The organism is Variovorax sp. TLI9-5A, assembly GCF_056867935.1.
On record NZ_CP200310.1, the window covers coordinates 3,406,997 to 3,462,788 of the forward strand.

At 66.3% G+C, this 55,792-nt stretch carries 53 protein-coding genes and 3 tRNA genes (2 of these 56 cut by a window edge); 36 read left to right on the top strand and 20 right to left on the bottom strand.

Annotation, left to right across the window (positions count from 1 at the left end):
- Nucleotides 1-617, bottom strand: the 5' portion of a protein-coding gene (locus AC1VNX_RS16120; RefSeq protein ID WP_483157602.1) for a 3-hydroxybutyrate dehydrogenase. Its footprint begins 154 nt before the window's first position; only the first 617 of its 771 coding nucleotides appear in the window; the start codon lies at nt 615-617; the stop codon falls past the left edge of the window.
- Between the two features lie 26 nt (nt 618-643).
- Here AC1VNX_RS16120 and AC1VNX_RS16125 point away from each other — a divergent pair, with 26 nt between their 5' ends.
- The 6 genes from AC1VNX_RS16125 (at nt 644) to rimO (ending at nt 6,712) form a co-directional block, all read left to right on the top strand.
- Entirely contained in the window at nt 644-1,645 is a 1,002-nt protein-coding gene (locus tag AC1VNX_RS16125; protein WP_483157603.1) for an alpha/beta fold hydrolase, read from the top strand.
- 93 nt (nt 1,646-1,738) lie between these two features.
- Nucleotides 1,739-3,928, top strand: a complete 2,190-nt coding sequence (locus AC1VNX_RS16130; protein WP_483157604.1) for a RelA/SpoT family protein — start codon at nt 1,739-1,741, stop codon at nt 3,926-3,928.
- Between the two features lie 48 nt (nt 3,929-3,976).
- Nucleotides 3,977-4,053: transfer RNA gene (locus AC1VNX_RS16135), tRNA-Val, on the top strand.
- Nucleotides 4,054-4,223: 170 nt separating this feature from the next.
- Nucleotides 4,224-4,592 (top strand): hypothetical protein, encoded by a 369-nt coding sequence (locus AC1VNX_RS16140; protein WP_483157605.1) that lies wholly within the window; start codon nt 4,224-4,226, stop codon nt 4,590-4,592.
- Between the two features lie 74 nt (nt 4,593-4,666).
- Nucleotides 4,667-5,227 carry a polyhydroxyalkanoate synthesis repressor PhaR gene (phaR, locus tag AC1VNX_RS16145; RefSeq protein WP_019652414.1) on the top strand — a complete coding sequence of 187 codons (561 nt, stop codon included), beginning with the start codon at nt 4,667-4,669 and terminating at the stop codon, nt 5,225-5,227.
- Between the two features lie 78 nt (nt 5,228-5,305).
- Nucleotides 5,306-6,712 (top strand): 30S ribosomal protein S12 methylthiotransferase RimO, encoded by a 1,407-nt coding sequence (rimO, locus tag AC1VNX_RS16150; RefSeq protein ID WP_483157606.1) that lies wholly within the window; start codon nt 5,306-5,308, stop codon nt 6,710-6,712.
- 81 nt (nt 6,713-6,793) lie between these two features.
- Here the strand turns inward: rimO and AC1VNX_RS16155 are convergent.
- Together AC1VNX_RS16155 and AC1VNX_RS16160 are read right to left on the bottom strand one after the other, a co-directional pair.
- Nucleotides 6,794-6,878 (bottom strand) — tRNA-Leu (locus tag AC1VNX_RS16155).
- Nucleotides 6,879-7,084: 206 nt separating this feature from the next.
- Nucleotides 7,085-7,169 (bottom strand) — tRNA-Leu (locus AC1VNX_RS16160).
- Between the two features lie 81 nt (nt 7,170-7,250).
- On the opposite strand from AC1VNX_RS16160, the gene rnr reads away from it, so the two are divergent.
- Together rnr and AC1VNX_RS16170 are read left to right on the top strand one after the other, a co-directional pair.
- Nucleotides 7,251-9,521 (top strand): ribonuclease R, encoded by a 2,271-nt coding sequence (gene rnr / locus AC1VNX_RS16165; RefSeq protein ID WP_483161963.1) that lies wholly within the window; start codon nt 7,251-7,253, stop codon nt 9,519-9,521.
- A gap of 60 nt (nt 9,522-9,581) precedes the next feature.
- Nucleotides 9,582-10,346, top strand: a complete 765-nt coding sequence (locus AC1VNX_RS16170; RefSeq protein ID WP_176664295.1) for an SDR family oxidoreductase — start codon at nt 9,582-9,584, stop codon at nt 10,344-10,346.
- 6 nt (nt 10,347-10,352) lie between these two features.
- Here the strand turns inward: AC1VNX_RS16170 and AC1VNX_RS16175 are convergent, their stop codons facing one another.
- Complete coding sequence (locus AC1VNX_RS16175; RefSeq protein ID WP_483157607.1) at nt 10,353-11,813, bottom strand: NAD(P)H-hydrate dehydratase; 1,461 nt, start codon at nt 11,811-11,813, stop codon at nt 10,353-10,355.
- Between AC1VNX_RS16175 and AC1VNX_RS16180 the strand changes: the two genes are divergently transcribed.
- Nucleotides 11,803-12,294, top strand: a complete 492-nt coding sequence (locus tag AC1VNX_RS16180; protein ID WP_483157608.1) for a hypothetical protein — start codon at nt 11,803-11,805, stop codon at nt 12,292-12,294. The genes AC1VNX_RS16175 and AC1VNX_RS16180 overlap by 11 nt on opposite strands.
- Here the strand turns inward: AC1VNX_RS16180 and AC1VNX_RS16185 are convergent.
- The gene (locus AC1VNX_RS16185; protein WP_483157609.1) at nt 12,284-13,537 is read right to left on the bottom strand and encodes a D-amino acid dehydrogenase; all 1,254 of its coding nucleotides are present in this window, start codon (nt 13,535-13,537) and stop codon (nt 12,284-12,286) included. The two genes, AC1VNX_RS16180 and AC1VNX_RS16185, sit on opposite strands and share 11 nt — an antisense overlap.
- A gap of 56 nt (nt 13,538-13,593) precedes the next feature.
- Nucleotides 13,594-14,916: an amidase gene (locus AC1VNX_RS16190; RefSeq protein ID WP_483157610.1), complete on the bottom strand. Its 1,323-nt coding sequence runs from the start codon at nt 14,914-14,916 to the stop codon at nt 13,594-13,596.
- Between the two features lie 207 nt (nt 14,917-15,123).
- On the opposite strand from AC1VNX_RS16190, the gene rpsB reads away from it, so the two are divergent.
- From rpsB to AC1VNX_RS16295, 21 genes are all read left to right on the top strand, one after another.
- Complete coding sequence (gene rpsB, locus AC1VNX_RS16195; protein WP_483157611.1) at nt 15,124-15,876, top strand: 30S ribosomal protein S2; 753 nt, start codon at nt 15,124-15,126, stop codon at nt 15,874-15,876.
- Between the two features lie 79 nt (nt 15,877-15,955).
- Nucleotides 15,956-16,879, top strand: a complete 924-nt coding sequence (tsf, locus tag AC1VNX_RS16200; protein WP_483157612.1) for a translation elongation factor Ts — start codon at nt 15,956-15,958, stop codon at nt 16,877-16,879.
- A 96-nt stretch (nt 16,880-16,975) separates the two neighbouring features.
- Nucleotides 16,976-17,698, top strand: coding sequence for a UMP kinase (gene pyrH, locus AC1VNX_RS16205; RefSeq protein WP_093202350.1), 723 nt, complete (start codon nt 16,976-16,978; stop codon nt 17,696-17,698).
- An 11-nt stretch (nt 17,699-17,709) separates the two neighbouring features.
- Entirely contained in the window at nt 17,710-18,270 is a 561-nt protein-coding gene (gene frr, locus AC1VNX_RS16210) for a ribosome recycling factor (RefSeq protein WP_483157613.1), read from the top strand.
- Between the two features lie 8 nt (nt 18,271-18,278).
- Nucleotides 18,279-19,001 (top strand): polyprenyl diphosphate synthase, encoded by a 723-nt coding sequence (gene uppS, locus AC1VNX_RS16215; protein WP_483157614.1) that lies wholly within the window; start codon nt 18,279-18,281, stop codon nt 18,999-19,001.
- Nucleotides 19,002-19,019: 18 nt separating this feature from the next.
- Nucleotides 19,020-19,865, top strand: a complete 846-nt coding sequence (locus tag AC1VNX_RS16220) for a phosphatidate cytidylyltransferase (RefSeq protein ID WP_483157615.1) — start codon at nt 19,020-19,022, stop codon at nt 19,863-19,865.
- Nucleotides 19,862-21,052, top strand: a complete 1,191-nt coding sequence (gene ispC / locus AC1VNX_RS16225; RefSeq protein WP_483157616.1) for a 1-deoxy-D-xylulose-5-phosphate reductoisomerase — start codon at nt 19,862-19,864, stop codon at nt 21,050-21,052. Before AC1VNX_RS16220 ends, ispC begins: the two co-directional genes overlap by 4 nt.
- 44 nt (nt 21,053-21,096) lie before the next feature.
- Nucleotides 21,097-22,470 carry an RIP metalloprotease RseP gene (rseP, locus tag AC1VNX_RS16230; protein ID WP_483157617.1) on the top strand — a complete coding sequence of 458 codons (1,374 nt, stop codon included), beginning with the start codon at nt 21,097-21,099 and terminating at the stop codon, nt 22,468-22,470.
- Nucleotides 22,471-22,508: 38 nt separating this feature from the next.
- On the top strand, nt 22,509-24,941 hold the full coding sequence (gene bamA, locus AC1VNX_RS16235; protein ID WP_483157618.1) for an outer membrane protein assembly factor BamA: 2,433 nt from the start codon (nt 22,509-22,511) through the stop codon (nt 24,939-24,941).
- Nucleotides 24,942-25,493 (top strand): OmpH/Skp family outer membrane protein, encoded by a 552-nt coding sequence (locus AC1VNX_RS16240; protein WP_483157619.1) that lies wholly within the window; start codon nt 24,942-24,944, stop codon nt 25,491-25,493.
- Nucleotides 25,494-25,507: 14 nt separating this feature from the next.
- A complete protein-coding gene (gene lpxD / locus AC1VNX_RS16245) occupies nt 25,508-26,485 on the top strand; it encodes a UDP-3-O-(3-hydroxymyristoyl)glucosamine N-acyltransferase (RefSeq protein ID WP_483157620.1) in 978 nt (325 codons plus the stop codon).
- A gap of 23 nt (nt 26,486-26,508) precedes the next feature.
- Nucleotides 26,509-26,958, top strand: a complete 450-nt coding sequence (fabZ, locus tag AC1VNX_RS16250; RefSeq protein WP_038113972.1) for a 3-hydroxyacyl-ACP dehydratase FabZ — start codon at nt 26,509-26,511, stop codon at nt 26,956-26,958.
- A 34-nt stretch (nt 26,959-26,992) separates the two neighbouring features.
- The gene (gene lpxA / locus AC1VNX_RS16255) at nt 26,993-27,781 is read left to right on the top strand and encodes an acyl-ACP--UDP-N-acetylglucosamine O-acyltransferase (RefSeq protein ID WP_483157621.1); all 789 of its coding nucleotides are present in this window, start codon (nt 26,993-26,995) and stop codon (nt 27,779-27,781) included.
- A 10-nt stretch (nt 27,782-27,791) separates the two neighbouring features.
- Nucleotides 27,792-28,940, top strand: a complete 1,149-nt coding sequence (gene lpxB / locus AC1VNX_RS16260) for a lipid-A-disaccharide synthase (protein ID WP_483157622.1) — start codon at nt 27,792-27,794, stop codon at nt 28,938-28,940.
- Nucleotides 28,912-29,634: a ribonuclease HII gene (rnhB, locus tag AC1VNX_RS16265; RefSeq protein ID WP_483157623.1), complete on the top strand. Its 723-nt coding sequence runs from the start codon at nt 28,912-28,914 to the stop codon at nt 29,632-29,634. Before lpxB ends, rnhB begins: the two co-directional genes overlap by 29 nt.
- A gap of 10 nt (nt 29,635-29,644) precedes the next feature.
- The gene (locus AC1VNX_RS16270; RefSeq protein WP_483157624.1) at nt 29,645-30,430 is read left to right on the top strand and encodes a TrmH family RNA methyltransferase; all 786 of its coding nucleotides are present in this window, start codon (nt 29,645-29,647) and stop codon (nt 30,428-30,430) included.
- Between the two features lie 142 nt (nt 30,431-30,572).
- A complete protein-coding gene (gene carA / locus AC1VNX_RS16275) occupies nt 30,573-31,766 on the top strand; it encodes a glutamine-hydrolyzing carbamoyl-phosphate synthase small subunit (RefSeq protein WP_483157625.1) in 1,194 nt (397 codons plus the stop codon).
- On the top strand, nt 31,759-35,007 hold the full coding sequence (gene carB, locus AC1VNX_RS16280; protein ID WP_483157626.1) for a carbamoyl-phosphate synthase large subunit: 3,249 nt from the start codon (nt 31,759-31,761) through the stop codon (nt 35,005-35,007). Before carA ends, carB begins: the two co-directional genes overlap by 8 nt.
- A gap of 15 nt (nt 35,008-35,022) precedes the next feature.
- Nucleotides 35,023-35,892, top strand: a complete 870-nt coding sequence (kdoO, locus tag AC1VNX_RS16285) for a Kdo hydroxylase KdoO (protein WP_483157627.1) — start codon at nt 35,023-35,025, stop codon at nt 35,890-35,892.
- A 68-nt stretch (nt 35,893-35,960) separates the two neighbouring features.
- Nucleotides 35,961-36,437, top strand: a complete 477-nt coding sequence (gene greA, locus AC1VNX_RS16290) for a transcription elongation factor GreA (protein ID WP_126024038.1) — start codon at nt 35,961-35,963, stop codon at nt 36,435-36,437.
- A gap of 11 nt (nt 36,438-36,448) precedes the next feature.
- A complete protein-coding gene (locus AC1VNX_RS16295; RefSeq protein ID WP_483157628.1) occupies nt 36,449-36,874 on the top strand; it encodes a DUF4149 domain-containing protein in 426 nt (141 codons plus the stop codon).
- Between the two features lie 72 nt (nt 36,875-36,946).
- On the opposite strand, the gene AC1VNX_RS16300 is transcribed toward AC1VNX_RS16295, so the two are convergent.
- Nucleotides 36,947-37,666: a glycosyltransferase gene (locus AC1VNX_RS16300; RefSeq protein WP_483157629.1), complete on the bottom strand. Its 720-nt coding sequence runs from the start codon at nt 37,664-37,666 to the stop codon at nt 36,947-36,949.
- Between the two features lie 41 nt (nt 37,667-37,707).
- Nucleotides 37,708-38,187 (bottom strand): YhbY family RNA-binding protein, encoded by a 480-nt coding sequence (locus tag AC1VNX_RS16305; protein ID WP_483157630.1) that lies wholly within the window; start codon nt 38,185-38,187, stop codon nt 37,708-37,710.
- A gap of 33 nt (nt 38,188-38,220) precedes the next feature.
- Here AC1VNX_RS16305 and AC1VNX_RS16310 point away from each other — a divergent pair, with 33 nt between their 5' ends.
- The 5 genes from AC1VNX_RS16310 (at nt 38,221) to AC1VNX_RS16330 (ending at nt 43,756) form a co-directional block, all read left to right on the top strand.
- The gene (locus AC1VNX_RS16310) at nt 38,221-38,889 is read left to right on the top strand and encodes an RlmE family RNA methyltransferase (RefSeq protein WP_483157631.1); all 669 of its coding nucleotides are present in this window, start codon (nt 38,221-38,223) and stop codon (nt 38,887-38,889) included.
- 166 nt (nt 38,890-39,055) lie between these two features.
- The gene (gene ftsH / locus AC1VNX_RS16315; protein ID WP_483157632.1) at nt 39,056-40,975 is read left to right on the top strand and encodes an ATP-dependent zinc metalloprotease FtsH; all 1,920 of its coding nucleotides are present in this window, start codon (nt 39,056-39,058) and stop codon (nt 40,973-40,975) included.
- Nucleotides 40,976-41,037: 62 nt separating this feature from the next.
- Nucleotides 41,038-41,922, top strand: a complete 885-nt coding sequence (gene folP, locus AC1VNX_RS16320) for a dihydropteroate synthase (protein WP_483157633.1) — start codon at nt 41,038-41,040, stop codon at nt 41,920-41,922.
- Nucleotides 41,919-43,256: a phosphoglucosamine mutase gene (gene glmM / locus AC1VNX_RS16325; RefSeq protein WP_483157634.1), complete on the top strand. Its 1,338-nt coding sequence runs from the start codon at nt 41,919-41,921 to the stop codon at nt 43,254-43,256. The genes folP and glmM overlap by 4 nt, the downstream gene beginning before the upstream one ends.
- Nucleotides 43,253-43,756 carry a GNAT family N-acetyltransferase gene (locus AC1VNX_RS16330; RefSeq protein WP_483157635.1) on the top strand — a complete coding sequence of 168 codons (504 nt, stop codon included), beginning with the start codon at nt 43,253-43,255 and terminating at the stop codon, nt 43,754-43,756. Before glmM ends, AC1VNX_RS16330 begins: the two co-directional genes overlap by 4 nt.
- Nucleotides 43,757-43,826: 70 nt before the next feature.
- Here AC1VNX_RS16330 and AC1VNX_RS16335 read toward each other — a convergent pair whose 3' ends face one another.
- From AC1VNX_RS16335 to lexA, 9 genes are all read right to left on the bottom strand, one after another.
- The gene (locus AC1VNX_RS16335; RefSeq protein WP_483157636.1) at nt 43,827-45,098 is read right to left on the bottom strand and encodes an acyl-CoA dehydrogenase family protein; all 1,272 of its coding nucleotides are present in this window, start codon (nt 45,096-45,098) and stop codon (nt 43,827-43,829) included.
- 29 nt (nt 45,099-45,127) lie between these two features.
- Nucleotides 45,128-46,234 carry a phosphotransferase gene (locus tag AC1VNX_RS16340; protein WP_301511228.1) on the bottom strand — a complete coding sequence of 369 codons (1,107 nt, stop codon included), beginning with the start codon at nt 46,232-46,234 and terminating at the stop codon, nt 45,128-45,130.
- A 44-nt stretch (nt 46,235-46,278) separates the two neighbouring features.
- Nucleotides 46,279-46,998 carry a Crp/Fnr family transcriptional regulator gene (locus AC1VNX_RS16345; RefSeq protein ID WP_093202289.1) on the bottom strand — a complete coding sequence of 240 codons (720 nt, stop codon included), beginning with the start codon at nt 46,996-46,998 and terminating at the stop codon, nt 46,279-46,281.
- A gap of 81 nt (nt 46,999-47,079) precedes the next feature.
- The gene (locus AC1VNX_RS16350; RefSeq protein WP_483157637.1) at nt 47,080-47,862 is read right to left on the bottom strand and encodes an oxepin-CoA hydrolase, alternative type; all 783 of its coding nucleotides are present in this window, start codon (nt 47,860-47,862) and stop codon (nt 47,080-47,082) included.
- Between the two features lie 33 nt (nt 47,863-47,895).
- Nucleotides 47,896-49,416: a 3-hydroxyacyl-CoA dehydrogenase gene (locus AC1VNX_RS16355; protein WP_483157638.1), complete on the bottom strand. Its 1,521-nt coding sequence runs from the start codon at nt 49,414-49,416 to the stop codon at nt 47,896-47,898.
- 156 nt (nt 49,417-49,572) lie between these two features.
- On the bottom strand, nt 49,573-50,730 hold the full coding sequence (locus tag AC1VNX_RS16360) for an MFS transporter (protein ID WP_483157639.1): 1,158 nt from the start codon (nt 50,728-50,730) through the stop codon (nt 49,573-49,575).
- A complete protein-coding gene (locus AC1VNX_RS16365; protein ID WP_483157640.1) occupies nt 50,727-51,734 on the bottom strand; it encodes a D-2-hydroxyacid dehydrogenase family protein in 1,008 nt (335 codons plus the stop codon). Before AC1VNX_RS16365 ends, AC1VNX_RS16360 begins: the two co-directional genes overlap by 4 nt.
- A gap of 100 nt (nt 51,735-51,834) precedes the next feature.
- Nucleotides 51,835-52,218, bottom strand: a complete 384-nt coding sequence (locus AC1VNX_RS16370) for a hypothetical protein (protein ID WP_483157641.1) — start codon at nt 52,216-52,218, stop codon at nt 51,835-51,837.
- A gap of 139 nt (nt 52,219-52,357) precedes the next feature.
- Nucleotides 52,358-53,041: a transcriptional repressor LexA gene (lexA, locus tag AC1VNX_RS16375; RefSeq protein WP_126024049.1), complete on the bottom strand. Its 684-nt coding sequence runs from the start codon at nt 53,039-53,041 to the stop codon at nt 52,358-52,360.
- Between the two features lie 73 nt (nt 53,042-53,114).
- On the opposite strand from lexA, the gene AC1VNX_RS16380 reads away from it, so the two are divergent.
- The gene (locus tag AC1VNX_RS16380; protein WP_483157642.1) at nt 53,115-54,080 is read left to right on the top strand and encodes an asparaginase; all 966 of its coding nucleotides are present in this window, start codon (nt 53,115-53,117) and stop codon (nt 54,078-54,080) included.
- 51 nt (nt 54,081-54,131) lie between these two features.
- On the opposite strand, the gene adk is transcribed toward AC1VNX_RS16380, so the two are convergent.
- From adk to AC1VNX_RS16395, 3 genes are all read right to left on the bottom strand, one after another.
- Nucleotides 54,132-54,788 carry an adenylate kinase gene (gene adk, locus AC1VNX_RS16385; RefSeq protein WP_483157643.1) on the bottom strand — a complete coding sequence of 219 codons (657 nt, stop codon included), beginning with the start codon at nt 54,786-54,788 and terminating at the stop codon, nt 54,132-54,134.
- Nucleotides 54,789-54,925: 137 nt separating this feature from the next.
- Nucleotides 54,926-55,699: a 3-deoxy-manno-octulosonate cytidylyltransferase gene (kdsB, locus tag AC1VNX_RS16390; protein WP_483157644.1), complete on the bottom strand. Its 774-nt coding sequence runs from the start codon at nt 55,697-55,699 to the stop codon at nt 54,926-54,928.
- Nucleotides 55,696-55,792, bottom strand: partial view of a Trm112 family protein gene (locus tag AC1VNX_RS16395; protein WP_093202265.1) — the 3' portion only. The gene runs 86 nt beyond the window's last position; the window shows 97 of its 183 coding nt (coding positions 87-183); the start codon falls outside the window, past its right edge — the gene reads right to left on this strand; its stop codon occupies nt 55,696-55,698. The genes kdsB and AC1VNX_RS16395 overlap by 4 nt, the downstream gene beginning before the upstream one ends.

The following is a 55,792-nucleotide window of genomic DNA, read 5'->3' on the forward strand; positions in this document are numbered from 1 at the left end:
TGCGCGACCGTGATGCCTTCGCGTGCCGCGCGGTCGTCGATCTGCTTCTGCACCAGCGCGGTCAGCACCCAGCCGGGGCAGATCGCGTTGACGGTGACGCCCGTGGTCGCGGTTTCCAGCGCGACCGCCTTGGTCAGGCCGACGACGCCGTGCTTGGCCGCCACATAGGCCGACTTCTGTGCCGAAGCCACGAGGCCGTGCGCCGACGCGATGTTGATGACCCGGCCCCAGTTCGCCTCGCGCATCGCAGGGATCGCCAGCCGGGTCGTGTGGAAGGCGCTGGTGAGGTTGATCGCGATGATGGCGTCCCAACGTTCGGTGGGGAAGTCTTCCACCTTGGCGACGTGCTGGATGCCGGCGTTGTTCACCAGGATGTCGACGCGGCCGAACTTCGACGCGGCGAGCTTCATCATGTCCTCGATCTGGTCGGGCTTGCTCATGTCGGCGCCGTGATACTCGGCGCGCACGCCAAGCGCCTCGACCTCGGCCTTGGGCGCTTCGGAATCGCCGAAGCCGTTGAGCACGATGTTGGCGCCCTGCTGGGCGAGGGACTTGGCGATGGCGAGGCCAATGCCACTGGTGGACCCCGTGACAAGCGCGGTTTTGCCTTTGAGCATGAAGATCAATCTCCGGATGAATTAGGATGCGACGAGACAATTATCCGCACCAGGACACCATCGTTTCCATGACCGAACCGACGCTTCATTACGTGGCGTGCGATGACGCCCAGGGCGGCCACCGCATGGCCTATTGGCAATGGGGCAACGCGCACAGCGCACACGTCGTGATCTGTGTGCACGGCTTGACCCGGCAGGGTCGCGATTTCGACCTGCTGGCCCAAGCCATCGTGGAGCGTGCGGGCGGCGACGTGCGCGTGGTCTGTCCGGACGTGGTGGGCCGCGGGCGCAGCGACTGGTTGCGCGACCCTTCTCTTTATCAGGTGCCGGTGTACGCGGCCGACATGGTCGCGCTGATCGCGCAGCTGCATCGCGAGCAGGCGATCGGCACGCTCGACTATCTCGGCACCAGCATGGGCGGGCTGATCGGCTTCGTGCTGGCGGGGCACAAGGAGCTGCCGCTGGCGCGGCCCATCCGCCGCTTCGTCGCGAACGATGTCGGCCCGACGATCGAGCCGGTCGCGCTGCAGCGCATCGGTGCCTACGTCGGAAAGAACGGCAGCTACGAAAGCGTGCAGGCGGCGGCCGATGCGATGTGGGCGCTGTCGACAACCTTCGGTCCGCACACGCCGCAGCAGTGGCTGGCGTTGTCGCGGCACATGGTGGTGCCTGCGTCGCAGCGCACGGCCGATGGCTCGGCGAAGCTCGAAGTCGAAGCGGGGTCGGGTGGCGATGAAGGCGACTGGCTTCTTCATTACGACCCGGCCATCGGCGTGGCGCTGCGTGCGATCACGCCCGAGGCTGCGGCGCAAGGCGGCGCGATCATGTGGAGCCTGTACGACGCCATCGAGGCGCGCACGCTGCTCACGCGCGGCGCCGAGTCGGACTTGCTGTCGCGCGAAACGGCGCTGGCCATGACGCAGCGCGGCCCGCATGCAACCCTGGTCGAGTTCGAGGGCGTGGGCCATGCGCCGACGTTCGTCGACCCCGCGCAGATCGCTGTCGTCACCCAATTCCTTTTCGACTGATCCAGCGACTGACCACTGATTGATTGAGCAAGTGAGCGAAGTGTGAAGCGCGATTCTTCGAGTCTCCAGACGGCATCCGCGTCAGACGCGGTCATGGTCGACTACCCGCTGTCCGCGGCAACGGCCGAGCGCATGCCGGTGATGGAGAACATGCTGGCGCGTGCTCGCGCCTTCGCCGAGCCGCTGATCGCCGACGAGAAGCTCGACACGGGCGAGAACACGCTCGCGCACGCCGACGCGGTGGCCGCCATCGTCGCGAAGATGGGCGGCTCCGAGGCCATGCAGGCGGCGAGCTACCTGGTCTATTCGTGCCAGCACCTGAACCGCCCGCAGGAGGTGATCGCCAAGGTGTTCGGCGACAACTTCGCGGCGCTCGCGGTCGAGACGACCAAGCTGGTGCGCGTGCAGGAGCAGGCCCGCTCGGCCTCGCAGGGACATCACGCGGAAAACGCCGGTGCCCAGACCGAGAACGTGCGCAAGATGCTGCTGGCGTTCTCGCGCGACCTGCGCGTGGTGATGCTGCGGCTGGCTTCGCGCCTGCAGACGCTGCGGCACGCGGCGGCCAGCAAGCAGCCGGCGCCCGAGGGCGTGGCGCGCGAGTCGCTGCAGGTGTTTGCGCCGCTGGCCAACCGGCTGGGCATCTGGCAGGTGAAGTGGGAGATCGAGGATCTCTCGTTCCGCTTCCTCGAGCCCGAGACCTACAAGCTGATCGCGCGCCTGCTCGACGAGAAGCGCATCGAACGCGAAGGGCATGTCGAGCAACTGCGCTCGCAGCTCGAGCGCGAGCTGCAGGCCGAGGGCGTCAAGGCCGTGGTGCAGGGGCGACCGAAGAACATCTACAGCATCGTGAAGAAGATGCGCGGCAAGTCGCTCGACTTTGCGCAGGTCTTCGACATCCTCGCGTTGCGCGTGGTGGTGCCCGATGTGAAGGACTGCTATGCGGCGCTGGCGTGGGTGCACTCGCACTTCCAGCCCATCGACGAGGAGTTCGACGACTACATCGCGCGGCCAAAGCCCAACGGATATCAGTCGTTGCATACCGTGGTGCGCGAGCTGGTGGATGGCAAGGCGGGCAAGCCGATCGAGATCCAGATCCGCACGGAGGAAATGCACGACCACGCAGAGCATGGCGTGGCCGCGCACTGGGCATACAAGGAAGCCGGCCACAAGGGCTACGCAGGCGTGTGGGCCAGCGGCGAATACGACGCGAAGATCGCCGTGCTGCGGCAGCTGCTGGCGTGGGAGCGCGATCTCTCCGGTGGCCTGCAGGGGCAGGGCCTGTTCGACGACCGCATCTATGTGCTGACGCCCGATGCGGCGATCGTCGAACTGCCGCAGGGCGCGACGCCGGTCGACTTTGCGTACACCGTGCACACCACGCTGGGCCATCGCTGCCGCGGGGCGCGTGTCGACGGTGCGATGGTGCCGCTGAACACGCCACTGTCGAACGGGCAGACGGTGGAGATCATCGCGGCCAAGGAAGGCGGGCCTTCGCGCGACTGGCTCAATGCGGAGCTCGGTTATCTGGCCAGCCATCGCGCGCGCGCGAAGGTGCGCGCATGGTTCAACGCGCAGATCACGCACGAGACCGTGGCGCGCGGACGCGAAGCGGTCGAGAAACTGCTGCAGCGCGAAGGCAAGACGGCCATGCGCCTCGAAGACCTGGCTTCGCAGCTTGGCTTCAAGTCGGCGGACCATCTGTTCGAAGTGGTGGGCAAGGACGAGTTCTCGCTGCGCAATATCGAGACGCTGCTGCGTCCGCCGGAGCCCGCGCAGGGCCCGGACGATGGCGTCCTCATCAAGAAGGCACGCGGCAGCGAGAAGTCGGGCAAGGGTGGCGTGCTGGTGGTGGGCGTGTCTTCGCTGATGACGCAGCTCGCCAAGTGCTGCAAGCCTGCGCCGCCAGATGCGATTCGCGGTTTCGTCACGCGAGGCCATGGCGTCAGCGTGCACCGCAGCGACTGCAGCAACTTCCGCACGATGGCCGCAAAGGATGGCGAGCGCGTCATCGACGTGGAGTGGGGCGTTGCGAAGAAGGGCGCCGACGCGCCCGTGTATGCAGTGGACGTTTCCGTCGAAGCGGCCGACCGTCAGGGCCTGCTGCGCGACATCTCCGATGTGTTCGCACGCGAAAAGATGAATGTGATCGGCGTGCAGACACAGTCGATCAAGGGCACGGCATGGATGACGTTCACCGTGGAAATCGCCGATGCCGCGCGGCTGACGCAGGTACTTGGACTGGTCACGGCAGTTATTGGTGTGCGATCTGCACGTCGTCGCTGAAAACAGCGATTTCTCCTGCTACAATAGCTGCTTCTCGGACACATCCTTAGGCGCGTAGCTCAGCTGGTTAGAGCACCACCTTGACATGGTGGGGGTCGTTGGTTCGAGTCCAATCGCGCCTACCAATTTCTGTTTCAACCCCGGCCAACCACCGGATCAGTCGAACAGATCATGCACCGGGTTCTCCGGTGTACATATCGTCCCTTGTGGTGATGCAGGCAAAGACCATGGCCATGTTCTTGTGCTACCTTGGCCACTCTGCAACTCCATTCCATTCTTCTTGATAAGCGATCCGATGAATACGCGATCAACACTCGTTGATCGGGCTCATGCCGACAAGCGCCTGGCCGCATTGCTCAAGCAGGCTCCCATCGAGTTTGCGCGTGCTGTCTACGGCATCAACGACTACGCAAGCGGGCGCACCGACACCATGGCCGCGCGCGAAGTTGTGCGCGCCCAACGCCAGGGCATGCCCTTGACCGAAGAGCGCGCCGAGCAGCGTGCTCGCGCCTATCTGCCGACTGTCGGGCAGGAGCACTGCCCGCGTTGCTGGGTGGTCTACGGCCACAAGACGCCACTGCGATTCCGCAAGGCCGATGAAGAGCGGCCCGAGGTCGCGGCCTGCCATATGTGTGGCGCGGAGTACTCGACATCGCCGGATTGAGGAAAGTGTCCGGTCCGGTCAGGGTAAACCTTGTCGCGGCGCAGCAAAACCGCTCCCTAGAATCATCCGACGACATGGGCGTCCATGTGAAGGAGTCCGCAGTGCAGAGCAAGAAGTCCGGGGTCAAGCCGGTACAGCGTGTGATCAAGAAGTACCCGAACCGAAGGCTCTACGACACCGAGACATCCACGTACATCACGCTGACCGAGGTGAAGCAGCTGGTCATCCAGAATGCCCAGTTCGTGGTGCGCGATGCCAAGACGGGCGACGACCTCACGCGCAGCATCCTGCTGCAGATCATTCTCGAAGAAGAGGCGGGCGGCGCGCCGATGTTCACCGAACAGGTGCTGGCCAACATCATCCGCTTCTATGGTCAGGCGATGCAGGGCTACATGGGGCCTTACCTCGAGAAGAACATCCAGGCCATGACCGAGGTGCAGGCGCAGCTCGCGGAAAAGGCCGAGGGCCTGACGCCCGAGATGTGGGCTCGCTTCATGACCATGCAGTCGCCGATGCTGCAGGGGCTCATGGGCAGCTACGTCGAGCAATCGAAGAACGTGTTCCTGCAGATGCAGGAACAGATGCAGAAGAACACCGAGCAGGTGCTGGGGGCCTTTGGCATCAAGCGTTCCTGATCCGCGTGCAGGTGTCGGCAAACGGATGCTGACCGGCGGTCGCCCCGCGATCACCGATAGCTGGGACAATAGAGGCATATGAGCGAAGTTGTCTCCCCCGAACGTACAGCCGCGCCGACCGCCCCCAAGGTCGGCTTCGTGAGCCTGGGTTGCCCCAAGGCCCTTACCGATTCCGAATTGATCCTGACCCAGCTGAGCGCCGAGGGTTATCAGACCGCCAAGACTTTTGAAGGCGCCGACCTGGTGATCGTCAACACCTGCGGCTTCATCGACGATGCCGTGAAGGAAAGCCTCGACACCATCGGCGAGGCGCTGGCCGAGAACGGCCGCGTGATCGTCACCGGCTGCCTGGGCGCCAAGACCGGCGACCAGGGCGGCAATCTGGTGCGCCAGATGCACCCGAGCGTGCTGGCCGTCACTGGTCCGCACGCCACGCAGGAGGTGATGGATGCGGTGCACGCCAATCTGCCGAAGCCGCACGATCCCTTCATCGACCTCGTGCCCAACACCTTTGGCGTCGCGGGCCTCAAGCTGACGCCGCGGCACTATGCCTATCTGAAGATCAGCGAGGGCTGCAACCATCGCTGCACCTTCTGCATCATTCCCTCGATGCGCGGCGACCTCGTGTCGCGGCCGGTCGGCGATGTGTTGAGCGAGGCCAAGGCCTTGTTCGAAGGCGGTGTGAAAGAGCTGCTGGTGATCAGCCAGGACACCTCGGCCTATGGTGTCGACGTGAAGTACCGCACGGGGTTCTGGGATGGCAAGCCAGTCAAGACGCGCATGCTCGAACTGGTACGCACGCTGGGTGAAATCGCCGAGCCGTATGGTGCGTGGGTTCGCCTGCACTACGTGTACCCGTACCCGAGCGTGGACGAGATCATTCCGTTGATGGCAAGTGGGCAGGTGCTGCCGTATCTCGACGTGCCCTTGCAGCACAGTCATCCCGATGTGCTGAGGCGCATGAAGCGTCCGGCCAGCGGCGAGAAGAATCTGGAGCGGCTGGCGCGTTGGCGCGAGGTGTGTCCGGAGCTCGTGATCCGCAGCACCTTCATCGCAGGCTTCCCCGGCGAGACGGAGCAGGAGTTCGAGCATCTGCTCGACTTCATCCGCGAAGCCGAGATCGATCGCGCTGGCTGTTTTGCCTATAGCCCGGTCGAGGGTGCCACTGCCAACGACATTCCCGGCATGCTGCCCGAGGCGGAGCGCGAAGCGCGCCGGGCGCGTTTCATGGAAGTGGCTGAGGCGGTGTCGATCGCCAAGCTGCAGAAACGCGTCGGCTCGACGATGCAGGTGCTGGTCGATTCGGCGCCTGCCATGGGTCGCAAGGGCGGGGTGGGGCGCACATACGCCGATGCGCCGGAAATCGACGGCACGGTTCGACTGCTGCCGCCCGAGAAGATCAGCAAGACGCTGAAGGTGGGTGAGTTCACCCGCGCGCGCATCGTGGGTGCCGAGGGGCACGACCTGATCGCGCTACCCGTTTGATGCGGATTCAAGCGACCATGAAAAAAGCCACCGGAGAACGGTGGCTTGATTCGGATGACCTGGTAAGGGTCTGCTTTGACTTGGTGCCCAGAAGAGGACTCGAACCTCCACGATGTTACTCGCTAGTACCTGAAACTAGTGCGTCTACCAATTCCGCCATCTGGGCTTTCTCTGCTTTTCAGCAAAGACTGCGAGTATACACAATTTGTCGCGGCTATTTCACCGAAGCAGGCTACATGCAGAAATTTCTGCGTCGGTCCGCTTCGTGCTTCGATCGCATCGGCCGTTCGATGCGGATTCGATCGGCAATGAAAAAAGCCACCGGAGACCGGTGGCTTGAATCGAATGACCTGGTAAAGGTCTGTTTAAACTTGGTGCCCAGAAGAGGACTCGAACCTCCACGATGTTACTCGCTAGTACCTGAAACTAGTGCGTCTACCAATTCCGCCATCTGGGCCCACAAGGTTGCAGAAGCAACCTTGTTTTGAATTTCAGGAAAGAAGGAGATCATATCAAAAATAACGTTACTTCCAGCGGACTGCTGGATGAAATCGAAGGAACCGTTCAAGGACATCGCGACGGGCACGGCTTCGTTCAACGCGACGATGGTGAAGCGGACATCTATCTGCCCCCCAACGAAATGCGCGCGGTGCTGCACAAGGACCGCGTCAAGGCGCGCATCGTGCGCCAGGACCGCCGCGGCCGCCCCGAAGGGCGCGTGGTGGAGATCGTCGAGCGCCCCGAGCAGCCCATCATCGGCCGCCTGTTGCACGAAGGCGGCATCTGGCTCGTTGCGCCGGAAGACAAGCGCTACGGTCAGGACGTCCTGATTCCCAAGGGAGCCACCGGCCCCGCGAAGGTGGGGCAAGTCGTGGTCGTGCAACTCACCGAGCCGCCGGCCCTGTTCGGCCAGCCTGTGGGTCGTGTGAAGGAAGTGCTGGGCGAGATCGACGACCCCGGCATGGAGATCGAGATTGCCGTGCGCAAGTACGGCGTGCCGCATGAGTTTTCCGCGGAGTGCCTGGCAGCGGCCAAGGCATTGCCCGAGAAGGTCCGCCCCGCCGACAAGAAAGGCCGCGTCGACCTCACCGACATCCCGCTCGTCACCATCGACGGCGAGGATGCGCGCGACTTCGACGACGCCGTCTACTGCGAGCCCGCGAAGGTGGGCCGCGGCAAGGGCTGGCGCCTGCTGGTGGCCATTGCCGACGTCAGCGCCTATGTGCAGACCGGCTCGCCCATCGACATCGATGCCTACGACCGCGCCACCAGCGTCTACTTCCCGCGCCGCGTGATTCCGATGCTGCCGGAGAAGCTGTCGAACGGCCTGTGCTCGCTCAACCCCGAGGTCGAGCGCCTGTGCATGGTGTGCGACATGCTGGTCGCCGCCGACGGCGAGATCTACGCCTACCAGTTCTATCCGGCCGTGATGTTCAGCCACGCGCGCTTCACGTATACCGAGGTGGCTGCCATTCTCGGCAACACGCGCGGCCCCGAGGCCGCGAAGCGCAAGGACCGCGTCAAGGACCTGCTGAACCTCGCGGACGTCTACAAGGCATTGCTCAAGCAGCGCGGCAAGCGTGGCGCAGTCGACTTCGAGACCACCGAGACGCAGATCATCTGCGACGACGCAGGCCGAATCGAGAAGATCGTGCCGCGCACGCGCAACGAGGCGCACCGCCTGATTGAGGAAGCGATGCTCGCCGCCAACGTCTGCAGCGCCGACTTCATCGCCGAGGGCAAGCACCCGGGCCTGTACCGCGTGCACGAAGGCCCCACGCCCGAGAAGAAAGAAATCCTGCGCGGCTATCTGAAGGCCATGGGCGTCGGCCTGAGCATCACCGACGACCCAAGGCCCGGTGAATTCCAGGCGATCGCCGAAGCCACCAAGGACCGCCCGGACGCACAGCAGATCCACACCATGCTGCTGCGCTCGATGCAGCAGGCGATCTACACGCCGATCAACAGCGGCCACTTCGGCCTGGCCTACGAGGCCTACACGCACTTCACCAGCCCGATCCGGCGCTATCCGGACCTGCTGGTGCACCGCGTGATCAAGGCGATCCTTGGCAAGACGCGCTATCAGCTGCCCATGCTGCCCACCCCTGGCGAGGCGCATGCCAAGCTGGCCAAGCGTCTCGCGTCGCGCGTGAAGGCGCCCACGGCCAAGCCGCAGAAAGCCACGGTCGCGCCCAGCAAGGAAGTCATGGCGTGGGAGGCCGCGGGCCTGCATTGCAGCGCCAACGAGCGCCGCGCCGACGAGGCCAGCCGCGACGTCGAGGCCTGGCTCAAGTGCAAGTACATGCGCGAGCATCTCGGCGAGGAATACGGCGGAGTGGTCACCGCGGCCACCACCTTCGGCATCTTCGTCACGCTCGATGCGATGTACGTCGAGGGCCTGGTGCACATCACCGAGCTCGGCGGCGAGTATTTCAAGTTCGACGAAATGCGCCAGGAACTGCGCGGCGAGCGCACCGGCATCCGCTATGCCATCGGCACGCGGGTGCGGGTGCAGGTGAGCCGCGTCGACCTGGACGGCCGCAAGATCGACTTCCGTCTTGTGCGCGAAGGCGAAGAACTCGCTGCCCGCGCCATGAAGGACAAGGGCGCGGCATCGTCGGGCGTGCCGGTCAAGGCCTCGGCCAAGCGCGGCACGCGCAACAAGGCGGAAGCCGGCAAGGCCGAGCCGCGCGGCGAGCGGCCGACCTCGGCCACGGCCGGGGCGCAGTCGGCGATGCAGGCCTTCAAGTCGGCGGTGAAGAAAGCCGCCAGCAAGATGAAGGGCAAGGGGCGCAAGCCGCGCCGCTGACCGTGCCTGTACGACCATCGAACGAACCATCGACCAACCGAAAAGAAAGAGACAGACAGCATGAGCGCTGAAGACAACAAGGGCCGTATCGCCATCGTCACGGGGGCTGGTTCCGGCATCGGCCGCGCCGCCGCGCTGGCGCTGCTGGGCGATGGCTGGAGCGTGGCGCTGGCGGGCCGCCGCCTGGAGCCGCTGGAGCAGGTGGCCGAAGAATCGGGCGCCGGCGCGCGCGCCTTCGCGGTGCCAACCGACGTATCGAACGCGGCCTCGGTGCAGGCCCTGTTCGCCGCCACCGTCGAGCGCTTCGGCCGGGTCGACCTGCTGTTCAACAACGCTGGCGTGGGCAACCCGCCGGGCCCGTTCGAGGACTGGACGCCCGAGCAATGGCAAGGCGTGGTCGACATCAACCTTACCGGCATGTTCTTCTGCATCCAGCAGGCCTTCCGCACGATGAAGGCGCAGACGCCGATGGGTGGCCGCATCATCAACAACGGCTCCATCTCGGCCACGGCGCCGCGTCCGAACTCGGCTGCGTACACCGCTACCAAGCATGCGGTCGAAGGGCTGACCAAGACCGCCTCGCTCGATGGCCGCAAGTACGACATCGCCGTGGGGCAGGTGGACGTGGGCAACGCGATGACGGAGCTGGCCGCACGCATGGCCAAAGGCGTGCCGCAGGCCAACGGCGAGCTGGCGATCGAGCCTCTGATCGACGTGAAGATCGTCGGCCAGTCGGTGCTCTACATGGCGAACCTGCCACTGGAAGCCAACGTGCTCTTCCACACCATCATGGCGACGAAGATGCCCTTCGTCGGGCGCGGCTGAGGCCTTTCAGGCCGGAGCGCGGCGGGCCAGTGAGCCGGCCGTGAGCGGGGCTGCGTCGGCCGGCCAGGTGTCTGCGATGTGGCCGTGCTGCCAGACGGCTTCGCGCGCTGCTTCGAAGGCGGGTCGGCCCGCGGCCAGCGCAGCGCCGATCATGCCGGCCAGCACGTCACCGGTGCCCGCGGTTGCGAGGCGGGCGTTGCCGCTCAGGTTGATGACCGGTGGCGCTTTGCCAGGACTGGCGATGACGGAACCCGAGCCCTTGAGTACGGCCGCCACGCTGAAGCGTGTGGCGAGTTCGCGGGCTGCGGCCAGCCTGTCTGCCTGAACTTCACCGACCGATCGGCCCAGCAGGCGCGCTGCCTCCAGCGGGTGTGGCGTGATCACTGTGGGCGACCCATCTTTTCCGCGCGATGCCAACTGGGCTTGCAGCGCGCCGTCGGCTGCGATGGCGTTGAGCGCGTCGGCATCGAGCACCAGGGCGGCTGCCGTCGAAAGCACGCGTGGCAGCAGTTCGCCCACGGCTTCTCCTGCGCCGCAACCGCAGACCGCCGTCATGTTCGAGAGATCGAGCGTTCGTGCATCGCGCAGCATCAGCTCGGGCTGCGCGGTATCGACAGGTGCTGCACTTGGGTCAAGCAGGCCGACAAACACGCGGCCTGCGCCCGCATGCAGCGCAGCCGAGCCCGCCAGCAAGGCGGCGCCGGCCATGCCGGACGCTCCGCCGATCACCGCGACGTCGCCGTAGCTGCCCTTGTGCGAGGCGTGGTTGCGCGGCTGGGCTTCGGGCGCTCCGGCGATTCGTGCTACCGGCTGGTCCTTGAAGGCGCTGCAACCCAGGTCATCGAACCAGACTGTGCCTGCGGCGTCGCGGCCCTGAGCGGTGAACAGGCCGGGTTTCAACGTGAGGAAGGTGATGCAGGTGCGGATCGATGCCTGCGATTGGCTGGCGCCTTGAGGCAGTGTGCCGGTATCCGCGTTCAGGCCCGAGGGCACATCGACGCACAGCACGGGCTGGCCACTCGTATGCATCTTCTCCAGCCAGTCGGCCATCGCGCCTTCGGGTGGTCGTGTCGAGCCGATGCCGAGCAGCGCGTCGATCGCCAGTTCGTAGGCTGAAGGCGGCGTCGATGCGAAGGTGACGCCTGTGTCGCGCGCCCGCTGCAGCGATGCCTTGGCGTCCGGTGGCAGCTTGCCTTCATCGCCGAAGAACGTGACTACCGGAAAGAAGCCCCGGTGCCGCAGTTGGGTGGCAGCCTCGAACCCGTCGCCACCGTTGTTGCCAGGCCCGCAAGCCACCCAGATCGTGTGCGCGTGCGGCGCGATCGCCATCGCGAGCCGTGCCACCGCAAGGCCCGCGCGCCGCATCAGCGTGTGGACGGGCAGGGCGGCCGATGCGGCCTGTTCGATGCGACGCGTGGCGGCGATGTCAAACAGATCGGCGGCGGTGGCGGAGGTGATGCGTTGCATCGGCGCATTGTGCCGCCGGCCCGCCTGGCGGCTCGCCTCCCTATCATCCGGGGATGAACTTCAAGAGCGTCGGTTGGCTGCTTGTCCTGCTTCTCGCGGCGCTTGTTGCCTTCCTCGCCGCGACGATGCGTGGATTGCGGGATTCGGATGGGTCTTTGGCCTTCTGTGCCTCGTTTGGGGTGTCTTCCTGCTGGCCGAGTTCAGGCGGTGGATTCCGCTGCGAGACGCGGCCTGGGCTGCGAATGTCGGCTTCGGCATCAGCGTGATCCGCTGGTTCGACCTGCCGGCCGAAGGAGCTTCCGGCCTGACGCGGCTGGCACTGCTGGGCGCCGGTGCGCTGTGCCTGATCTTCTTCGCGTTGATCTGCCCCGGCTTGCTGGCCTGGGTCGCCGGCAGGCTCCGGCCTCCGCCAGAGCCGGAGCTTCCCCTCGAGAAGCCGGCGAGCCCCGAAGCCCTGCGCCGATGGGGGCCTAAAGACTGAGCCGTTCGACCCCGAGTCCTTCGAGGTCGATGCCAGCCTCGCGCCCGGCAATCAGGTCGCCCAGCACGCGCGCGCTGCCGCAAGACAGCGCCCAGCCGCTCGACCCATGCCCGAGGTTGAGCCACACGCCCGGAATGCCACTGGCGCCCAGCACCGGTGGGCCATCGGGCAGCATCGGCCGCGCACCTTTCCATTGCTGGATGCCGGACTGCAGAGTGGCGGCGCCCGGGAACCAGTCGTGCAGCACCTTGTAGAGCGTCTGCACCGCGGCCGGATTCATCGTGTCCAGGGAGCCGCCGATCTCGGCGCTTCCGGCCACGCGCACGCGCTGGCCCAGTCGGGAGATGGCGACCTTGAAGCGCTCGTCCATCACCGCGCTGCGGGGGGCGTTGAGCGGCTCGCGGATCGGCGCGCTCACCGAATGGCCGTAGACCGGCGCCATCGGAATGCGCAGGCCCAGCGGTCGCAGCAACGCGGCCGACTCCAGGCCGGCGCACACCACGACGGCGTCGTAGCGAACCGGGTCGGAGCCGCTCGCGAGCGACAGCGAGGTGGGCGCCGCGCGGCTCAGTGGCGCGATGTCGCAGTTGAAATGGAACTGCGCGCCGAAGGATTCGGCCTCCCACTTGAGCAGCAGCGCGAACTGGCGGCAGTTGGCCACCTCGTCCTCGGGCAGGTGGATGGCGCCTGCCAGCGGGGTGTCGGGGTTGAGGGCGGGTTCGATCAGCCGCGCCTCGTCGGCATCGACTTCCTTGAAGACGCTGCCGGCCGTGCGCAGCACGTCGAGCCCGGGCTGCACCAGCTTCTTCTCGCGCTTGGAGCGAAGCAGCACCAAGTAGCCGTCGCTGCGCTCGTAGCTGAGTTCGCGTGCCTCGGTCACTTCGTGCAGCCGGTTGCGGCTGTAGAAGGCCAGGCGCTGCATGCGGGCGCGGTTGGCCAGGTAGGTGTCGAGCTTGCAGGCCTTCTGCCAGCGCGAGAGCCAGCCGAGGTCGCGCGAGCCCAGCGGCCAGCGCAGCTTGATGGCGCCGTGGGAAGACAACAGGGAGCGCAGCACCTTGCCGCGCATGCCGGGGCCGGCCCACGGCGTGACGTATCCGGGAGCGACCACGCCGGCGTTGGCGAAGCTGGCTTCCTCGGCGGCGGCGCCCCGTCGCTCGAACACGGTCACTTCATGGCCGTCGGAAACCAGTTCCCAGGCGGTGGTGACGCCGATGATGCCGGCGCCCACGATCGCGATTTTCATTGAGTATTCAGGATGAGAGAGATGGCTGGCGCCCGCAGGACGGGCGCCGTCGGCCGTTATTCTTGCAGCGCGCGCTCGGTCTGGAGCGCCACCGCGAGGATGGCGTCGTCGTGCAGCGCGGCATGCCACAGCATCAGGCCCGCCGGCAGTTCGCCGGGAGCGTGGCAGGGCAGCGAGATGGCGCAGCCGTCGAGCATGTTGACGATCGACGGATTGCGCAGCAGCAGCGCATTGACGCGGAAGAATTCTTCGTCGCGCTCGGCGCCCGGCGCCACGCTGTCGATGGGGGGCGCTGTAATGGGCACGGTCGGCGACAGCACGGCGTCGAAGGGCGCGAGCGCGGCTTCGACGCGGGCGATCCAGTCGCGGCGGGCGTGGATCAGGTCGATGTACTCGTGCGCCTTCATCGTGGCGCCGCGCAGGATGCGCTGGGCCACGCGCGGGTCGTAGCCCGCGCCGCTGCGTTCCAGCAGCAGTCGGTGCCAGGCGTACGACTCGGCGGCGGAAAAGCCGCCAGTGGCGTTGATGGCGCCAAGCTCGGCCAGCTCGGGCAGTTCGATCTCCACGATGCGGGCGCCGGCGGCGCGAAGCGCCTTCAGCGAGCGCTCGAAGGCAGTGGCCACGGCGGGCTCGATGCCGTCGAAGAACACGTTCTTCACCACCGCGAGGCTGTAGGCCGCCAGCGGGGCGTTGCCGGCCGTCACGTGCTGGGCGGCGAGGATCTCGTGCGCCGTGATGGCATCGCGCACCGAGCGCGTCATGGCGCAGACGGTGTCCAAGGTGGTCGACAGCGGCAGCGCGCCTGCGGTAGGCGTCAGTCGTGCTGTGTTCTTGAATCCGACGATGCCGTTGAGCGCCGCAGGAATGCGGATCGAGCCGCCGGTGTCGGAGCCCAGGCCGATGAAGGCGGCGCCGCTGGCGACCGAGATCGCGGCGCCGGACGACGAGCCGCCCGGAATGCGCGGCACCACGGCGTCGCTGACATTGGCCGGCGTTCCATGATGCGGATTGACGCCAACGCCCGAGAAGGCGAATTCCGTCATGTTGGTCCGGCCGGTCAGCACGCCGCCTGCGGCGCGCAGCCGGGCCACGGCGGGGGAGTCGGATTTGGCTGCCGGGGCGTGTGCCAGAACGGCGGAGCCGGCGGGCGTCGCCTGGCCCCCGACGTCGAAAAGGTCTTTGGTGGTGAAGGCGAGGCCGGCCAGGCGGCTGGCGGGGTCCGACGCGGAGGCGGCCTGCAGGGCCTCGTCGAACATCGTGCGGGTGAAGACGTGGGCACAGGCGGCGGACCTGGAGACGTCGATGGCGCGCTCCATTTCGGTGCGTGCATCGGTGCCACCTGCCAGAAGGTTGAGACGGGTGGCGTGAAGGTCGTTCATGAGGAGCTGCGGGTGCCGCTGGGACGGCTCGGGTTCAGGGGGAGGGGCGGCGGCCGTGCTATACTCTTTGGGTTTCGCTGGTCGGGCAACGGCTCCCGTTGCATCCAGCCAGACACATCCGCAAACCGGCCCAATCAAGGTGTTGTGACTCGATTCAAAGAGCGCAAAACGGGCTGGATTTTAGACCCAACCTTTGGAGTAATTTCAATGTCCACCACCATGCGCGAAATGCTGGAAGCAGGCGTCCATTTCGGTCACCAAACCCGCTTCTGGAACCCCAAGATGGCTCCGTACATCTTCGGCCATCGCAACAAGATCCACATCATTAACCTGGAAAAGTCGCTCCCGATGTTCCAGGACGCGATGAAGTACGCCAAGCAGCTCACCGCCAACCGCGGCACGATCCTGATGGTCGGCACGAAGCGCCAGGCCCGTGAAATCGTGGCGGCTGAAGCCCGTCGCGCCGGCGTGCCCTTCGTCGACACCCGCTGGCTCGGCGGCATGCTGACCAACTTCAAGACCGTCAAGACCTCGATCAAGCGTCTGAAGGACATGAAGGCCCAGCAGGAAGCCGGCCTCGACAGCCTGAGCAAGAAGGAGCAGCTGACCTTCACGCGCGAAATCGAGAAGCTCGAGAAGGACATCGGCGGCATCCAGGACATGACCGCTCTGCCCGACGCCATCTTCGTGATCGACGTGGGCTTCCACAAGATCGCCGTGGCCGAAGCCAAGAAGCTCGGCATTCCGCTGATCGGCGTGGTTGACTCCAACCACTCGCCCGAAGGCATCGACTACGTGATCCCCGGCAACGACGACTCGTCGAAGGCCGTCACGCTGTACGCCCGCGGCATCGCCGATGCGATCATCGAGGGCCGCAACAGCGCCACCGGCGACGTGGTCAAGGCCATCGCCGAAGGCAATGACGAATTCGTCGAAGTCGAAGAGGGCGCTTCGGCCTGATTGGCACGCCCGCGAGCCTGAAGAAGGGGCTTTGGTGCCCCTTTTTTTAACCTGATTTTTGAATTCACGGAGATACAAAATGGCTGCAATCACCGCAAGCATGGTGGGCGAACTGCGCGCAAAGACCGACGCGCCGATGATGGAATGCAAGAAGGCCCTGACCGAGGCCGACGGCAACATGGAAAAGGCCGAAGAGCTGCTGCGCATCAAGCTCGGCAACAAGGCCGGCAAGGCATCGAGCCGCATCACCGCCGAAGGCGTGGTGGCCGCATACGTTGCCGGTGACGCCGGCGCGATGATCGAAGTCAACTGCGAAACCGACTTCGTCTCGAAGAACGACAGCTTCCTGGCCCTGGTCAACGCCGCCGCCAAGCTGATCGCCGAGAAGAACCCCGCCGACATCGCCGCTCTGGGCGCCCTGGCCTACGAGCAGGACGGCTTCGGCCCCACGCTCGAGGACGTGCGCAAGGGCCTGATCGGCAAGATCGGCGAGAACATGACGTTCCGCCGCTTCAAGCGCTTCGCCGGCAACGGCAAGCTGGCCTCGTACCTGCACGGCACGCGCATCGGCGTGATGGTCGAGTTCGAAGGTGACGACACCGCCGCCAAGGACGTCGCGATGCACATCGCCGCCATGAAGCCCGTGTCGATCTCCGCTTCGGACGTGCCCGCCGAGCTGATCGAGAAGGAACGCGCCGTGGCAGCCGGCAAGGCGGAAGAAGACCGCAAGACGGCCGAAGCCGAAGGCAAGAAGCCGCAGCCGGCCGACATCGTCGCCAAGCGCATCGAAGGCGGCGTGCAGAAATTCCTCAAGGAAGTCTCGCTGCACAACCAGCCGTTCGTGAAGAACGACAAGCAGACCGTCGAGCAGATGCTCAAGGCCGTCAACACCACGATCAAGGGCTTCACCCTGTACGTCGTCGGCGAAGGCATTGAGAAGAAAGTTGACGACTTCGCCGCAGAGGTCGCCGCTCAAGTCGCCGCAGCCAAGGCTGCTGCTTAAGCCTTTACGGCTCCAGCGACGGTGCGTTCGCGCGCACCGTCGTTTTTTCATCGCTACGTTTTACACTCGTCCCGCCCCAACCAAAGGAAATTGCCCATGTCTGATGCCCGCCCAGCCCACAAGCGAATCTTGTTGAAGCTGTCGGGAGAGGCATTGATGGGTGACGATGCCTTCGGCATCAACCGCGCGACCATCGTGCGCATGGTGCAGGAGGTGGCCGAGGTCGTGAACATGGGCGTCGAGGTGGCGGTCGTGATCGGCGGCGGCAACATCTTCCGCGGCGTCGCGGGCGGCTCCGTCGGCATGGACCGCGCCACGGCCGACTACATGGGCATGCTGGCCACGGTCATGAACTCGCTAGCCCTCGCCGATGCGATGGACAAGCAGGGCCTTGTGGCCCGCGTGATGTCCGCCATCGCCATCGAACAGGTGGTCGAGCCCTATGTGCGCCCCAAGGCGCTGCAGTACCTCGAAGAGGGCAAGGTCGTGGTGTTCGCGGCCGGCACGGGCAACCCGTTCTTCACGACCGACACGGCCGCCGCGCTGCGCGGTGCCGAGATCGGCGCCGAGCTGGTGCTCAAGGCGACCAAGGTCGACGGCGTCTACACCGCCGATCCCAAGACCAACCCCGACGCAACCCGCTACGCCACGCTGACCTTCGACGAGGCGATTGCTAAGAACCTCGGCATCATGGACGCCACGGCCTTCGCGCTGTGCCGCGACCAGAAGCTGCCGATCAAGGTGTTCTCGATCTTCAAGAACGGCGCGCTCAAGCGCGTCGTGATGGGCGAGGACGAAGGCACGCTGGTGCATGCCTAGGAGTATTTGAGATGACCATTGCAGACATCCGCAGTGCGACCGACGCGAAGATGAACCAGTCGCTCGCCGCATTCCAGAACAATCTCACCAAGATCCGCACGGGCCGCGCCAATTCGGCGCTGCTCGATTCGATCCATGTCGAGTACTACGGCTCGCAGGTGCCCCTGAGCCAGGTGGCCAACGTGTCGGTGCTCGACTCGCGCACGATCAGCGTCCAGCCCTGGGAAAAGGGCATGGGAGCCAAGATCGAGAAGGCCATCCGCGAAAGCGACCTGGGCCTGAACCCGGCCTCGATGGGCGACCTGATCCGCGTGCCGCTGCCCGCCATGAGCGAAGAGCGCCGCAAGGAAATGACCAAGCTGGTCCGCAACGAAGGCGAGAGCGCCAAGATCGCCACGCGCAACCTGCGCCGCGACGCGAACGAGTCGGTCAAGAAGCTGGTCAAGGAAAAGCTGGCGTCGGAAGACGACCAGAAGCGCGCCGAAGCCGAGATCCAGAAGGTCACCGACCGCCATATCGCGGAAATCGACCGCTTGGTCGCGGCCAAGGAAGCGGAGATCATGGCCGTTTGAGGCCTGCCATGGCCTCGTCGGCGCCGCGCATTCCCCACCACGTTGCCATCGTCATGGACGGCAACGGCCGCTGGGCGACGCGGCGCTTTCTTCCCCGCATCGCGGGACACAAGCAGGGCGTCGAATCGCTGCGCCGCTGCGTCAAGGCCTGCGCCGAGCGCGGCGTAGGCGTGCTCACCGTCTTCGCGTTCTCGTCCGAGAACTGGAACCGTCCCGTCGAGGAAGTTTCCGGGCTCATGGAGTTGATGGTCGGCGCGCTTGCGCGCGAGGTGCCCAAGCTCAGCAGCGACGGCGTAAGCTTGCATTTCGTCGGCGAGCGCGCCGGCCTGTCGCCCAAGATGGTGAAGGGCCTGCTCGACGCCGAAGCCGCCACCGCGCACAACACGCGGCTGGTGCTCAACGTCTGCTTCAACTACGGCGGCCGCTGGGATATCGCACAGGCTGCCGCCAGGCTCGCGGCGCAGGGCGAAGCGATCACCGAACTCAGCCTCGATCGCGCCATGGCGCTGGCCCATGTGCCCGACCCCGATCTGTTCATCCGCACCGGCGGCGAACAGCGCCTCTCCAATTTCCTGCTCTGGCAGAGTGCCTACGCCGAGCTTTTCTTCAGCGACAAGCTGTGGCCCGAGTTCGACGAGGCCGCGCTGGACGAGGCCATCGCCGCGTTCCAGGGCCGCGAGCGGCGCTTCGGCCAGACCTCGGCGCAAATCTCTTCCACCGCCGCGGCCTGACGGCCAGGCAGCCTCTGCATGCTCAAGCAACGCATCATCACGGCGATCGTGCTCCTCGCGATCCTGCTGCCGGCGCTGTTCTACCCAAGCTACATCCCCTTCGGCTGCGTCATGCTGGTGCTGATCGGCGCCGCCGCCTGGGAGTGGGGGCGCCTGAACGGGTATGGCCAGGGGGTCTCGCTGTTCCTCGGCGCCGAGACCGTGGCGCTTTGTTCGCTCTCCTGGTGGCTCGGGCTGCTGGAACAGCCCCTGGTCCTGATGTGGACCCTGGCCAGCGCGGGCTGGGTGCTGGGCGGCGCTGCGCTGCTGCGCGTGGCGGTGCCGGGCTGGCCCCGCATTCCGCGCGGGCTGCGGCTGGTCGGCGGCCTGCTGGCGCTGTGGGTGGCATGGCTTGCAGCGGTGCAGGCGCGCATGATCGGCATCAACTTCCTGCTGTCGATCCTCGTGCTGGTGTGGGTGGCCGACGTGTTCGCTTATTTCGCCGGCCGAGCCTTCGGCCTCAAGTTCACTCGCAACAAGCTCGCTCCAGCGATCAGTCCCGGCAAGAGCTGGGAGGGCGTGTGGGGCGGCATGATCGGCGTGGTGGTGCTGGCCTTTGCCTGGGTCTGGGCCGACAAGGCCGCAGGCGCCACGGTGGCCAGCCTGTATACCCGTCTCGCCGAGCGGGGCTGGTGGCTGCTGCTGCTGGCCGCGTTGTTTCTCGCGGCCATGAGCGTCGTGGGCGACCTCGTCGAATCTCTCATCAAGCGCAGCGCCGGTGCCAAGGACAGCAGCAGGCTGCTGCCCGGCCACGGTGGCGTCCTCGACCGCGTGGATGCCCTCTTGCCGGCGCTTCCCATTGCCATGATGCTGGCTTTCCTGTGAATTCACCCAGAAGACAACGCGTCACGGTGCTCGGCTCGACCGGTTCGGTCGGCGTGAGCACGCTCGACGTCATTTCGCGCCACCCCGAGCGTTTCGAGGTTTTCGCGCTTTCCGCAGCCACCAAGGTCGACGAACTGCTGGCGCAGTGCGCGCAGTTCTCCCCGAAGTTCGCGGTGATGGCCAGCGCGCCGCATGCCGCGCTGCTGGCCGACAAACTCAAGCAGAACGGCCTCAAGACGGTCGTGCTGATGGGCGAAGATGCTCTCGAAACGATAGCGTCGCATGACGAAACCGATTCCGTGATGGCCGCCATCGTCGGTGCCGCCGGCCTGGGGCCGTGCCTTGCTGCCGCGCGTGCCGGCAAGCGCCTGCTGCTGGCGAACAAGGAGGCGCTCGTCGTCGGCGGCGAGCTCTTCATGCGCACCGTGCGCGAGGGCGGGGCGACGCTCTTGCCCATCGACAGCGAGCATTCCGCCATCTTCCAGTCGCTGCCCGAAGACCCGTCCACCTGGGCGCGGCGCATCGACAAGATCATTCTTACCGCCTCGGGCGGCCCGTTCCGCACCCGTGCGCCCGAAACACTGGGCGCGGTGACGCCCGAGCAGGCCTGCGCCCATCCGAACTGGGTCATGGGCCGCAAGATCTCGGTCGATTCGGCCACGATGATGAACAAGGCGCTCGAAGTGATCGAGGCGCGCCACCTGTTCGGCGTCTCGCCCGAGCAGATCGAGGTCGTCATCCATCCGCAGAGCGTGGTGCATTCGATGGTGCAGTTCACAGACGCTTCGGTCATCGCCCAGCTCGGCACGCCCGACATGCGGGTGCCGATCGCGGTGGGACTGGCCTGGCCCGAGCGCATCGAAAGCGGCGCCGCGCGGCTCGACTTCCGGCAGATGGGTTCGCTGACCTTCGAATCCCCCGATGCGACGCTCTTCCCCGGGTTGGGCCTTGCATGGCACGCGCTGCGCGCCGCGCCGGGCACGACGGCGGTGCTCAACGCCGCCAACGAGGTCGCAGTTGAAGCATTCCTTGACCGCCGCCTGCGTTTTGATTGCATACACGCAGTCAACATGGAAACTTTGGAGAGAGTCGCTCCCTCCAAGCCGGCATCGCTGGCCGACCTGCTGGCGATCGACGCCAGCGCCCGGGCGGCAGCCAATGCCGCGGCACTGCGATTCGCTGCCTGACGTACGTATCTGACTGACGCCTCCCCCGAAACGCAAGGACTCCGATGCTGCTTACTGTCATAGCCTTTGTGGTTGCGCTCGGTGTCCTTATCGCGGTGCACGAATACGGTCACTACCGCGTCGCGGTGGCCTGTGGGGTCAAGGTGGAGCGCTTCTCCGTCGGCTTCGGCAAGGCGCTCTTCCGCTGGCAGCCCAAGCGCCAGCACCCAGGCCAACAGACCGAGTTCGTCATCGGCGCATTTCCCTTCGGCGGCTACGTCAAGATGCTCGACGAGCGCGAAGGCCCCGTGGCGCCCGAGGAGCGGCACCGCGCCTTCAACACCCAGCCGCTGCGTTCGCGCGCGGCCATCGTGGCCGCCGGCCCGATCGCCAATCTGCTGCTGGCGGTGGCGCTCTACACGGCGGTCAACTGGATCGGCGTGCAGGAACCTGTCGCCACGCTGGCTCGGCCGGTGGCGGCTTCCCTTGCCGAATCGGCAGGCCTGAAGGGCGGCGAGCACATCACGCAGGCTGGTTTCGACGGCGAGCTGACGCCGGTCCAGTCCTTCGAGGATCTGCGCTGGCGGATGACGCGTGGGGCGCTCGACGGTCGCGACCTTACGCTCGAAATCGCGGGCGAGGGCGGTCGGCCTGCGCGCCAGTTGGTGCTGCCGCTGAGCCGTATGGAGACCAAGGACGCCGATCCGCAGATGTTCCGCAAGATCGGTGTGCTGGCGCCCCTGACCCGGCCCGAGATCGGTGAAGTCATGAAGGGCAGTGCGGCCGAAGCGGCCGGCCTGCTCAATGGCGACGTGGTGCGTTCCATCGGCGGCACGGCGATCATCGACGGGCAGCAGCTGCGCGAGGCGATCCGCGCATCGGTCGATGGCGGACAGCCACGTACCCAGGCATGGCAGATCGAGCGGGGAGGCCGGTCGCTCACCATCGACGTGAAGCCCGAGGTGCGGGAAGAGGGCGGCGTGAAGGTGGGGCGCGTCGGCGCGTACGTTGGGGCGCCGCCCGAAATGGTGACCGTGCGCCAGGGCGTGGTCGACGGCGTCTGGCGCGGTGTGGTGCGCACCTGGGAGGTGTCCGCGCTGACCGTGCGCATGATGGGCAAGATGGTCATCGGCGAGGCGTCGATCAAGAATCTCAGCGGTCCGCTCACCATCGCGGACTATGCGGGCAAGTCCGCAAGCCTCGGTTTCACCCAGTATCTGGTCTTCCTGGCACTCATCAGCGTGAGCCTCGGGGTCCTCAATCTCATGCCGCTGCCGGTCCTCGATGGAGGACACCTGATGTATTATCTTTGGGAGGGCCTGACCGGCAAGAGCGTCTCTGACGCTTGGATGGAACGGCTTCAGCGCGGGGGCGTTGCCCTTCTGCTGGTCATGATGTCGGTCGCACTCTTCAACGACGTCACGCGGCTCTTTGGTTAACTTTCTGCCGGCCCTTTCCGTGCCGGCTCAATTCACAGATGAACAAAAACTTCAGTCGCTTTCGCCTGCGTAGCGTTGTCGCGGTGGTTGCCAGTGCGCTTGCGGCTACGGCCGCATGGGCCGTCGAACCTTTCACGGTGCGCGACATCCGCGTCGAAGGTCTGCAACGCGTCGAGGCCGGTACGGTCTTCGCGTCGCTGCCGCTGCGCGTAGGCGATACCTACAGCGACGAGCGCGGCTCCGCTGCCATCCGCGCGCTGTTCGATCTGGGGTTGTTCAAGGACGTGCGCATCGATGTGAACGGCAACGTGCTGGTGGTCATCGTGGAAGAGCGCCCGACCATTGCCGATGTCGACTTCGTCGGCACCAAGGAATTCGATAAGGCCGCGCTGCAGAAGGCGCTGCGCGAGGTGGGGCTGGCCGATGGCCGCCCCTACGACAAGGCGCTGACCGACCGCGCGGAGCAGGAACTCAAGCGCCAGTACGTGAGCCGCAGCCTCTACAACGCGCAGGTCGTGACCACCGTCACGCCTATCGAGCGCAACCGCGTCAACCTGACCTTTACCGTGACCGAAGGCGAGTCGGCCCGCATCCGCGAAGTGCACGTGGTGGGCAACAAGGCCTTCAGCGAATCGACTCTGCTGAGCCTGTTCGACCAGGACAGCGGCGGTTTCATGAGCTGGTACACGAAGTCGAACCAGTACTCGCGCGCCAAGCTCAACGCCGACCTCGAGACCCTGCGCTCGTACTACATCACGCGCGGCTACCTCGAGTTCCGCATCGACTCGACCCAGGTCGCCATCTCGCCGGACCGCAAGGACCTGACGGTGACGGTGAACATCACCGAAGGCGAGAAGTTCGTGGTGTCGAGCGTCAAGCTCGACGGCAACTACCTCGGCCGCGACGACGAGTTCAAGTCGCTCATCACCATCAAGCCGGGCGAGCCCTACAACGGCGAGCAGGTCACCGAAACCACAAAGGCCTTCAACGACTACTTCGGCACCTTCGGCTATGCGTTCGCGCGCGTGCAGGCGCGTCCGGAGATCGACCGGGTCAACAATCGCGTGGCCCTCACGCTGCAGGCCGAGCCCTCGCGCCGCGTGTACGTGCGCCGCGTTTCGGTCGGTGGCAACAACAAGACCCGCGACGAGGTCATTCGCCGCGAGTTCCGCCAGTACGAAGCCTCCTGGTACGACGGCGACAAGATCAAGCTTTCCCGCGACCGCGTGGACCGCCTGGGCTTCTTCACCGAGGTGAACGTCGACACGCAGGAAGTGCCCGGCTCGCCCGACCAGGTGGACCTGACCGTCAACGTGACCGAAAAGCCCACCGGCAGCCTGCAGCTCGGCGCCGGTTACTCGAGCGCTGAAAAGGTCGCGCTGACCTTCGGCATCTCGCAGGAAAACGTGTTCGGTTCGGGCAACTTCCTGGGTGTGCAGGTCAACACCAGCAAGTACAACCGGACCCTGTCGCTGACGGCCACCGACCCGTACTTCACGGCGGACGGCATCTCGCGCACGTTCAGCATCTATCACACCACGACGCGCCCGTACCAGACCTCCACCGATGGTGACTACAAGCTGGTTAACCAGGGCGCTTCCGTCCGCTTCGGCGTGCCGTTCAGCGAAGTCGACACTGTCTTCTTCGGCATCGGTCTTGAGCGCTATGCGTTCGACCCGAACAGCTCGACCGCATTCTCCGGCCTGTACACGCCGCCGTCGTACCTCAACTACTTCCAGTGCAAGAAGGATCCCACGGGTCTGCTGGTGACGGGCTGTGACCAGAAGAGCGTCTGGGGTGTTCCGCTGAGTGTGGGCTGGGGCCGCGACAGCCGCGACAGCGCGCTGATTCCGACCACCGGTCGCCTGCAACGCGCCAACCTCGAGGTGGGTGCCGCTGGCGACATGAAGTACGTCAAGACGAACTACCAGTACCAGCAGTTCTTCGCGATCAGCAAGCAGTACACCTTCTCGATCAACGGCGAAGTGGGCTATGCCAAGGCGTTCGGCAACAAGGTCTACCCGATCTTCAAGAACTTCTACGCGGGTGGTCTGGGTTCGGTGCGCGGCTTCGAGCAGAACTCGTTGGGCCCGCGTGATGCGCCGCTGTTCCTCCAGAGCGAAGGCGCCGCCATCGGCGGAACGAAGAAAGCGATCTTCAACGCCGAGCTGAGCACGCCGTTCCCCGGTGCCGGCAATGACCGGACGCTGCGCCTGTACGGCTTCTTCGACGTCGGTAACGTCTTCGGCACCCGTGCCGCCGGTGTGACCGACGAGCAATGGAAGGCGGAGAAGAAGCTGCGCGCCTCGGTCGGCCTGGGCGTCAGCTGGATCTCGCCGCTGGGCCCGCTGCGCCTGGCTTACGCCTTCCCGATCAAGTCCCAGAAGGAAGTGGGGCAACCGTTCACGGCAGGCTATATCCCGAAGGATAGAATTCAGCGCCTCCAATTCCAGATCGGAACGTCTTTCTAAATGAAGCATTTGATTCGCGCCGCGGCCGGCGCGTTGTTGATTCCCGCTTTTGCGCTTGCCGTGGCACCCGCCCAGGCACAGGCGCAGGAAACTTTTCGCATCGGCTTCGTGAATCCGGACCGCGTACTGCGTGAAGCGCAGCCCGCCAAGACCGCCCAGGCAAAGCTCGAGGCGGAGTTCCTGAAGCGCGAGAAGGACCTGACCGCGCAGGGAGATGCCCTGAAGGCTGCTTCCGAGAAGTTCGAGCGCGAGGCGCCCACCCTGTCCGAATCCCAGCGCGTCGCCCGCCAGCGCGCCCTGGTCGACCAGGACCGCGATTTCCAGCGCAAGCGCCGTGAGTTCCAGGAAGACCTGAACGCGCGCAAGAACGAAGAGCTCCAGCAGGTCTACGAGCGCGCCAACCGCGTGGTGAAGCAGGTGGCGGAGGCCGAGAAGTACGACGCCATCCTGCAGGAAGCGATCTACATCAATCCGAAGCACGACATCACCGACAAGGTGATCAAGGCGCTGAACGCGTCGGTCGCTTCTCCTGCGCCCGCGGCCGGCAAATAACGCCGCGAACCGGCGTGTCACTGCAGCTCGGAGCCATTGTTGACGCCCTTGGGGGCGAGCTTCATGGCGATGCGGCGCTGTCCATCAAGCGGCTCGCGCCGCTTCAGAATGCGCAGCCCGATGCGCTCAGCTTCCTGAGCCATCCCAAATACCAGCAGGAACTGGCGGCTTCGAAGGCCGCCTGCGTGATCGTGTCGCCCGCCATGCGCGAGCCCGCAGCGGCGCGCGGGGCCTACATCGTCACGCCCGATCCGTACCTCTACTTTGCCCGCCTTACGCAGCTGTGGAAGGCGCACCACGCGCGTCCGGATGCCGACCGAATCCATCCCAGCGCGGTGATTCATCCTGAGGCGCAGGTCGACGCCAGGGCGCGCATCGGTGCGCTGTGCGTGGTGGAGCGGGGTGCTCGCATCGGCGCGGGCACCGTGCTGAAATCGCGAGTGACGGTCAGCGAGGACTGCGTCATCGGCGAACGCTGCCTGCTGCATCCCGGCGTGGTCATCGGTGCCGACGGTTTCGGCCTGGCGCCGCACGAGGGGCGCTGGGTCAAGATCGAGCAGCTGGGGGCTGTGCGCATCGGCAACGACGTCGAGATCGGCGCCAACACCTGCATCGACCGCGGCGCGCTCGACGACACCGTCATCGAAGACGGCGTGAAGCTCGACAACCTGATCCAGATCGGCCACAACGTGCGGGTCGGCAAGAACACTGCCATGGCGGGCTGCGTCGGCGTGGCCGGCAGCGCCACCATCGGCGCCGGCTGCACCTTCGGCGGCGGTGCCATCGTGCTGGGTCACCTGACGGTCGCCGACGGCGTGCACGTGTCGGCCGCGACCGTGGTCACCCGTTCCATCCACAAGGCCGGCCAATACACCGGAATGTTTCCCATCGATGACAATGCGAGCTGGGAAAAGAATGCGGCAACGCTCAAGCAGTTGCACAGCCTGCGCGAACGACTGAAGGCGCTGGAGAAGGCTCCCTCGAAAAAATGACGACGATGCAGGAACAGAAAATCATGACGACGACGCTCGATATCCATCAAATCCTCAAGCTGCTGCCTCACCGCTACCCTTTCCTGCTGGTGGACCGCGTGCTGGACATGGAAAAGGGCAAGCGCATCACGGCGCTCAAGAACGTGACGATGAACGAGCCGTTCTTCAACGGCCACTTCCCGCACCGTCCGGTGATGCCGGGCGTGCTGATGCTCGAAGCGATGGCCCAGGCAGCCGCGCTGCTGTCCTTCCACTCGCTGGACATCGTGCCGGACGACAACACCGTCTACTACTTCGCCGCCATCGACGGCGCGCGCTTCAAGCGCCCCGTGGAACCGGGCGACCAGCTCACGCTGGAAGTCGAGATCGAACGCATGAAGGCGGGCATTTCCAAGTTCAAGGGCCGGGCCCTGGTGGGCAGCGAGCTCGCCTGCGAGGCGTCGCTGATGTGCGCCATGCGCCAGATCAACTGACCATCGGCCGCAGCCAGTTGCTTCTTCACAAGGCATGACCCAGGTTCATTCGACGGCCGTCGTCGACCCCCAGGCACAGCTCGACGCCTCGGTGTCGGTCGGGCCCTATACCGTGATCGGCCCGCACGTGCGGATCGGTGCCGGCACCACCATCGGCGCGCATTGCGTGATCGAAGGGCGCACCACCATCGGGCGCGACAACAAAATCTTCCAGTTCTCGTCCCTCGGCGCCATCCCGCAGGACAAGAAATACGCCGGCGAGCCGACCGAGCTCGTCATCGGCGACCGCAACGTGATCCGCGAGTTCTGCACCTTCAACCTCGGCGTGCCGGGGGCTGGTGGCGTCACGCGTGTCGGCAACGACAACTGGATCATGGCGTACACGCACATCGCCCACGATTGCCGTGTGGACGACCACACCACGTTGGCCAACAACACCACGCTGGCCGGGCACGTGCACCTGGCCGACTGGGTCACGGTCGGCGGGCTCACGGGCATCCATCAGTTCGTCTCGGTCGGCGCCCACGCCATGCTCGGCTTCGCCAGCGCGGTCACGCAGGACGTGCCGCCCTTCATGCTGGTCGACGGCAATCCGCTGGCGGTGCGCGGCTTCAACATCGTCGGCCTGCGCCGACGCGATTTCTCCGCCCAGCGGCTCGCGGCTGTGAAGCAGATGCACCGCCTCCTGTACCGCCAGGGCAAGACGCTCGACGAGGCACGTGCAGGCATCGCCGCGCTGGCGGCCGAAATGCCCGAAGCGGCCGGCGATGTCGCGCTGATGGAATCCTTCCTCGCCAATTCGACGCGCGGCATCGCGCGCTGAAGTGACGGCCATGCAGAACGACGGACAGCGACGCTTCGCGCTGGTCGCAGGCGAAGCGTCCGGCGACCTGCTCGCCGGCCTGCTGCTCGACGGCCTGCTGGCGCGCTGGCCCGATCTTCAGACCGCCGGCATCGGCGGCCCTCGCATGCTGGCCCACGGCTTCCAGAGCTGGTGGCCGCAGGAAAAGCTTGCGGTGCGCGGCTACATCGAGGTGTTGCGGCACTACGCCGAAATCGCCGGCATCCGCCGCCAGCTCAAGGCCCGACTGCTGCAGGAGCGGCCCCAGCTTTTCATCGGCGTCGATGCGCCCGATTTCAACCTCGACCTCGAAGCCGGCCTGCGCAGCCAGGGCATGAAGACGGTGCACTTCGTCTGCCCCTCGATCTGGGCCTGGCGGCCTGAGCGCATCGAGAAGATCCGGGCTGCAGCCGATCACGTCCTTTGCATCTTTCCGTTCGAACCGGCCTTGCTGGCGGAGAAGGGCGTGGCCGCGAGCTATGTAGGCCACCCCGTCGCGAACGTGATCCCGATGGTGCCCGACCAGGCCGTGGCGCGCGCCGCACTGGGCCTGGCGCCTGACGCACCGGTCGTCGCGCTGCTGCCGGGCAGCCGCCGCTCGGAGATCCGTTACCTGGCCGCCCGTTTCTTCGCCGCTGCGGTGCTGATGCAGAAGGCGCGGCCGGAACTGCAGTTCGTCGCTCCCGTCATCCCGGGCCTGCGCGCCGAAGTCGAAGCCTTGCTCCAGGCCAGCGGCATGGCTGGCCGTGTGAAGCTGCTCGACGGCCAGTCGCACGCCGTGCTGGCCGCCTGCGACGCCACGCTGATCGCCAGCGGCACCGCCACGCTCGAAGCGGCGCTTTTCAAGCGGCCGATGGTCATCGCCTACAACATGAACGCGCTCTCGTGGCGCCTCATGCGGCGCAAGCAGCTGCAGCCCTGGGTGGGGCTGCCCAATATCCTCTGCCGTGATTTCGTGGTGCCCGAGCTCCTGCAGGAGGCTGCCACGCCCGAGGCGCTGGCCCGGGCCACGTTCGAATGGCTGGACGCGCCGGAAAAGACACGGGCGCTGCAACAAAGATTTTCAGAGCTGCATGTGCAATTGCAGCGCGACACGCCCACACTTTGCGCCGATGCGATCCAGAAAGTTCTTGAAGGCTGAGCAGGCCCCGCTGGCGTGGGACGCTCCTGGCCTGATCGCCGGCGTCGACGAGGCGGGCCGAGGGCCCCTGGCCGGGCCTGTGGTGGCTGCGGCCGTGATCCTCGACGACATGCGGCCCATCCCGGGCCTCGCGGACTCCAAGGCGCTGACGGCCCTGCAGCGGGAGCGCCTGCACGACCAGATCCTGGCCAAGGCGCTGTGCTGCTCCATCGCGCAGGCCACCGTCGAAGAGATCGACACCCACAACATCCTGCAGGCGACCATGCTCGCGATGCGCCGGGCGGTGGAAGGGCTGCGGCTCAAGCCGGTGAAGGTGCTCGTCGACGGCAACCGCCTACCCACGCTCGACGTGCTGGCCGAGGCCATCGTGAAGGGCGACGCGCGGGTCAAGGCGATTTCCGCAGCATCGATCCTTGCCAAGGTGCACCGCGATCGGCTCTGCGAGCAGCTGCACGTCGAATTTCCGCACTACGGCTTTGCCGGCCACAAGGGCTACGGCACGCCCGAGCACCTGGAGGCACTGCAGCGCCATGGTGCCTGCGTGCATCACCGGAGGTCCTTCAGCCCGGTGGCTGCGGCGCTCGCCCGGACCGGCGGTGTCGTGAACGTGGTGCTGCCAGCCGATTCCGAGCAGCCGGTGATGGCCATCGGTGCCATTGAAGCCGCGCGTCCCGAGCGTCGTGCCGCTCCCTGAGTCCGCCTCGATGACCTCCGACACCAGCGCAAGCCACATCAGCTCTCGCGACAACCCGCTGCTCAAGGACTTGCGCAAGCTCGCGCAGGACCCGGGTGGCTATCGCAAGCTCGGCCGGATCTGGCTCGAAGGCGACCACCTGTGCCGGGCGGCGCTGGCGCGGGGCGTCAAGCCCGCCATCGCCGTGTTTTCAGAGTCGTTCTGGCCCAAGGCGCCCGCCGAATGGTCGATGGGTGCTATCAAAACCGTAGTCGTCAGCGACAACCTGCTGCGCGACATCAGCGGCCTCGAATCGCCGGCGCCGATGGGCTTCGTGCTCGACGTGCCCGCCCGCCCTGAGTTGCTGCCCGACGCCTCCAGCGTCGTGCTCGACCGCCTCCAGGACGCCGGCAATGCCGGCTCCATCCTGCGCAGCGCTGCCGCATTCGGCTTCACCCAGGTGATTGCGCTCAAGGGCACGGCCGCGCTGTGGGCGCCCAAGGTGCTGCGCGCCGGCATGGGAGCCCACTTCGGCCTGCGGCTGATCGAAGGCGTGGACATCGACGCACTGGACGGCCTGAAGGTGCCGCTGGTGGCGACCAGTTCGCATCGCGGCGAATGGCTCCACAAGGCCGAATTGCCGCATCCCTGCGCCTGGCTGATGGGGCACGAAGGGCAGGGCGTATCGGCCGCGCTGGAGGGCCGGGCCTCGCGCCACATCCGCATTGCGCAGCCGGGCGGCGAGGAGTCGCTCAACGTGGCAGCGGCGGCCGCGATCTGCCTGCATGCGAGCGGAGCAGCCCTGCAGGCCAAATAACACACCCAGTCCGGGCTACAATCGGGGGCTTACTCGCAAATCAGCGTCGCCCGGCCGCCTACAACGCCATCTTCCCCTTAAGCAGCAGTCCCCAGGCTACACGCCTGAGGCTCCGGGCGACCGTAACCATCCGGAGAACCCAGTGCTTTTGTCTCTCAAGGGAAGTTTCCCGCCCGCCATCCTGGCGCTCGCAGACGGCACGGTCTTTCACGGCAACTCGATCGGAGCCACCGGCTCCACGACCGGTGAAGTGGTGTTCAACACCGCCATGACCGGTTACCAGGAAATCCTCACCGACCCGAGCTACTGCCAGCAGATCGTGACGCTCACGTATCCGCACATCGGCAACTACGGCGTCAACGGCGAGGACATCGAAGCCGACAAGATCCATGCCGCGGGCCTGATCATCAAGGACCTGCCCCTCGTCGCCTCCAACTTCCGCAAGACCGCCACGCTGACCGAGTACCTCGTGTCCGGCAACACCGTGGCCATCGCGAACATCGACACCCGCAAGCTCACCCGCCACCTGCGCACCAATGGCGCGCAGAACGGCTGCATCCTGGGCCTTGCCGCGGGCGAGACCGTGACGCAGGCGCTGATCGACAAGGCCATCGCCTCCGCCAAGGCCGCGCCGAGCATGTCGGGCCTCGACCTCGCCAAGGTCGTGTCGGTCAAGCAGACCTACGAGTGGACCGAGACCGAGTGGAAGCTGGGTTCAGGCTACGGCGTGCAGATCACGCCGAAGTTCCACGTCGTGGCTTTCGACTACGGCGTCAAGAAGAACATCCTGCGCATGATCGCCCAGCGCGGCGCGCGCATCACCGTGGTGCCGGCGCAGACGCCCGCGGCCGACGTGCTCAAGCTCAAGCCCGACGGCATCTTCCTGGCCAACGGCCCCGGCGACCCGCAGCCCTGCGACTACGCCATCAGCGCCGTCAAGGAACTGATCGAGACCGGCATTCCCACCTTCGGCATCTGCCTGGGCCACCAGATCATGGCGCTGGCCTCGGGCGCCAAGACCTTCAAGATGAAGTTCGGCCACCACGGCGCGAACCATCCGGTGAAGGACCTGGACAACGGCCGCGTGAGCATCACCAGCCAGAACCACGGCTTCGCGGTCGACGAGAAGTCGCTGCCGGCCAACCTGCGTCCCACGCACATCAGCCTGTTCGACAACACGCTGCAGGGCCTGGCGCGCACCGACAAGCCCGCGTTCTGCTTCCAGGGCCACCCCGAAGCCTCGCCGGGCCCGCACGACATCGGCTACCTGTTCGATCGCTTCACGGCACTCATGGAAAAGAACAAGACGGAAAAGACGGAGAAAGAGAATGCCTAAGCGCACAGACCTCAAATCGATCCTCATCATCGGCGCCGGCCCGATCATCATCGGCCAGGCCTGCGAGTTCGACTACTCCGGCGTGCAGGCCTGCAAGGCGCTGCGCGAAGAGGGCTACAAGGTCATCCTGATCAACAGCAACCCCGCAACGATCATGACCGACCCGGCCACGGCCGACGTCACCTACATCGAGCCCATCACCTGGCAGACGGTCGAGAAGATCATCGCCAAGGAGCGTCCCGATGCGATCCTGCCGACCATGGGCGGCCAGACCGCGCTGAACTGCGCGCTCGACCTGTGGCGCAACGGCGTGCTCGACAAGTACACGGGCGCAGCCACCAGCAAGCCCGTCGAACTGATCGGCGCCACGCCCGAAGCCATCGACAAGGCGGAAGACCGCCTGAAGTTCAAGGACGCGATGACCAAGATCGGACTGGGCTCGGCCCGCTCCGGCATCGCGCACTCGATGGACGAGGCCTGGGCGGTGCAGAAGAACGTCGGCTTCCCGACCGTGATCCGTCCCAGCTTCACGCTCGGCGGCACCGGCGGCGGCATTGCCTACAACCCGGAAGAGTTCGAGACCATCTGCAAGCGCGGCATCGAAGCCTCGCCGACCAACGAGCTGCTGATCGAAGAATCGCTGCTCGGCTGGAAGGAGTACGAGATGGAAGTCGTGCGCGACAAGGCCGACAACTGCATCATCGTCTGCTCCATCGAGAACCTCGACCCGATGGGCGTGCACACCGGCGACTCGATCACCGTGGCACCGGCCCAGACGCTTTCGGACAAGGAATACCAGATCCTGCGCAATGCCTCGCTGGCCGTGCTGCGCGAGATCGGCGTGGACACCGGCGGCTCGAACGTGCAGTTCTCCATCAACCCGAAGGACGGCCGCATGGTCGTCATCGAGATGAACCCGCGCGTGTCGCGTTCGTCGGCCCTGGCTTCCAAGGCCACGGGTTTCCCGATCGCCAAGGTCGCGGCCAAGCTGGCCGTGGGCTACACGCTCGACGAACTGCGCAACGAGATCACCGGCGGTGCCACGCCGGCCTCGTTCGAGCCCTCCATCGACTACGTCGTCACCAAGATCCCGCGCTTCGCGTTCGAGAAATTCCCGCAGGCTGATTCGCGCCTCACCACGCAGATGAAGTCGGTGGGCGAGGTGATGGCCATGGGCCGTACCTTCCAGGAATCGTTCCAGAAGGCGCTGCGCGGCCTCGAAGTCGGCGTCGACGGCATGAACGAGAAGACCCAGGACCGCGAAGTGCTCGAGAAAGAGCTGGGCGAGCCCGGCCCCGAGCGCATCTGGTACGTGGGCGATGCCTTCGCGCTGGGCATGAGCGTCGACGAAGTCTTCGCGCTCACGAAGATCGACCCGTGGTTCCTGGTGCAAATCGAGGAGATCGTGAAGATCGAACTCGAGCTGGAAACCAAGTCGCTCGACGACATCGATGCCGCCACGCTGCGCCTGCTGAAGCAGAAGGGCTTCTCCGACCGCCGCCTGGCCAAGCAGCTGCGCACCACCGACACGGCCATCCGCGAGAAGCGCCGCGCCCTGGGCGTGCGCCCGGTCTACAAGCGCGTGGACACCTGCGCGGCCGAGTTCGCCACCAACACGGCCTACATGTACTCGACCTACGAGGACGAGTGCGAGGCCGATCCGAGCGACAAGAAGAAGATCATGGTGCTCGGCGGCGGTCCCAACCGCATCGGGCAGGGCATCGAGTTCGACTATTGCTGCGTGCACGCCGCGCTCGCCATGCGCGAGGACGGCTACGAGACCATCATGGTCAACTGCAACCCCGAGACCGTGTCGACCGACTACGACACCTCGGATCGCCTGTACTTCGAGCCGCTCACGCTCGAGGACGTGCTCGAGATCGTCGACAAGGAGAAGCCGCTGGGCGTGATCGTGCAGTACGGCGGCCAGACGCCGCTGAAGCTCGCCCTCGACCTCGAAGCCAACGGCGTGCCGATCATCGGCACTTCGCCCGACATGATCGATGCGGCCGAAGACCGCGAGCGTTTCCAGAAGCTGCTGCACGAGCTCAAGCTGCTGCAGCCGCCGAACGCCACCGCGCGCACCGAAGCCGAAGCCCTCGAAAAGGCGGCGGCGTTGGGCTACCCGCTGGTGGTGCGTCCGAGCTACGTGCTGGGCGGCCGCGCGATGGAAATCGTGCACGAGCAGCGCGACCTGGAGCGCTACATGCGCGAAGCCGTCAAGGTCAGCAACGATTCGCCGGTGCTGCTCGACCGCTTCCTGAATGACGCCGTCGAGTGCGACGTCGACTGCCTGCGCGACGCCGAGGGCCAGACCCTCATCGGCGGCGTGATGGAGCACATCGAACAGGCTGGCGTGCACTCGGGCGACTCCGCCTGCTCGCTGCCGCCCTACAGCCTGAGCGCAGAGACCGTTACCGAGCTCAAGCGCCAGAGCGCCGCCATGGCGGCCGCGCTGAACGTGGTCGGCCTGATGAACGTGCAGTTCGCCATCCAGCAGAAGGACGGCAAGGACGTCATCTACGTGCTCGAAGTGAACCCGCGCGCCTCGCGCACCGTGCCCTACGTGAGCAAGGCCACCGGCATCCAGCTCGCCAAGGTGGCGGCCCGCTGCATGGCTGGCCAGTCGCTGAAGTCGCAGGGCATCACGAAGGAAGTGACGCCGCCGTACTTCAGCGTGAAGGAGGCCGTGTTCCCGTTCGTCAAGTTCCCGGGCGTGGACACCATCCTCGGCCCCGAGATGAAGTCGACCGGCGAAGTGATGGGCGTGGGCAAGACCTTCGGCGAAGCCTTCGTGAAGTCGCAGCTCGGCGCGGGCACGCACCTGCCGAAATCGGGCAAGGTCTTCATCTCGGTGAAGAACAACGACAAGGCGCGCGCGGTCGAAGTGGCGCGCGGTCTGGCCAAGCTGGGCTTCGAGCTGATCGCGACCAAGGGCACGGCCGCCGCCATCAACGCCGCGGGCATCGAATGCGCGACGGTGAACAAGGTGACCGAAGGCCGCCCGCACATCGTGGATATGATCAAGAACAACGAGATTGCCTTGGTCATCAACACGGTGGAAGAGCGTCGCAACGCCATCACCGACTCGCGCCAGATCCGCACCTCGGCGCTGCAGGCGCGCGTGACCACATTCACCACGATCTTTGGCGCCGAAGCCGCGGTCGAGGGCATGGGCTTCATGGACGAGCTCGGTGTGATCTCGGTGCAGGAAATGCACGCGCAGCTGGCCACGGCCTGATCGAGCGTCGGCATCATGGAAACGCAGCTCGTCGAACTCGACCTGACCGACTGGAACGCGGCCAGGCCCAACGAGGCCTGGATCGCGGAACTGGAAGCAGGCAAGGTGCTGTACTTTCCGCGCCTTGGCTTCGAGCTGCTGCCTGAAGAGCGCAGCCTGCTCACGCCCAGCCTGCTGTCGCCGGACGTACGCAACATCAGCCTCGACGCCAACGGCAAGCTCAAGGGCGCCGTGGGCGACGAGACGGTGCAGCGCACGGCAGCCGCGATGGTGGGGCGCTTCAGGGCGCAGGCCACGCAGCTCATCCACGGGCTGCTGCCGCACTACGCGCCGGCCCTGCGGCTGGCGCCTACCAGCTACCGGCCGGCGCAGGTCGAGACGCGGGTGCAGTCGTGGCGCGCCGACGACCGGCGCTTGCATGTCGATGCATTCCCGTCGCGGCCGAACTACGGCGAACGCATCCTGCGCGTGTTCACCAACGTGAACCCCGACGGCGCGCCGCGCGTGTGGCGCGTGGGCGAGCCTTTCGAGGACATCGCCAGGCGCTTCCTGCCGCGCGCCAAGCCTTACTCGCGCTGGCAGGCGAAGCTGCTGCAGGCGCTGCACGTGACCAAGTCGTTCCGCAGCGAATACGACCACCTCATGCTGCAGTTGCACGACGGCATGAAGTCGGACATGGCCTATCAGGAAAACTCGCCGCAGGAAACCGCCAAGTTCCCGCCGGGTTCGGTGTGGGTGTGCTTCTCCGACCAGACCTCGCACGCCGTGATGGCGGGCCAGTACATGCTCGAGCAGACCCTTCATCTGGCCGCTTCGAAGCAATACAATCCCGCTTCGAGCCCGCTCGCCATCCTGAGCCGGCTGACAGGACGCACGCTCGTCTGAGCGCAGTCCCCCATCGACCGCCGAACGGCAGCGTTCGGCGGTTTCGCTTTATGGAGAGAAAACTAGACATGGCGACCATCCCCATCACCAAGCGCGGCGCGGAGAAGCTGCGCGAAGAACTGCGCCGGCTCAAGTCGGTGGACCGCCCCGCCGTCATCAATGCGATCGCCGAAGCGCGCGCGCAGGGTGACATCAGCGAAAACGCCGAATACGAATCCGCCAAGGACCGCCAGGGCTTCATCGAAGGCCGTATCCTGGAGATCGAGGGCAAGCTCTCCGCCTCGCAGGTGATCGACCCCAGCGAGCTCGATGCCGGCGGCAAGGTGGTGTTCGGCTCCACCGTCGAACTGGAAGAGGAAGACAGCGGCGACGCCGTCAAGTACCAGATCGTGGGCGAGGACGAGGCCGACCTGAAGCAGGGCCTCATCAACGTGTCCAGCCCGATCGCCCGTGCGCTGATCGGCAAGGAAGAGGGCGACACTGCCGAGGTGCAGACGCCCGGCGGGCTGAAGCGCTACGAGATCGTGGCGGTCAGCTACCTCTGATCGCCGCGCGCATGAAGGACCTGAAAGACCGTATTGCGCTGATTCTGGCCGCCTTCTGGTGGGGCAGCCTGACGACGATCGGCTTTCTCGTCGTGCCGATGCTCTTTGCGAAGCTGGGCAATCCGGCGGCGGCGGGCAATTTCGCGGCGCAATTGTTCGAGGCGCAGAGCTGGATTGCCATCGCCTGCGGGGTGATCCTGCTGATCCATTTCCGCTCCAAGGCCGACGAGCGCATGAGCGGGCCGGCGATGACGACCATCTTCTTCATCCTGGGTGCGCTGCTACTGGCACTGCTGCAGCAGTACGCAGTGGCGCCGCGCATCGTGGCGCGTGAGAACCTGAAGCTGTGGCATGCCATGGGAACGGGCATGTACTTCGTGCAGTGGCTTTGCGCCGGCGTGGTTTTGTGGCGCGTGGGAGGCCGGACGGCGGGCTGAGGGCGAGACGGCACGCACGGCGAAGAAAAAGGCGGCTCCAGGCCGCCTTTTCGTTTCTCTGGGGTTCGCTTCCTACTCTTTCCAGTATTTCGCGACCCAGCGCGCTGGCCGGATGAAGCGGAAGGCTCGGTTGCGGCGGCCAGCCAGCGCGTCCGGCGGGTTGCATTCGCCGTGGAACACCATGATCCGCGCGCCCTCTGGCACGAAGGGCTCTTCCCAGTAGTTGGTCGGCCAGGTCGGGATGCCGTGGTACTTGAAGCTCGGGCACCAGCCCTCGGGCCAGTAGGCCAGCTTGCCCTGCTTGTGGAGCACGTCCGACAGGTAGGTCTGCTCGTTGCGGTATTCGGCCTGAACCTTGTCCATGTTGGCGCGGAAATAGGCCAGCACATCGGCATGGGCGCCGAGTTCGAAGCGGTAGACCGAAGAATTGCCCGTGATCCGGCCGCGCCGCCAGGGGCGGTCGTAGTCGTGAATGATCAGGAACTCGCCCGGTTGCTCGAAGAAGGCGTCCAGGCTGCCCACGACCACCACGTCGAGGTCGAGGAAGAGGGCGGGGCCGCGCAGGCCGTGCAGGTCCTGCTCGAAGGTGGTGAGCTTCTTCCAGGCGCCGTCGCGCTGGCCCGGGGCCAGGTGCAGGTTGAGCGGCGGGATCGGAAGGCAGGTCACTTCGGGGCGCACGCCGCTGCCGTCGTCGGTCAGGCACACGAACTTGAAGTCGCCGCTGAGGTTGCGGCGGACCATCGCGTAGAGCCGGTTGACGTATTCGGGGCCGTATTTCGTGCCCCACTTCATGCAGAGAATGTGGCGCTGGGCGCCTTGCGCTGCCGCCAAGTTCAATCCGCCTGATTGCGTTTCTTGGCCGACAGCGGCCGCTTCGCCTTGGCACGCTTGATGGTGCCGCCGGGGGTGAGGCGCTGGTTGCCGAGCACGCGCAGGGTCTTGATCTCGGGGCGCTGGCCACCGCGCTTGCTGTACTTGACGATCTTCACGTCGCGCGGGCCGGGCATGCGGTCTTCGTCGATCACGCGCTCTTTCTCGGGCTTCGGGCGCCACAGCACGAGCAGCTTGCCGATGTGCTGGATGGGGGCGGCATCGAGTTCCTCGGCCAGCTCGCGCAGCATGGCGTCGCGGGCCAGGCGGTCGTCGGAGAAGACGCGGATCTTGATCAGGCCGTGGGCCTTGAGTGCCGCGTCGGCTTCCTTCTTCACGGCAGGGGTGAGCCCGTCTCCACCGACCATGACGATCGGATCCAGGTGGTGAGCTTCGGCGCGATGCACCTTGCGCTCGGCAGGGGTAAGTTGAATGGCGGGCATCCCCGTATTATCGACCCGTACACGAAGACCCCCATGAGCACCAAAGCCAAAAGCAAGAAAGTCAACAAGGCGTGGCTGCACGACCATATCAACGACCCCTACGTGAAGCTCGCCACGAAGGAGGGATATCGGGCGCGTGCCGCCTACAAGCTCAAGGAGATCGATGAGTCGCTGGGCCTGGTCAAGCCGGGCCAGCTGGTGGTGGACCTCGGCTCCGCCCCGGGCGCCTGGAGCCAGTACCTGCGCCGGCGGATGTCGCCCGGCGGGGCTGCGGCTGGCGAGCTGAACGGCACCATCGTTTCGCTCGACCTGCTGCCGATGGAGCCCATCGAGGGCGTGACCTTCCTGCAGGGCGATTTCCGCGAAGACGAGCTGCTGCAGCAACTGCTGGGCGTGCTGGCCGGGCGCAAGGCCGATCTTGTGGTTTCGGACATGGCGCCCAACCTGTCGGGCATCCATTCGGCCGATGCCGCCCGCGTGTCGCACCTGATCGAGCTCGCCATCGACTTCGCCCAGAACCACCTGAAGCCCGAAGGGGCGCTGGTTGCCAAGGTTTTTCATGGCAGCGGCTACGACGAGCTGGTGAAGCTCTTCAGGGCGAATTTCCGTGTCGTGAAGCCTTTCAAGCCCAAGGCGTCGCGGGACAAATCGGCCGAGACTTTCCTGGTCGGGGTGGGCCTGAAGGCTCCGGATACGCCTTGATACCGGGTCGTGCAACAGCGCTGGCGGCACAAACCCACGTCAGGCTATGGCCGCATTAGGGAAATGCCCGCTTTTCGCAGCTTGAAAAGCCTAAAATGGGGCGCAATTGCGTACCCACAGCGCGTTTTTTCATTCACCTGTCACGCGCTTTAGCCTGGAGCTTCGTTTGAACAATCAGTGGTTTTCCAAAGTTGCCGTGTGGCTCGTCATTGCCATGGTGTTGTTCACCGTGTTCAAGCAGTTCGACACCCGCGGCGGCGTCGGCTCGGGGACAGTCAGCTACTCCGAGTTTCTGGACCAGGTCCGCAACAACCAGATCAAGAGCGCCGTCATTCCTGAAGGCGCCGCTGGCGGCGAGATCGTCGCCGTCACCAATGACGACCGCAAGATCCGCACGACCGCAACCGTGCTCGACCGCGGCCTCGTGGGCGACCTGATCGACCACAACGTCAAGTTCGACGTCAAGCCGCGTGAAGAAAGCTCGCTGCTCATGACGCTCTTGGTCAGCTGGGGCCCGATGCTGCTGCTGATCGGCGTCTGGATCTACTTCATGCGCCAGATGCAGGGTGGCGGCAAGGGCGGGGCGTTCAGCTTCGGCAAGAGCAAGGCCCGCATGATGGACGAGAACAACAACACGGTCACCTTCGCCGACGTCGCGGGCTGCGACGAGGCGAAAGAAGAAGTCCGTGAAGTGGTCGACTTCCTCAAGGACCCGCAGCGCTTCCAGAAGCTCGGCGGCCGCATTCCGCGTGGCCTGCTGCTGGTCGGTCCCCCGGGTACCGGCAAGACGCTGCTGGCCAAGTCGATCGCCGGCGAAGCCAAGGTGCCTTTCTTCTCGATCTCCGGTTCCGACTTCGTCGAAATGTTCGTGGGCGTGGGCGCTGCCCGTGTCCGCGACATGTTCGAGAACGCCAAGAAGAACGCTCCCTGCATCATCTTCATCGATGAAATCGACGCGGTCGGCCGCCAGCGCGGTGCCGGTCTCGGCGGCGGCAACGACGAACGCGAGCAGACGCTCAACCAGATGCTGGTCGAGATGGACGGCTTCGAAACCAACCTCGGCGTGATCGTGGTGGCCGCCACCAACCGCCCCGACATCCTGGACGCGGCCCTGCTGCGCCCCGGCCGTTTCGACCGCCAGGTCTACGTCACGCTGCCCGACATCCGCGGCCGCGAGCAGATCCTCGGCGTGCACATGCGCAAGGTCCCGCTGGGCCAGGACGTGAACCCGAGCGTGATCGCCCGCGGCACCCCCGGCATGTCCGGCGCCGACCTGGCCAACCTCTGCAACGAAGCCGCCCTGATGGCCGCCCGCCGCAACGCGCGCGTGGTCGAGATGCAGGACTTCGAGAAGGCCAAGGACAAGATCTTCATGGGCCCCGAGCGCAAGAGCATGGTCATGCCCGAGGAAGAACGCCGCAACACGGCCTACCACGAGTCCGGCCACGCCCTCATCGGCAAGCTGCTGCCCAAGTGCGACCCGGTCCACAAGGTCACGATCATCCCGCGCGGCCGCGCCCTCGGCGTGACCATGAGCCTGCCCTCGCAGGACCGCTACAGCTACGACCGCGAGTACATGCTGAACCAGATCAGCATGCTGTTCGGTGGCCGCATCGCCGAGGAAGTGTTCATGCACCAGATGACCACCGGCGCCAGCAACGACTTCGAACGTGCCACCAACCTGGCGCGCGACATGGTCATGAAGTACGGCATGAGCGATGCCTTGGGCCCGATGGTTTACGCCGAGAACGAAGGCGAAGTGTTCCTGGGCCGCTCGGTCACCAAGACCACGAACATGAGCGAGCAGACCATGGAAAAGGTCGACTCCGAAGTCCGCCGCATCATCGACGAGCAGTACGCCCTGGCGCGCCGCCTGATCGAGGAGAACAGCGACAAGATGCACGCCATGGCCAAGGCGCTGCTCGAGTGGGAAACCATCGACAGCGAACAGCTCGACGACATCATGGCCGGCCGCGCTCCCCGTCCGCCCAAGGACTGGACGCCCCGCATTCCGCCCTCGGGCAGCGGTGGCGGCAGCGGCGGTACGCCGGCCGTGACGACCGACCCGGCGCCCAACGCAGCGTGAGCGCGAATCCGGCGTCAAACAACAACGGGGCCTCTGGCCCCGTTTTCGATGGCGGACACGCGATGCCTGGCGGCGCGTTCTGGCAGACCTCCCGCTTCCGCATCGACCTCGCGCAGCCGCGCGTGATGGGCATCGTCAACGTCACGCCCGATTCCTTTTCGGACGGCGGCGCCCGTGCGTCCACCGAGACGGCGCTGCGGCACTGCGAACAGCTGCTGAAGGAGGGCGCCGACATCCTCGACATCGGCGGCGAATCGACCCGCCCCGGAAGCCCCGCGGTGCCGCTCGAAGCCGAGCTGGCGCGCGTCGTGCCCGTGGTGCGCGAGGCGGTGAAGCTCAACGCGCCGATCTCCATCGACACCTACAAGCCGGAAGTGATGCGCGCAGTGCTCGACCTGGGCGCGGATATCGTCAACGACATCTGGGCGCTGCGCCAGCCGGGCGCGCGCGAGGCAGTCGCGGCGCATCCCTCGTGCGGTGTCTGCCTGATGCACATGCACCGCGATCCACAGACCATGCAGGCGGTGCCGATGTCGGGCGACGTCGTTCCGGAAGTGCTTTCCTTCCTTCGGCAGCAGGCGCAGCTCCTGCGTGCGCTCGACGTCGATGCTTCGCGCATCACGCTCGACCCCGGCGTGGGCTTCGGCAAGACGGTGGAACAGAACTTCGCCTTGCTCGCGCGTCAGCGCGAACTGCTCGCCGGCGGTTACCCGCTGCTGCTCGGCTGGTCGCGCAAGTCGTCGATCGGTGCCGTCACCGGCATCGAGACGGCGGGCGAGCGCGTCGTGCCCAGCGTCGCGGCCGCCGTGCTGGCGGCGGATCGGGGCGCTGCCGTGGTGCGCGTGCACGACGTGCGCGACACGGTCGCCGCGCTCGCGGTATGGCGCGCCATGAAGGCCCAGGAACAGTCACCACAACAAACACAAGAACAGGCACCCACACCATGACCCGCAAATATTTCGGCACCGACGGCATCCGCGGCACTGTCGGCCAGGCTCCCATCACGCCCGACTTCGTGCTGCGCCTCGCGCACGCCGTGGGCCGCGTGCTCAAGAAGAGCCAGTCGCGCCCCACGGTGCTGATCGGCAAGGACACGCGCATCTCGGGTTACATGCTCGAATCGGCGCTCGAATCCGGTTTCAACTCGGCCGGCGTCGACGTGGTGCTGCTGGGCCCGCTGCCGACGCCCGGCGTCGCGTATCTCACGCGCGCCCAGCGCGCCAGCCTCGGCGTGGTGATCAGCGCCAGCCACAACGCCTACCCCGACAACGGCATCAAGTTCTTCAGCGCACAAGGTACCAAGCTCGACGACGCCTGGGAGCTGGCCGTCGAGGCCGCACTGGAAGAGGACCCGGTCTGGGTCGATTCCGCCGGCCTCGGCAAGGCCCGCCGCCTCAACGATGCGCCCGGCCGCTACATCGAATTCTGCAAGAGCACCTTCGCCAACGACCTGACGCTGCGCGGCATGAAGCTGGTGGTCGACGCAGCCCACGGCGCGGCCTACCAGGTGGCTCCCAACGTGTTCCACGAGCTGGGTGCGGAAGTGACGAGCATCGGCGTCTCGCCCGACGGGCTGAACATCAACAAGGGCTTCGGCGCCACGCATCCCGAGGCGCTGATCGCCGCGGTGACGGCGCAGAAGGCCGACTACGGCATTGCCCTCGACGGCGACGCCGACCGGCTGCAGCTGGTCGACGGCAGCGGGCGCCTTTTCAACGGCGACGAACTGCTCTACCTCATGGTGTCCGAGCGCATCGCGCGCGGCGACAAGCCGGTGGGCGTGGTGGGCACGCTCATGACCAACAAGGCCGTCGAAGTCGCCTTGCGAGGGCAGGGCATCGAGTTCGTGCGCGCCAAGGTCGGCGACCGCTACGTGCTCGAAGAGCTCGACAAGCGCGGCTGGCTGCTGGGCGGTGAGGGCTCCGGCCATCTGCTGGCGCTCGACCGTCACACCACCGGCGACGGCATCGTGAGCGCGCTGCAGGTGCTGCAGGCCTGCGTGCGTAGCGGCAAGACGGTGGCGCAACTGCTCGAAGGCGTCACGCTGTTCCCGCAGACGCTCATCAACGTGCGCATCTCGCCCGACCAGGACTGGAAGGCCAACAAGGCGCTGGCCAGCGAAACCACGCGCATCGAGGCCGAGCTGGGCGATTCCGGCCGCGTGCTGATCCGCGCGAGCGGTACCGAGCCGCTGGTGCGCGTGATGGTCGAGGCGCGTGACGCGAAGCAGGCCGAATCGTGCGCCAAGCGCCTCGCGGCAACGCTGGAGCCCGCGCGATGACGGCAGAGGCCGGCGCGCGGCAGATCGAAGTCTTCATCGCCGACTACAGCAACGCCGCTCACGCGGCTGCGCTGGTCGCTCTTCTCGACGCCTACGCCAGCGACCCGGCCGGCGGCGGTAACCCGCTCGACGCCACCGTGCGCGAGAGCCTGCCGGGCGCGCTGGCTGTGCGCCCCCAGGCCTTCAGCGTGCTCGCCTACGACGACGGGCAGCCCGTGGGGCTGGTCAACTGCATCGAGGGCTTCTCGACCTTCGCCGCCAGGCCGCTCGTGAACGTCCACGACGTGGTGGTGCTGCCCAGTCATCGCGGGCAGCGCGTGGCGCAGAGGATGTTCGCGCTGGTGGAGCAGGAGGCCCGCCGCCGCGGCGCCTGCAAGCTCACGCTGGAGGTGCTTTCGGGCAATGTGCCCGCGCTGCGCGCCTATGAGCGCGAAGGCTTCGCGGGCTACCAGCTCGATCCGTCGTTCGGCACGGCAGTCTTCCTGCAGAAGAAGCTCTGAGGGCAAACAACCAAAGGAAAAGGGCCGGGGCGAATCGTTCGCCACCGGCCCTTTGTTCTTTACCGCCAGATCAGAAACGCGTCACCGGCATTTCGGCGTCGGCCTTGCCCGGAGCGTATTTGCCCAGCTCCCACTTGGCGATCGCGTTGCGGTGCACTTCGTCCGGACCGTCCGCGAAGCGCAGCGTGCGCGCGCCGGCATAGGCGGCAGCCAGCGGGAAGTCATCGCACATGCCGCCGCCGCCGTGGACCTGCATGGCCCAGTCGATCACCTGGCAGGCCATCGACGGCGCGACGACCTTGATCATGGCGATCTCGTTCTTGGCGACCTTGTTGCCGGCCACGTCCATCAGCCAGGCGGCCTTGAGCGTGAGAAGGCGGGCCATGTCGATCTTGCAGCGGGCTTCGGCGATGCGTTCCTGCGTCACGGTCTGCGAGGCGACGGTCTTGCCGAAGGCCACGCGCGAAGAGGCGCGCTTGCACATCAGCTCCAGCGCGCGCTCGGCCAGGCCGATCAGGCGCATGCAGTGGTGAATGCGGCCGGGGCCGAGGCGGCCCTGGGCGATCTCGAAGCCGCGGCCTTCGCCCAGCAGCATGTTGCTGGCCGGCACGCGCACGTTCTCGAAGTACATCTCGACGTGGCCGTGCGGCGCGTCGTCGTAGCCCATCACGTTCAGCGGGCGCACGATGCGGATGCCCTTGGCGTCGGCCGGCACGACGATCATGCTCTGCTGCGAGTGGCGCGGCGCCTCCGGGTCGCTCTTGCCCATGGTGATGAAGACCGCGCAGCGCGGATCGGCCGCACCGGAAATCCACCACTTGTGGCCGTTGATGACGTACTCGTCGCCATGGCGCTCGATGCGCGTGGAGATATTGGTGGCGTCGCTCGAAGCTACCTCGGGCTCGGTCATTGCGAAGGCCGAGCGGATCTGGCCTTCGAGCAGCGGCTTGAGCCAGCGTGCCTTGATTTCGTCGGAGCCGTAGCGCGCGATGGTCTCCATGTTGCCGGTGTCGGGCGCCGAGCAGTTGAAGGCTTCCGAAGCCCATGGCACGCGGCCCATGATCTCAGCGAGCGGCGCGTATTCCTGGTTGGTGAGGCCAGCGCCGTCATAGCCCGAGGCGGCTGCGCTGTCGACCGGCAGGAACAGGTTCCACAGGCCCTGGGCCTTGGCCTTTTCCTTGAGCTTCTCGACGGTCTTGAGTGCCGACCAGCGCTTGCCGGCGGCGGTGTTCGCGGCCAGCTCGGCACTGTACTCGGCTTCGGCCGGATAGATGTGGTCGTCCATGAATGCCTGGACGCGCTTCTGCAGGTCCTTGGTCTTGGCCGAGTATTCGAAGTCCATCTTTGTCTCTCCTGGTGGGGTGGGGCGGCTTATGCCTTTTGGGCAAACTGCCAGGCCATGTCGGCCATGGGGCGGGCGCCGCGGGCCGAAGCCACGGCTTGCTCGCTCGACGCGGTGCCGGCCTCGACCCGCTTGGCAATGCCTTGCAGGATCGCGGCCATGCGGAACAGGTTGTAGGCCTGGTAGAAGTTCCAGTCCGGCGCCAGCGCCTCGGGCGTGCTGATGCGGGTGCGCTCGCAGTAGCGGCGGATGTATTCGCTCTCGGTGGGAATTCCCAGCGAGGCGACATCGACACCGCCGATGCCGCGCCCGGTGCTGGGCGGCATGTGCCAGGACATGCAGTGGTAGCTGAAGTCGGCCAGCGGATGGCCCAGCGTGGACAGCTCCCAGTCGAGCACCGCGACGATGCGCGGCTCGGTGGCATGGAACATCACGTTGTCGAGCCGGTAGTCGCCATGGACGATCGACACCTTGCTCTCGTCGCGCGCGCTCGCCGGCATGTGGGCGGGCAGCCAGTCGATCAGCCGCTCCATGGCCTCGATGGGCTGCGAAAGCTCGCCCGCGCCGTCGGCCGAGGCCTTGTACTGCTTGCTCCAGCGGCCGATCTGGCGCTCGAAGTAGTTGCCCGGCTTGCCGTAGTCGGCCAGGCCGCGGGCGGCGAAGTCGACCGTGTGCAGCGCCGCGATCACGCGGTTCATCTCGTCGTAGTGGGCGGCGCGCTCGGCGTTGCTCATGCCGGGCAGCGACTGGTCCCACAGCACGCGGCCCTGCATGAACTCCATGACGTAGAAGGCACGGCCGATGACGCTCTCGTCCTCGCACAGGCAGTACATGCGCGGCACCGGCACGTCGGTACCGGCCAGGCCGCTCATGACCTTGTATTCGCGCTCCACCGCATGGGCCGAGGGCAGCAGCTTCGCGACCGGTCCCGGCTTGGCGCGCATCACGTAGCTCTGCGTGGGCGTGACCAGCTTGTAGGTCGGGTTCGACTGGCCGCCCTTGAACATCTCGACCGTCAGCGGGCCCTTGAACCCGTCGAGGTTCTTCTCGAGCCAGGCCGCAAGCGCGTCGACGTCGAAGGCGTGCTGTTGCGAGACGGCACGGGTGCCTATGAAGTTGGAGAAGTCCTGGCTCATGTCGGTATGTCTATCTGCCTGTGGTCGTCGTTGGAGTTGTCGTTCTAGCTTTCAGCTTCCGAGACGCGCATCAGCGCCGAGCGGTCGAGCACCACGAGGCCGCCCGGCTCGATGCGGATGGTGCCCTCGCGCTCCATGGTCTTCAGTTCCTGGTTGACCCGCTGGCGCGACGCACCCAGCAACTGCGCCAGTTCTTCCTGCGCCAGTTGCAGGCCGATGCGCATCTGGCTGCCGTCCTCCAGGTTCGGCACGCCGTAACTGCGCACCAGATGGATGAGCTGCTTGGCCAGCCGCGCGCGCAGCGGCAGGGTGTTGAGGTCTTCCACCAGCCCGAAGAGCGTGCGGATGCGGCGTGCCTGCAGCCGCATCAGCGCCTCGTACAGCTCCACGTGCGAGGCCAGGATCTTCTGGAAGTCGGCGCGCGCCACGCACAGGATGGTGGTGTCGCCATGCGAGTAGGTGTCGTGCGTGCGCCGGTCCCCGTCGAACATCGCCACGTCGCCGAACCAGATGCCCGGCTCCACGTAGGTCAGCGTCACCTGCTTGCCCGAGACGGCCGTCGAGCTGACCCGCACCGCGCCCTTGGCGCAGGCGATCCAGTGTTCGGGCGGATCGCCGCGGGCAGCGATCAGGTCGCCGTCCTTGTAGCGTTTGACGAAGGCGCATCGGAGGATGTCGTGCCGCAGCGATGGAGAAAGGGAAGAAAACCAGCGACCACTGTTGATCGCTTCACGTTCTTCGATGGTAAGAATGGGGTCGTCCATTGGTCTGTCCTCTCGGCGACTGGAAAGCTGATGGGTGTCACGGGAGCGACGCCGTCTGGCGCTACCCCGTCACATGGGTACTTACTCGTACTGCGGCGGCTTCTTCTCGAGGAACGCCGCGATGCCGATGCCAGCGTTCGCGTGGTGCAGGTTGCGCACGAAGTGGTCCCGCTCCTGCGAGAGCTGGGAGGCCAGCGTGGCGCCCTGGGCCTCGCTCAGCAGCTCCTTGATGCTGGCGAGAGAGTTCGGCGCGCGCGCGTTGAGCCGGCCCGCCAGCGCCAGCGCGCCCGAGAGCGCCTGGCCGCTTTCGGTGAGTTCGTTGACGAGGCCCAGCGCATGCAGGCGCGGCGCGGCGATGCGCTCGCCGTTCATCAGCCATTCGCTCGCGAGCTGGCGCGGCAGCTGCCGGCCCAGATGCCAGCTCAGGCCGCCGTCGGGCGACAGCGCCACGTTGCTGTACGAGGCCGCGAAGACCGCGTCGCGCGCGGACACCACGAAGTCGCAGGCCAGCGCGAGCGAGAAGCCCGCGCCGGCAGCCGCGCCCTCGACGGCGGCGATCACCGGCTTGGGGAAGGTGCGGATCGAGTCGATCCAGTTGTGCAGCCCCTCGATGCTCTCGGCCTGCACCGAGCGGTCGAGCTGCCGGTTGGCCAGCAGGCGCTGCAGCGAGCCTCCGGCGCAGAACCAGGCGCCTTCGCCCACGATGACGACGCTGCGGATTTCCGCGCTGTTCTCGGCCTTGTTCAGTGCCTCGATGCCCGCGGCGTAGATTTCGGGGCCCAGCGCGTTGCGCTGGGACGGGTTGGCGATCGTCAGCACCATGGTGCTGCCTTCGCTGGTGCTCTTGAGTTCTGCGGTGCTCATGGCTCGTACTTGTGGCTCAGTTCGTCGTTGTCGTCATTCTTCTTCGTGCAGCAGGCTCAGGCCCAGCGCGCCGCGGCGGCGCAGCCACGGGCTCGGGCGATAGCGCGGGTCGCCATACACCGTCTGCAGGTTGAACAGCACTTCGAGCATGTTGGTCGGACCGTAGAGGTTGCCCATTGCCAGCGGGCCACGCGGATAGCCCAGGCCCAGCTGCACGGCGGTCTCGAGGTCGGCCGGCGTGCACACGCGCTGTTGGCACATGTCGGCGGCGATGTTGACGATGGTTCCGATCACGCGCTGCGTGACGAAGCCGCCGCTGTCGCGGATCACGCTCACGGCCTTGCCGTCGCGTGCGAAGAGGGCGTGCGCGGCGTCGCGGATGTCGCGGCGCGTGGCCGGGTTGGTGGCCAGCACGCGGCGCTTGGTGGCTGCGTCGTCGATCAGCATGTCGATGCCGACGGTGCGCGTGGCGTCCAGGCGCTCGACGGCGGCCACGGTGGTCACATCGAAGCCCAGCGGCGCGACCAGGATCAGCGAATGCGGCGCGGCGGTGGCGCCGCTGTCGATCTGCGCGCCCAGCGTGTTCACCAGGCGCAGCAGCTCGGCGCGGCGTGCCGCGCGCGGCGACACCCACACGGAGGGCGGACCTTCGACCACCGGAGCGGGAGCCTCGGGCACCTGCTGCATCACGCCGTCGCTGTAACGGTAGAAGCCTTCGTTGGTCTTGCGGCCCAGCGCACCGGCGGCCAGGCGCTGGGCGGTGATCACGCTGGGGCGGAAGCGCGGCTCCTCGAAGTACTGGTGGTAGATCGATTCCATCACCGGGTGCGACACATCGAGCGCCGTCAGGTCCAGCAGCTCGAAGGGGCCGAGGCGGAAGCCGGCCTGGTCCTTGAGGATGCGGTCGATGGTTGCGAAGTCGGCCACGCCTTCGCCCACGATGCGCAGCGCCTCGGTGCCGTAGCCCCGGCCGGCGTGGTTGACGATGAAGCCGGGCGTGTCCTGCGCCTGCACTGCGCTGTGGCCCATCTGCGTGGCGTAGCCCGCAAGCTGCCTGCAGACCTCGGGCGAAGTCTTGAAGCCCGCGACCACCTCGACCACCTTCATCAGCGGCACGGGGTTGAAGAAGTGGAAGCCCGCGACGCGCGCCGGGTGCTGCAGGCCGGCCGCAATGGCCGTCACCGAGAGGGAGGACGTGTTGGTGACCAGCGTGGCGGTCTCGGCCACCACGGCTTCGAGTTCACGGAACAGCTTGCGCTTGACTTCCAGGTCTTCGACGATGGCCTCGATGACCAGGTCGCAGCCGGCCAGCGCCTGGATCGAGTCGACCGCCTTTACGCGGGCGATGCAGGCGTCGCGCGTGGCGGCGTCGATCTTGTTCTTCTCGTGCAGCTTGTTCCATTGGGCGGAGAGAGCCTCGCGGCCGCGCTCTGCGGCGCCCGCGAAGCTGTCGAGCAGCAGCACCTCGCTGCCTGCCTGTGCGGCGATCTGCGCGATGCCGCGCCCCATGGCGCCGGCGCCGACGATGCCGATTCGGGAGTAGTTCACTGTCATTTGCTGGAGATTTTCACTGGTTGGGTGGTATCCGGGCGTGCCGTGCAGGCGTCGGCGCTGGAGTCGCACACGCGGATGCGCTCGTTGACGCCGAGAGTTCCGATTTTGCAGCCCCGCGCGGATGGGGCGTGACCGGTTTTACGCGGGGGCGCGTTTTCAGGGTGCGCGGCGGCTGCGGTCGATGGCCACGCTCAGCAAGATGGCGATCAGCACCAGAGCCAGGCCGACCCAGCTCATCCATGCTCCGGCTTCGTTGGCGAGCAGCCAGCCGCCCAGCGCCGCGCCCACGGCCTGGCCGGTGTAGATGCCGGAGCTGTTGAGCGCCACCGATCCCGGCGCGAGCGCGGGCGCCAGGCCTACCAGGCGGGCCTGCTGCGCCGAATTCGTGGCGAAGCAGCCCAGCCCCCATGGAACGAGCACTACCGCCAGCCAGGCCAGCGTGGAGGCCAGCGGCCACAGCAGCAGGCTTGCGGCAATCAGCAGGGTGGTGACGAGCACCATGCGCCCTGCGCCCACGCGGTCGATGAAGCGGCTGACCACCATGTTGCCGACCAGCCCGCAGGCACCGAACAGCGCCCACATCACGCTCAGCGTGGTGGCGTCGGCGCCGAAGCTCTGCTTGAGGATCGGACCGAAATAGCTGAACAGCACGAACTGGCCGGCGCCCTGCAGCGCCGTGACCGAGACGATGCCCATCAGCACCGGACTGCGCAGCACGCGCGACCATGCGGCAGCCGTCAGCGCTGCGGGGCGGATGCCGTTCGGCAAGGTGAGCCACACCGATGTCGCGCTCGCGACACTGAGCGCCGCGATGGCCGCGAAAGCCATGCGCCAGCCCAGGTGCCCGCCGATCAGCGCGCCGATGGGCAGCCCCAGCACCGAGGCCATCGACCAGCCGAGAAAGACGAAGGTCACGGCGCGTCCGCGATGCTCCGGTGGCACCAGCAGGCCGGCGCAGGCAGCGGCCTGCGGCGTGAAGATGGCCGGCGCGATCACCGTGAGCATGCGCACCGGCAGCAGGGCTCCGAAGCTGGGCATCAGCGCGCAGAGGACGTGGCCGATGGCGTACCAGAGGAGGGTGAGGGCGAGAAGCTGGCGGCGGTCCCATCCAGCAACGGCAGCGGCCAGAAGCGGTGCACCGATGCACATGACCGCGGCGGCGGCCGTGATGAGCTGCCCCGCCGTGGCGGCGGTGACCGACAGCTCGGCGCTGATCTCGTTGAGCGTGCCGGGCACGACCATCACGCCCGTGCCGATCACGAAATTGCCGGCAAGCAGCGCCCAGAGCGCCCTCTGTGGCGCCGGCTGGCTCACCGACGGACCTGCAGCGCGCCGGGATTCACGATGTTCGTGGGGTTGCCGTTGATGTAGCTCACGACGTTGTCGAAGGCCTGGCCGAAGTAGCTCTCGTAGCTTTCCTGCTCGACGTAGCCGATGTGCGGCGTGCAGATGCAGTTCTCGAGGCGCAGCAGCGCGTGGCCCTGCAGCGGCGGTTCGCTCTCGAACACGTCGATGGCCGCGAGCCCGGGGCGGCCGCGGTTGAGGGCCGCCAGCAGGGCATCGGCCTCGACCAGCTCCGCGCGCGAAGTGTTCACGAAGAGGGCGGTCGGCTTCATGCGCGAGAGATCTTCCAGCGTGATGAGGCCGTTGGTCTCCTCGTTGAGCCGCAGGTGCACCGAGAGTACGTCGGCGGCGGCGAAGAACTCGTGGCGGTTCTGCGCCACCTGGAAGCCGTCGGAGCGAGCCTTGGCGCAGCTGGCTTCACGGCCCCAGATCACGACCTGCATGCCGAAGGCCTGCCCGTAGCGCGCGACCAGCTGGCCGATGCGGCCGTAGCCCCAGATGCACAGCGTCTTGCCCTTGAGCACCGAGCCGATCCCGAAATTGGGCGGCATCGAGGCCGACTTGAGCCCCGACTGCTGCCAGGCACCGTGCTTGAGGTTGCTGATGTACTGCGGCAGCCGGCGCATGGCGGCCATGATGAGCGCCCAGGTGAGCTCGGCGGGTGCCTGGGGGGAGCCGGAGCCTTCCGCCACGGCCACGCCGCGCTCGGTGCAGGCTGCGACGTCGATGTGTCCGGCGACGCGCCCGGTCTGGGAAATTAGCTTGAGCTTGGGCAGCTTCTCGATGAGCTGGCGCGAGATCTGGGTGCGCTCGCGGATCAGCACGATCACGTCGGCGTCCTTGAGTCGGACCGACAACTGCCCAATGCCCTTGACCGTGTTGGTATAGACCTTGGCTGCGTAGGCGTCCAGCTTGGAAGCGCAGCGCAGCTTGCGCACGGCGTCCTGGTAATCGTCGAGGATCACAATGTTCATGGCGTGCCATTGTGCCTCGCAGCATTGGAATGTCGCGCCGGCGAACGTTTGGATACCCGCCCTGCAGGCGCTTGCAGGGTGTTTCGGGCCCGGCGCCGGCTCAGTGCAGGCGCGTGGAGCGCGGGGCAGTGGCCATGGTTTCCGCGGCCTCCAGAGCGGCCAGCCGGTCGAGCTCGGCGCAGACATCGGCCATGCGGCCGGAGATCCGCACGCGGTTGTTGTTGCGCTGCTGGCCCTTGCCATCGACCACGCAGACCACGCGCAGCGGGCGCGCCGGCGCGGCCGTTTCAGAGGGCGCTGTGCCGCCGGAACGGGCGGTACAGGCGGGGCGCACCGCTACATAGCGCAGCCCTGCCGAGGACTCGGTGGCGTCGAGACGATCCCTGAGGTGCGAAGACGAAGAGCGGCGAGCCGTCATCAGGCGATTGGCCAGCGATTGAAGCGGCATCCAGATGTCGGCGATGGCGAGGAGGGCGATTCCCATGTGAACTCCAAAAATGTATGAGGTTGAACACAGGCAGGATTTCTTGAATCGGCCGCGACAGGGTGATGGCGACTCTTCGCCATACGCCCGCCACCTGTCGTTGCCGGATGGGGTGCTGTGGAAAGCAGGCCGCAGTGGCCTACATCAGCATGGTGTTCCGGATGAGCCCGACCGCGAGCCCTTCGATTTCGAAAGGCTCGCCGGGCTGCACGATGATGGTCGGGTAGTCGGGGTTCTCGGCGTGCAGCTCGATGACCTGCTTGTTGCGCTTCAGGCGCTTGACGGTCACTTCGTCGCCGAGACGTGCGACCACGATCTGGCCGTTGCGCGCCTCCTTGGTGGCCTGCACCGCGAGCAGGTCGCCGTCCATGATGCCGGCGTCGCGCATCGACATGCCGCGCACCTTGAGCAGGTAGTCGGGTTGGCGCTGGAACAGCGTGTTCTCGACGTAGAAGGTCTGGTCGACGTGCTCCTGGGCCAGGATGGGAGAGCCGGCTGCGACGCGGCCGATGAGCGGCAGTGCCAGCTGGGCCATGCCGGGCAGCGAGAGCGAGAACTGGCCGCCTTCGCGGTGGCGCGTTTCGTTGAGCGAGCGCAGCGCGTCGCCCTTGAGGCGGATGCCGCGGGAAGTGCCGCTGACCAGTTCGATGACGCCCTTGCGCGCCAGCGCCTGCAGGTGCTCTTCGGCGGCATTGGCCGACTTGAACCCGAGCTCGTTGGCGATTTCGGCGCGCGTGGGTGGTGCACCGGTGCGTGCGATGGCGCTCTGGATGAGGTCCAGGATCTGCTGCTGGCGGGCTGTAAGCTTCACGGCGAACTGCATGTGTGGTTCCTTGCGGCACTGGTTGGATATCCAGTGCCTGTATTTTTAACCAGTTTTTAGAAGTTGACAAGCCATGGTCAATTCCTCTTCGCCTGAACTGTCGCGCCGCGTGGTGGTTCTGGGCACCGGCGGCACCATCGCGGGCCGGGCCGCCAGCAGTGACGACAACATCGGCTACACCGCCGCGCAGGTGGGCGTGGCCGACCTGCTGGGCGGCATCGAGGCGCCCGCCGGCGTGGCGCTGGAGGCCGAGCAGGTAGCCCAGGTCGACAGCAAGGACATGTCCTTCGACATCTGGCAGCAGCTGGCCCGGCGCTGCGCGCACTGGCTGGCGCAGGCCGACGTGGCAGGCGTGGTGATCACGCACGGCACCGACACGATCGAGGAAACCGCATTCTTCCTGCACTCGGTGCTGGTGCCGTCCAAGCCCGTCGTGCTGACCTGCGCGATGCGCCCGGCCACCGCGTTGTCGCCGGACGGACCGCAGAACGTGCGCGACGCGGTCAGCGTCGCCGCGTCGCAGGGCGCGCGCGGCGTCACGGTGGTGTGCGCCGGCGCGATCCATGCCGGCGTCGACATCCAGAAGGTTCACACCTATCGGCTTGATGCCTTTGCCTCAGGCGATGCGGGGCCCGTCGGCTATGTGGAAGAGGGTGAAGTGCGTCTTGTCCGGGCGTGGCCGCAGGGTGGGGCGCTGCCTGTGGTGAAGCTCTTCGGGCCGGCAGAAGTGCAATGGCCCCGGGTGGAGATCGTGATGAGCCACGCCGGCGCCAGCGGCGCGGTGGTCGAGGCGCTGCTTCAGGCGGGCGGGGCGGACCCGGTGCGCGGACTGGTCCTCGCGACCACCGGCAACGGCACCCTGCACCATGCGCTGGAAGCTGCCGCGCTCAAGGCGCAGGACGCCGGCATTGCAGTGCTCCGGGCCACGCGTTGTTCGAGCGGGCGCATCCTGCCGAAGGCGGGCGATCTGCTTCGCGATGCAGGCGCGCTGACGCCTGTGAAGGCGCGCATCGCCCTGATGCTCGAATTGCTGGGCTGAAAGCAAAACCGCCCCTCTGGAAGGGGCGGTTCGGTGTGAGTCAGATGACGATCAACTGCTCAGTGCAGCCAGCGCACGCTGCGTGATCTCGTCGACCGTGCCCACGCCCTTGATGGCGCGGTACTTCGGCGCGGCGGCCGGATCCGTCTTGGCCCAGGCGGAGTAGTAGTCGACCAGCGGACGCGTCTGCTGGCTGTACACGTCGAGCCGCTTGCGCACGGTTTCTTCCTTGTCGTCCTCGCGCTGGATCAGGTCCTCGCCCGTCACGTCGTCCTTGCCTTCCACCTTGGGCGGATTGAACTTGACGTGGTAGGTGCGGCCCGAAGCCGGGTGCGAGCGGCGGCCGCTCATGCGCTCGATGATGTCGCCGAAGGGCACGTCGATCTCGAGCACGTAGTCGAGCTTGACGCCGGCCGCCTTCATGGCGTCGGCCTGGGGAATGGTGCGGGGGAAGCCGTCGAACAGGAAGCCGCTGGCGCAATCGGGCTGCGCAATGCGTTCCTTCACGAGATTGATGATCAGGTCGTCGCTGACCAGTGCGCCGGCGTCCATGACGGCCTTGGCCTGTAGTCCGAGCGGCGTGCCAGCCTTGACGGCGGCGCGCAGCATGTCGCCGGTCGAAATCTGGGGAATGCTGTATTTCTGGCAAATGAAGGCCGCTTGCGTGCCTTTGCCCGCCCCGGGCGCGCCCAGCAAAATTAGTCTCATGGTGTCCTCGGACGGTTCTTAGATTTTGTGTCGCGCCGAGCATCGGCCCCATGGCCGGGCTGGGCGGAGTTGCTTCGAGGATAGCATGCGTGCCCTCGGGGAAATCCCGCTGTCTGTAGCCGTGGAGACCCGTCGGCTCAGATGCCGCCAGCTGCGAAGACCGCGCGCACGCGCGACAGATCTTCGGGCGTATCGATGCCGGGGCCCGGCGCGACATGGCTCACATGCACCGCAATGCGATGGCCGTGCCATAGCGCGCGAAGCTGTTCGAGCGCTTCCGTCGCCTCGACAGGCGCGGGAGGCAGAGAAGGAAAGCGCCGCACAAAACCAGCTCGGTAGCCGTAGATACCGATGTGGCGCAGGGGAGCAGGGGCTGCAGGCAGCACCGAAGGCGCCGCGCCGTTGGCGGAACCGTCGCGCCACCACGGAATCGGCGCGCGGCTGAAATACATCGCGTTGCCCTGCGCATCGAGCACGACCTTCACCACGTTGGGATTCATGAAGTCGCCGACCGAATCGATCTCGTGGGCCGCGGTGCTCATCGCCGCTTCGGCGTGGGTGGCCAGCGTGGAAGCCACGGCATCGATCAGCGCGGGGGCGATCAGCGGTTCGTCGCCCTGCACGTTGACGACGATGTCGTCGCCATCCAGACCGAGCTGTTCGCAGGCTTCGGCCAGCCGGTCGGTGCCGCTGGGATGATCCTGTCGCGTGAGGACGACCTCGACACCGTGCGCCTTGCAGGCTTCGATGATGGATGGATCGTCGCCCGCGACCACCACGCGCGCCGCGCCGGATTCGCTGGCGCGCTGCGCCACGCGCACCACCATGGGCACGCCGGCGATGTCGGCCAGGGGTTTGTTGGGGAGCCGCGTCGACGCGAGCCGCGCCGGGACCAGAACGGTGAAGCTCACAGCCCGAGCTCTTCGTCGGAAAGCGTGCGTGCCTCGTTCTCGAGCAGCACCGGGATGCCGTCGCGCACCGGATACGCCAGGCGGGCGCTGCGA

What these genes read in the sequence shown, in the direction of transcription:
- AC1VNX_RS16365 (WP_483157640.1), bottom strand. Translation starts at nt 51,734, where the DNA reads ATGAACATTGTGATCCTCGACGATTACCAGGACGCCGTGCGCAAGCTG.
- lexA (WP_126024049.1), bottom strand. Translation starts at nt 53,041, where the DNA reads ATGCAGTTCGCCGTGAAGCTTACAGCCCGCCAGCAGCAGATCCTGGAC.
- AC1VNX_RS16185 (WP_483157609.1), bottom strand. Translation starts at nt 13,537, where the DNA reads ATGAAAATCGCGATCGTGGGCGCCGGCATCATCGGCGTCACCACCGCC.
- AC1VNX_RS16220 (WP_483157615.1), top strand. Translation starts at nt 19,020, where the DNA reads ATGCTCAAGCAACGCATCATCACGGCGATCGTGCTCCTCGCGATCCTG.
- AC1VNX_RS16190 (WP_483157610.1), bottom strand. Translation starts at nt 14,916, where the DNA reads ATGAACGACCTTCACGCCACCCGTCTCAACCTTCTGGCAGGTGGCACC.
- bamA (WP_483157618.1), top strand. Translation starts at nt 22,509, where the DNA reads ATGAACAAAAACTTCAGTCGCTTTCGCCTGCGTAGCGTTGTCGCGGTG.
- AC1VNX_RS16240 (WP_483157619.1), top strand. Translation starts at nt 24,942, where the DNA reads ATGAAGCATTTGATTCGCGCCGCGGCCGGCGCGTTGTTGATTCCCGCT.
- tsf (WP_483157612.1), top strand. Translation starts at nt 15,956, where the DNA reads ATGGCTGCAATCACCGCAAGCATGGTGGGCGAACTGCGCGCAAAGACC.
- pyrH (WP_093202350.1), top strand. Translation starts at nt 16,976, where the DNA reads ATGTCTGATGCCCGCCCAGCCCACAAGCGAATCTTGTTGAAGCTGTCG.
- AC1VNX_RS16355 (WP_483157638.1), bottom strand. Translation starts at nt 49,416, where the DNA reads ATGACAGTGAACTACTCCCGAATCGGCATCGTCGGCGCCGGCGCCATG.
- fabZ (WP_038113972.1), top strand. Translation starts at nt 26,509, where the DNA reads ATGACGACGACGCTCGATATCCATCAAATCCTCAAGCTGCTGCCTCAC.
- AC1VNX_RS16270 (WP_483157624.1), top strand. Translation starts at nt 29,645, where the DNA reads ATGACCTCCGACACCAGCGCAAGCCACATCAGCTCTCGCGACAACCCG.
- carB (WP_483157626.1), top strand. Translation starts at nt 31,759, where the DNA reads ATGCCTAAGCGCACAGACCTCAAATCGATCCTCATCATCGGCGCCGGC.
- AC1VNX_RS16345 (WP_093202289.1), bottom strand. Translation starts at nt 46,998, where the DNA reads ATGGACGACCCCATTCTTACCATCGAAGAACGTGAAGCGATCAACAGT.
- AC1VNX_RS16350 (WP_483157637.1), bottom strand. Translation starts at nt 47,862, where the DNA reads ATGAGCACCGCAGAACTCAAGAGCACCAGCGAAGGCAGCACCATGGTG.
- rnhB (WP_483157623.1), top strand. Translation starts at nt 28,912, where the DNA reads ATGCGATCCAGAAAGTTCTTGAAGGCTGAGCAGGCCCCGCTGGCGTGG.
- frr (WP_483157613.1), top strand. Translation starts at nt 17,710, where the DNA reads ATGACCATTGCAGACATCCGCAGTGCGACCGACGCGAAGATGAACCAG.
- folP (WP_483157633.1), top strand. Translation starts at nt 41,038, where the DNA reads ATGCCTGGCGGCGCGTTCTGGCAGACCTCCCGCTTCCGCATCGACCTC.
- adk (WP_483157643.1), bottom strand. Translation starts at nt 54,788, where the DNA reads ATGAGACTAATTTTGCTGGGCGCGCCCGGGGCGGGCAAAGGCACGCAA.
- AC1VNX_RS16175 (WP_483157607.1), bottom strand. Translation starts at nt 11,813, where the DNA reads ATGCAACGCATCACCTCCGCCACCGCCGCCGATCTGTTTGACATCGCC.
- lpxA (WP_483157621.1), top strand. Translation starts at nt 26,993, where the DNA reads ATGACCCAGGTTCATTCGACGGCCGTCGTCGACCCCCAGGCACAGCTC.
- AC1VNX_RS16340 (WP_301511228.1), bottom strand. Translation starts at nt 46,234, where the DNA reads ATGAGCCAGGACTTCTCCAACTTCATAGGCACCCGTGCCGTCTCGCAA.
- AC1VNX_RS16305 (WP_483157630.1), bottom strand. Translation starts at nt 38,187, where the DNA reads ATGCCCGCCATTCAACTTACCCCTGCCGAGCGCAAGGTGCATCGCGCC.
- glmM (WP_483157634.1), top strand. Translation starts at nt 41,919, where the DNA reads ATGACCCGCAAATATTTCGGCACCGACGGCATCCGCGGCACTGTCGGC.
- rseP (WP_483157617.1), top strand. Translation starts at nt 21,097, where the DNA reads ATGCTGCTTACTGTCATAGCCTTTGTGGTTGCGCTCGGTGTCCTTATC.
- AC1VNX_RS16310 (WP_483157631.1), top strand. Translation starts at nt 38,221, where the DNA reads ATGAGCACCAAAGCCAAAAGCAAGAAAGTCAACAAGGCGTGGCTGCAC.
- AC1VNX_RS16170 (WP_176664295.1), top strand. Translation starts at nt 9,582, where the DNA reads ATGAGCGCTGAAGACAACAAGGGCCGTATCGCCATCGTCACGGGGGCT.
- rpsB (WP_483157611.1), top strand. Translation starts at nt 15,124, where the DNA reads ATGTCCACCACCATGCGCGAAATGCTGGAAGCAGGCGTCCATTTCGGT.
- rimO (WP_483157606.1), top strand. Translation starts at nt 5,306, where the DNA reads ATGAGCGAAGTTGTCTCCCCCGAACGTACAGCCGCGCCGACCGCCCCC.
- AC1VNX_RS16370 (WP_483157641.1), bottom strand. Translation starts at nt 52,218, where the DNA reads ATGGGAATCGCCCTCCTCGCCATCGCCGACATCTGGATGCCGCTTCAA.
- greA (WP_126024038.1), top strand. Translation starts at nt 35,961, where the DNA reads ATGGCGACCATCCCCATCACCAAGCGCGGCGCGGAGAAGCTGCGCGAA.
- AC1VNX_RS16330 (WP_483157635.1), top strand. Translation starts at nt 43,253, where the DNA reads ATGACGGCAGAGGCCGGCGCGCGGCAGATCGAAGTCTTCATCGCCGAC.
- AC1VNX_RS16180 (WP_483157608.1), top strand. Translation starts at nt 11,803, where the DNA reads ATGCGTTGCATCGGCGCATTGTGCCGCCGGCCCGCCTGGCGGCTCGCC.
- AC1VNX_RS16130 (WP_483157604.1), top strand. Translation starts at nt 1,739, where the DNA reads ATGGTCGACTACCCGCTGTCCGCGGCAACGGCCGAGCGCATGCCGGTG.
- lpxB (WP_483157622.1), top strand. Translation starts at nt 27,792, where the DNA reads ATGCAGAACGACGGACAGCGACGCTTCGCGCTGGTCGCAGGCGAAGCG.
- AC1VNX_RS16295 (WP_483157628.1), top strand. Translation starts at nt 36,449, where the DNA reads ATGAAGGACCTGAAAGACCGTATTGCGCTGATTCTGGCCGCCTTCTGG.
- AC1VNX_RS16335 (WP_483157636.1), bottom strand. Translation starts at nt 45,098, where the DNA reads ATGGACTTCGAATACTCGGCCAAGACCAAGGACCTGCAGAAGCGCGTC.
- AC1VNX_RS16380 (WP_483157642.1), top strand. Translation starts at nt 53,115, where the DNA reads ATGGTCAATTCCTCTTCGCCTGAACTGTCGCGCCGCGTGGTGGTTCTG.
- AC1VNX_RS16125 (WP_483157603.1), top strand. Translation starts at nt 644, where the DNA reads ATGCGACGAGACAATTATCCGCACCAGGACACCATCGTTTCCATGACC.
- kdoO (WP_483157627.1), top strand. Translation starts at nt 35,023, where the DNA reads ATGGAAACGCAGCTCGTCGAACTCGACCTGACCGACTGGAACGCGGCC.
- AC1VNX_RS16140 (WP_483157605.1), top strand. Translation starts at nt 4,224, where the DNA reads ATGAATACGCGATCAACACTCGTTGATCGGGCTCATGCCGACAAGCGC.
- uppS (WP_483157614.1), top strand. Translation starts at nt 18,279, where the DNA reads ATGGCCTCGTCGGCGCCGCGCATTCCCCACCACGTTGCCATCGTCATG.
- phaR (WP_019652414.1), top strand. Translation starts at nt 4,667, where the DNA reads ATGGGCGTCCATGTGAAGGAGTCCGCAGTGCAGAGCAAGAAGTCCGGG.
- AC1VNX_RS16300 (WP_483157629.1), bottom strand. Translation starts at nt 37,666, where the DNA reads ATGAAGTGGGGCACGAAATACGGCCCCGAATACGTCAACCGGCTCTAC.